Source organism: Streptomyces sp. NPDC042100 (assembly GCF_055582325.1).
Genome location: NZ_JBVJDK010000022.1, coordinates 1 through 54,631, shown reverse-complemented (window position 1 = coordinate 54,631; position 54,631 = coordinate 1). Strand labels below are relative to the sequence as shown.

Here is a 54,631-nt window from a genome sequence, read left to right as displayed (position 1 = left end):
TGGGTGGGCCCGGGGCCGGACGGTGGTGCGGCGGTGCGGTGGTGCGGGGCGGCGGTTCGGCGGTGCGGGGTGCCCGGGGTGTCAGTGCTCGGTGCGCCGCTGGGCGGGGTGGAGGGCGGTCGGGCGGGGGTCGGCCGTACGCCCGGCGAGGCGGGCGGTGATGACCAGGGTGCCCTCCTCGATCTGGTAGTCCAGCGGCAGGTTCAGGCCGCGCATGGCGGCGACCATGCCGGTGTTGGAGGACTGGGTCACCGCGTAGACGCTGTCGCAGCCCGCCTCCTCGGCCATCGCGACGAGCCGGCCGAGGAGTTCGGCGCCGATGCCGCGCCGCTGCCAGTCGTCCTCCACCATCAGGGCGACCTCGGTCTCGTCGCCGTCCCAGAGCAGGTGGCCGAGGGCGACGACGCGCCCGGAGGCCGTCTGGACCGCGAGGGTGCGGCCGAAGCGGGGGCTGAGCAGGTGGTCGAGGTAGCGGTCGGCGTCGCCGACGGGGCCGTGGTAGCGCAGCCGCAGGGTCCGCTCGGAGCAGCGGTCGTGCATGGCGCGGGCCGCGGGCAGGTCGCGCTGGTCGGCGCGCCGGACGGTGATCGCGTTGCCCTCGGGGAGGGTGAGCACGTCGTGGGCGCGCGGGACGCGCGGGCCGAGCCGGGCGTCGAGCTCGACGAGCGCGCGGGCGCGGGCGAACTCGGTGGGGGTGAAGGGGAGGTAGGGCCGCTCGATGATCAGCGTGCCGCCGTGGGGGTCGCGCAGCCGCATGGTGGTGTCCTCCAGGACCCCTTCCGCGGGCGTGGTCTCGCCGTTGGGCCGTCCGCTGAGGGAGACGGCGGGGACGGAGTGGAGCGTGCACCGGCCGAGCAGCTGGCGCAGCGCGAGCGGGAGTTCGGCCGAATCGAGGGCGGTACGGGCGGCGAGGCCGAGGACCCGGGTCGGGGTGTCCACGAGGTCGTGTGTGTCGGCCCGCTCGGTCCAGGTGTCGCTGCCGCCGGCGGCGGCCACGGCCCGGGTGAGGACGCCGGTCTGGAGGCTCGCGGGGGCCCGCAGCAGGAACTCGTCCACGGTCCCGTCGGCGAGCGGGTGGGTCTGGAGGGTCAGGATGTCCACGCCGTGGCGGGCGAGCACCGTGCACAGCGCGGCGAGGCTGCCCGGAGCGTCGCGGACGGTGGTCCGCATCCGCCACAGCGCCGTGTCCGCCGCCCCGGCCACCGGAGCCGCCCCGGCGGTGCCGGGGACGGCGTCCGGCGGCAGCGGGGGCTCCCCGCTGCCGCCGGGATCGTCGGCGGGCGGCGCATGGCTGTGCCTCCGGGCCCACCAGGTGTGGAAGCCGGCGGTGGCGACCAGCGCTATCGCCGAGAAGATCAGCAGGTAGGGTCCGTCGGGGCCCTTGGCGATGGTCTTGGCGATCGAGTCCGCGACCACCACGGCGGTGAACATCGCGGCCAGCTCGATCACGTCGTGCCGCCAGCGGTGGACGGGGCGGGCGTTCTCGCGGGGGGTCATGGCATCCATGACCTCACTGTGACCCAGCGGTGTTGCGTGATCACGAACGCTTTGTGACCGACGGGTTAAGTGCCGATCTGTTGGTTTTGTGGCTTATTTCGACCGATTATGTCGCGCTCTGATCGCCCTTCTGTTCGAGTGCGCTCAGCAGCCGCCGTGCCTGCGTCACCGCCTGCGAGGATCCCGGCCGCGCCGCCGCCTCCGCCAGGCCGGGCGGCACCGGCCGCTCCCCTCGGGTCCCGCACCGCTCGACGCACTCCGCCGCCACCGCCAGCAGCTCGCCGAGCCCGCGCGCTGGCTTCGGCGCGGCGAGCAGCCCCGGCAGCAGCTCCGCGAGCACCGCCCAGACCGTCCCGTACGCCCCGGTCGCCGCCCCCGTGCGGACCGCGTCCGCCAGCCGGTTCGGCTTCACCGTCCCCTCGGCCAGCAGCTCCCCGAGCCGCCGCCCGAGCAGCGCCGCGTCCAGCTCGCCACGGGAGGCCAGCACCAGGAGCGCGTCGACCGTGGTGAGCCGGTCCTCCGTGTGGCGGCTGCCCAGCCCCACCGCGAGCGCCGTGTGCACCGTGGGGCCGACCGCCCCGCCGGCCTCGGCGAGCGGCGTCAGCCCCCAGGCCGAGCCCTGGGTGTCCCACTCGGTCCCGTTGACCACGGCCGGCAGCAGCCAGACCGCCAGGACCTCCCGGTCCTCCGGCAGCACGCCCGGCCAGTGCGGCTGCTGCCCCCACCAGTGGTGGCAGCGGTGCCGGGACTCGCCGGACGAGCCGCTCAGCCAGCGGAAGGACGGCGGGAACTCCTCCCGGATGGCCCGGCGCTCCCGGAACGACACGACGAGCCGGTCCGCCAGCCACCACCGCCCGGACCGGACGTCCGCGCCCCGGCTCAGGAAGCGCACGTCCGGGGTGAGCGAGACGTCCGCCGTCAGCCACTCCGCGAGCCGGTCGCCCGCGCGGGTGCCCAGCACCGCCGCCCCCTCGGCGGCCTCCCGCGTCCCCGGGCCCGTCCGCCGCACCCGCAGCAGCGCCTGCGCGAGGTCGACCGGAGCGGGCTCGGCCCCCGCGTCCCGGTACCCCCGCAGCCGCTCCAGCAGGACCGGCGCGTCGATCGCGCCGGTGTGCGCGGTCGGCGTCGCCAGCAGGAAGGGCACCGGTGCGCCGTCGGAGACCAGCCACGCGGCCTCCCACAGGCGCGCCTCCACCACACCGCCCGGACCCGGGTGCCCGCACGACGCCTTCTCCAGCTTGCGCCCCTCGTGGAGCCGGCCGAGGGTCACCGTGTCCGCTAGCGCGGCGAGCACGACCGTGATCCCGTCCGGCCCGTGGGTGAACCGGTGCGGGCCGGTCATCCAGTACGCGTCGCCGAAGGTCTCGCGCAGCGCCGCCCTCAGCCCCTCCCGGTCCCGGTAGGCGTGGCGCACCAGGCCGTCCAGGGCCCGCTCGAACTCCTCCGGCTCGTCCGGCCGGCGCACCACCGTGACCAGGTCCTCGATCAGCTCGGCCACCGACGCGGCCGGGGGCATCGCGGGGCGCGGCTCCGGCACGGGCGGCAGCGTCTCCTCGTAGGGCGCGTCCTCGCCGACCGCGTCCGCGCCGAACAGCCCGGCCGCCGCCGCCCGGTGCACCGGGCTCAGCAGCGCCGCCGCCCCCGCCAGCTCCTCACGCACCCGCTCGTCGACCTCGCCCAGATGGCGGCCCACCAGCTTCAGCGCCCGCTCCTGGATCGCCGTGTCCTCGTGCCCGAACGCGTCCGACACCGCCGGCAGCAGCTCGGCCGCCGCCCCCGGATCGCGTCGCAGCGCCTTCGTCAGCAGCGTCAACTGGGCCCGCACCAGCTTCTTCTCGGTGCGGAACAGCGCCGAGCCGGTCAGCTCCGCCAGCTCCCGCACCGGCAGCTCCCCCTCCAGGGCGAGCTCCGCCAGCACCTCCTGGGCGTGTCCGGCGACCGGCGAGGGGCCGTCGGCCACCATGCCGAGCCAGTCGGGGATCCGGGCCCGCCGCTCCTCGCGGGTGGTCCCGACGGCCTGGAGGACGGCCAGCGGCAGCCGCAGGTCGCGCGGCCGGCCGCCGCGCAGCAGCCGGGCCGTGCACGCGTCGACCAGCGCCGCCCGGTCGAGCAGCCCCTCGCCCGCGAGCGTCGCGAGCGCGCTCGGCCACGTGGCGCTCCGGTCCTGGGCGCGGGCCTCGGCCTGCCAGACGATGGCGCCCGGCGTCTCGGTCATGTCGAGGAGCCGCGCGACCAGCACCGGTGTCTGCGGGTCGGCGCGCAGCCTCGCGGCCAGGTCACGGGTGTTCATCGCCGCCGTCCAGCCCCGCACGTAGGCGTCGGTGGCGGGCGCCGGGCAGCCGGTCAGCAGCACCAGGCCGTGGACCAGCACATACTCGTCCTCCGCCACGGTGGGGCGCTCGGCCAGCCGCCGGGCGACCTCCGTCAGCCACGCGTGGTCACGGCCCGCCAGCACCCCGAGCACGGGACGGCTCTCGTCGCCCCACCCGAGGAACTCGCGCCCGCCGATCCACTCCGCGGCCGCCGCGGCCCCCGTGATGCAGCCCGCGCCCGCGAGCCGCAGCGCGCTCCGCACCCGCTGCTGCTCCCGCCACCGCCCCCAGTCCCAGCCCCGGACCTCCTTGCGGATCAGCTTCAGCTCCGCCACCGCCGCCTTGCGCGTCGCCGCGTCCAGCGGAGCGAGCAGTCCGGGCACGTCCTTCTGCCGCCCCTGCCGTACGGCGTCGAGCAGCCGCCGCAGGTGGAAGTCGGCCGCCGTCTCCGCTCCGGTGTCCGTCGCCGCGGCCGTCGTGCGGCCCGTCGCCGTCGCCATCCCCGTACCCGCCCCTGTCTCCGTACCCATGTCCCCGCCCCTGCCCCTGTCCGTCCCCGGCGCGCTGTCCGTCCCGGGCTTCCGCTCCGTCGCCGTCGTCATCGCGCGTCCCCCACCGCGACCGGCGTGCCGACGGACGCGCCGCGCCGGGCCATCCGGACCGCGAGCGCGTGCTTGCACGGCCCGCGCCGCCCCCGGTACTCCGCCCACCAGGCGCAGGTGCAGTGCAGCCGGCCCCCGGCCGACTCCCGCACCTGGTAGCGCCGCTCCCCGGAGGCGACCGCGGCGAGCTCGCCGTCCAGCGCGACCGCCCCCTCGGCGAGCAGGCGGCGCGCGTCGACCAGCCGGGGGTTGTGCCGCTCGGCGCGGTCCGCGTCGTACGGCAGCTCCCGGTGGAAGTAGGCCGCGTCGGCCACGTCGTACCCCACGCGCCCGGCCGTGCCCAGGCGCGTCAGCGCCGCCCGCACCCGCTCGACGGAGAGCCCCGCCTGCTCGGCCAGGTCGGCCGGGTCGATCCGCGGCTCCCAGGCGAGCAGCACCGACACCAGCTCCGCGTCCCCGGCCGCCTCGTCGGTGGCCAGGGCCTCCAGGACACCGCCCTCGCCGGAGAAGCCGCGCGCCGGGTCCGGCGACAGCGTCAGGGTGAGCCGCATCCCGGGCAGCTCGACCTCCCAGGCGCTCGGTGCGGGCGCGCCGTCCGGCACCGGCCCGTACACCCGCAGCGCCGTCGCGTGCCGCAGCACCCGCTCCAGGGCCGCCAGCCGGTCCGGACCGGCCAGGCAGACGGCGCCCGGCAGCGGCCGCGTGGTGGGCCGCAGCGTCCGGCCGGCGGGCGTCACCCACAGCGGCGCGGCGCCCCGGGCCCGCGAGCGCGGCAGCGAGCGCAGGAACCGCACCGCCTCCGCGCCGGACAGCTCGGCGCGCAGGTCGAAACCGGCGGAGGCGACCTGCGCCTCGGCGAAGCCCCGCAGCCAGCGGTCCGGCAGCGGCACCTTCTTCTCCACGACGGGCCCCTCCATCGTGGTGACCGCCAGCTCCTCGGGGCCGACCCGCAGATGCAGCGGGTCGTCGCCGGTGAGCCGGGACAGCGCCTCGCGCAGGGGGTTGTTCACGTCCACGTTGGTCGTGCCGTGGCCCGTCTCCGCGCCGTCCAGGCCCGCGCTCAGCACGTCGAGGCGCGCGTACACCCCGCCGCAGCCCGAGAAGGACTCGAACCGCAGCCGGTCCCCGTTGCCCGTGACCACCGGGTCGAGGGAGGCCGGGCGCAGCCGCTGGTAGTAGCGGGCGGCGGCCACGTCGGCGACCGCGAGCAGACCGCGCGCGGCGATCTGCGGGGAGCTGAGGAAGCCCGCGAAGAACCGGGGCCGGGCCTCGGCGCCGCGCGGCGTGAGACCCCCCGAGGTCTCCAGACCGAGCAGCCGGCCGGAGTCCCCGGACTCCAGTGCGGAAGGGCGTGCGTAGGCGAGCGCCTGTACGGATCGCGTCATGGGAAAAACCGTAGGACCCGGCACTGACAATCGGCCGGGTCCCCGTCCGGCCTGCGGTTCTACCGGAGTTGCTGCCCGACCCGGCCCGGCTGGAGGACCGTGCTGAACAGCACCGTGCCGCCCTCGGCGCGCAGGCGGACCGTCAGTTCCCCGCTGTCGCCGTCGATGTCCACCTCGCCGAAGTACTGCGGGCTCTCCATCGGCGACAGGTTGGCCCGCTCCGGGGCCCGTACGAAGACCCGCTCGGGCCCGAAGGTCGCGTCGAGGCTGTTGGCCGGGAAGCCGCCCGCCGCCAGCGGCCCGGAGACGAACTCCCAGAAGGGCGCGAAGTCCTGGAAGGCGGCGCGCTCCGGCGCGTAGTGCTGCGCCGAGGTGTAGTGCACGTCCGCCGTCAGCCAGAGCGTGCCGGTGATCCTGCGGTGCTTGATGAATCGGAGCAGCTCGGCGATCTGCAGCTCGCGGCCGAGCGGCGCGCCCGGGTCGCCCTGCGCGACCGCCTCGAAGTCGGTGGCGCCGTCCGTGACCACGAGGCCCAGCGGCATGTCCGCCGCGAGCACCTTCCACACCGCGCGCGAACGGCTCAGCTCCCGCTTCAGCCACTCCAGTTGCTCCGCGCCGAGGATGCCGGTGGTGTCGTCGGCCTGCCGGCCCGGCGAGTTGGCGTTGCGGTACGAGCGCATGTCCAGCACGAACACGTCGAGCAGCGGCCCGTACCGCACCACCCGGTGCATCCGGCGCTCGGTGCCGCGCGCGTGCAGGGTGGAGACGGGGAAGTACTCCGCGAAGGCCCGGGAGGCGCGGGCCGCGAGCACGTCGACGCTCTTCTCGGTGTAGCGGGCGTCGTCCAGGATCTGTCCGGGGTACCAGTTGTTGCGCACCTCGTGGTCGTCCCACTGCACGATCGACGGCACCTGTGCGTTGAAGGCGCGCACGTTGTGGTCGAGGAGGTTGTAGCGGAAGTTGCCCCGGTACTCGTCGAGGGTCTCGGCGACCTTCGCCTTCTCGGGCGTGGTGACGTTCCGCCAGATCCGCCCGTCGGGGAGGGTGACGCTGGGCTGGATGACCCCGTCGGCGTAGATGGTGTCGCCGCTGCACAGGAAGAAGTCCGGGTCGAGCCGGCGCATCTCCTCGTAGGCGCGAAAGCCGCCGATGTCCGGGTTGATGCCCCAGCCCTGCCCGGCGATGTCGCCGGACCAGAGGAACCGCACGCCGTCCCGGCGCCGTTCGGGCGCGGTGCGGAAGGTGCCGGTCACCGGCGCGCCCGTGCGGCGCGGGTCGTCGGGGTCCGCGAGGGTGACCCGGTAGTGGATCTGCTCGCCCGCCGGCAGCCCGCGCAGCGAGGTGGTGCCGGTGAAGTCGGTACCGGGGCCGATCAGCGGCCCGTAGTGGCGGCGGACCCGCCGGAAGGACTCCCCGGCCGAGGTCTCCACGACCATCCGCGCGGGCCGGTCCGAACGGACCCACACGAGGCCCGAGTTCGCCGTCACGTCACCGGCCTGCACGCCCCACGCGGCCGACGGGCGCCCGGAGAGCGCGAGCGCCGGGCTCGCGAACGCGCCCCCGCCGACGGCGAACGCGGCGGCCGAGGCGGCGAGCGATCCGCGCAGCACCGTACGGCGTGCGGGCGAGGGAGCGGGCGTGGGGTGCGACATCGGAGCGCCTCCGGGGACCGTGCGGAAGGGGACGCCCCCATGCCTAGCGTCCGGGGACGGCGCACAGTCGAACCCCGTGTGAACAACGGTACGGGGAGGGGATCGGCCCCGGAGGTGAGCCGCCGTCAGCCACCGCCGGCTCACAGCCGCCATCAGTTCCCGTCAGTCCCCGTCAGTCCCCGTCAGTCCCCGTCAGTCCCCGTCAGTTCCCGTCAGTCCCCGTCAGTTCCTGTCGGTTCCTGTCGGTCCCTGTCGGTCCCTGTCAGCCGCCCTCGGCCGTGGTCCCGTCCCGTGGCCCCCTCGCCAAGAGCCCCACCCCGCGCGCGATCTCGCCGGGGGTCAGATGGGCGTAGCCGAGGACCAGGCGGACGGCGCCGTCCGGCGGGCGGCGCGTGCCGTAGTCGGCCAGCGGGCGGACGGCCACCCCGGCCGCCCGGGCGCGCTCCAGGAAGCGGCCGGTGGGGCCGTGCTCCTCGGGGAGCCGGGCGATGACGTGGAGGCCGGCCGCGATGCCGCTCACCCGGCTGCCGGGGAAGTACCGCTCCAGCGCCGCGACCAGGGCGTCCCGCCGCTCCCGGTAGGCGCGCTGGCAGCGGCGGAGCTGCCGGTCGTAGCCGCCGTCGGCGACGAAGCGGGCGAGGACCGCCTGGTCCAGGGCCGGATTGCCGAGGTCCATGGTCCGCTTGCGCTCCACCACCTCGTCGAGCAGCGCCTCCGGCGCCAGCATCCAGCCCAGCCGCAGCCCCGGCGCGAGCGACTTGCTCACCGAGCCCGCGTAGGCCACCCGCTCCGGGTCGAGCCCCTGGAGCGCCCCCACCGGGGCCCGGTCGTAGCGGAAGTCGCCGTCGTAGTCGTCCTCCAGGACGTAGCCGTCCACCGCCCGCGCCCAGTCCAGCAGCGCGGCCCGCCGCTCCGCCGAGTACGCGATCCCGGAGGGGAACTGGTGCGAGGGCGTGGCCACCACCGCCCGCACCCCGGACGCGGCCAGCGGCCCCGGCTCCAGACCCTCCCCGTCGACCGGCAGCCAGAGCGTGTCCAGCCCCGTGGAGGCGAACAGCCGGGCGTGCTCCTGGCTGCCGGGGTCCTCGACACCCACGGTACGCAGCCCGCGCGACCGCAGCACGAAGCCGAGCAGCGTCGTCGCCTGCGCCACCCCCGAGCACACCACCAGGCGCTCGGGGCCGGCCACCACCCCGCGCCTGCGCGCGAGGAGCGCGGCGAGCGCGGCGCGCAGCTCCGGCAGCCCGCGCGGGTCCGGGTAGCCGAGCCCGCGGTGGGCCAGCTCCGACAGCACCGCCCGCTGCGCCGCGCCCCACGCGGCACGCGGGAACAGCGCCAGGTCGGGCGTCCCGGCGCGGAAGTCCACGCGGACCTCCGGAACTCCCGGGGCGCGCCGCGCCGGGTCCCGTACGCCCGGCGCGGCCGAGCGCGCCGCGCCGCCCACCCAGGTGCCCGAGCCCCGGTCGCTGCGCAGATAGCCCTCGGCGACGAGCTGTTCGTACACCTCGGTCACCAGACCGCGCGAGACGCCGAGGTCGGCGGCGAGGGCGCGGCTCGACGGCAGCCGGGTGCCCGGGGCCAGCCGCCTGGCGCGGACCGCCTCGCGCAGCGCCTCCTGGAGTGCCCGCCCGCGCCCGCGCGCGGGGGCCCCCGCCGCCGGGAGGAGCAGCTCCCAGGCGGGCTGCGCCGTCCCGGCGGCCTCGGCCGGGCCGTCCTCCCAAGTGGTCCCCGATGGCGTCATGGAAGTGGACCTTAATGCGGAGAGCGCCGCTTCCTACCGTCGGGACCATGAACGTCGACTCGTTGCGCGGCGCCGTCCTGGTGACCGTCGCCTACGCCCTCGTCGGGGCTTCCTTCACCGCCAACGCCCTGCTGGGGGCCTATCCGTACGCCGGCGGGCAGGCGCTGCGGTACGCCGCCGCCTGTCTGCTCCTGCTGCCGCTGCTGGGGCGCGGCGGCCTCGCCCCGCTGCGGGCCCTGACCGCGCGCCAGTGGGTGCGGCTGGCCCTGATCGCCGCCGTCGGCATGGTCGGCTTCAACCTGGCCGTGCTCGCCGCCGAGCGGACCGCCGAGCCCGCCGTGCCCGGCGTCCTGGTGGGCTGCGCGCCGGTCGTGGTCGCCGTCCTGGTCCCGCTGACCGAGGGCCGCAGGCCCGCCCGCCCGGTGCTGTACGGCGCGCTCCTGGTCGCCGCCGGCGCCTTCACCGTGCAGGGCTGGGGCCGCACCGACCTCGCGGGCCTCGGCTGGTCGGTGGCGGCGCTCGCGGGCGAGGTCGGCTTCACGGTGCTCGCGGTGCCGGTGCTGCGCCCGCTGGGGCCGAAGCTCCTGACGGCGGTCGTCTGCGGGGTGGCGGCGGTGGAGTCGGCGCTGACCGGCCTCGCCGTCGACGGCACCGCCTTCCTGCGGGTGCCGACCTCGGTCGAGACGGGGGCCCTGGTGTGGCAGGCGGTGCTGGCGACCGTCGTCGGCTTCGTCCTCTTCTACATGGGCGTCCAGCGCATCGGCATGGAGAGGGCCACGCTCTATACGGGAGCGATCCCGGTGGCCGCCGCGCTGACCGCCGTCGCGGTCTCCCACGGCTCGTTCGGCCTGCCCCAGGCCGCCGGCGGCCTCCTCGTGGGAGCCGGGGCGGCCTTGGGCACGGGCCTGTTCTCCCGCGAGGGCCGGGACGCGCCCTCCCGCGCGAGCCGGAACGCGCCCTCCCGCATGAGCGAGGACGCTCCCTCTCGCGCGAGCCAGGACGCGCCCTCCCGCGCGGGCGCGGGCGGCCTCTCCCGCGCGGGCTCAGACGGTGCGGCTGCCGTCGAGGATCACCCGCGCGACCAGGGCCGGGTCGTCGTTCATGGGGACGTGGCCGCAGCCGGGCAGCCGGACCAGGCGCGCGCCGGGCAGGGTCCGCTTGGCGCGGACGCCCTGGCGACGGAGGAGCAGCCGGTCGCGGGTGCCCCAGGCGACGGTGACCGGCAGGGCGGGGACGTCGTCGGCGAAGAGCACGGTCCGGCCGGCCGCGAGGGTCTGGTGGAAGCCGGTCGCGGCGCGCAGCGCGAGCGTCTCGGCGACGGCCGCCTCGGGTGAACGGCGCCCGGGGCGCGCGTAGATGGTGCTGGTGAGGGCGGCGCGGCCGGCCGCGCTCCGGGACAGGCGCTCGATCAGCGGGAAGGGCATCGCGAGCGCGGCGGCCCGCATCGCGCGCAGGGTCGCGAAGGCGTAGCGCCGCTCGGCCTCCGACCAGAAGCCGGCCGGGGAGAGCGCGGTCACCGAGCGCACCAGCTTCTCCCGGCCGAGCTCCAGGGCGAGCAGGCCGCCGAGCGAGTTGCCCGCCACGTGCGGCCGGTCGAGGCCGAGGGCCGCGCAGAAGGCGCCGAGCACCGGCACGACGGTGTCCAGGTCGTAGCCGTGTCCCTCGGGCAGCGCGGGGGAGGTGCCGAAGCCGGGCAGGTCGATCGCGACGACGTCCCGCTCGGTGGCCAGCACGTCGAACACCGGCTCCCAGGCCTGCCAGTGGTGCCCGATCCCGTGGAGCAGCAGCAGTGGCTCGCCGCGTCCCCGGCGCTCGTACGCGACCGTCACCGGGCGCGGCCCGCCGGGCGACTCCACGGGGAAGGTGATCTGTGCGGTCATCGGCTGCTCCTGTCGTGGGAAACCCGTGAGACACCCTGTCAGCAACAATTACCCGTGGGTAGGGTCGAGTTCAAGACCGGAAGCCGAACTGGACAGCGTCCGACGCGTGAGCTGGGATGGAGCCGTGCCGACCGACATCCTCACCGACCCGACCGATCTCTTCGAAGAACACCGCCCGATGCTCACCGGCGTCGCCTACCGGATGCTCGGCCGGGCCGCCGACGCCGAGGACGTGGTCCAGGAGGCGTGGCTGCGCTGGTCCGCCGACGACCGCTCCGAGGTGCGCGAGCCCCGCGCCTTCCTCGTCCGGATCACCACCCGGCTCGCCATCGACCGGCTCCGCCACGTCCAGTCCCGCCGCGAGTCCTACGTCGGCCCCTGGCTGCCCGAGCCGATCGTCACCGACTTCGGCCCCACCGTGCCCGACACGGCCGAGCGCGCGCTGCTCTCCGACTCCGTCTCCCTCGCGCTCCTGGTCGTCCTGGAGTCCCTGTCCCCGCTGGAGCGCGCGGTCTTCGTGCTGCGGGAGGCCTTCGGCTTCCCCTTCGCCGAGATCGCCGCCATCCTCGACCGCGGCGAGGCGGCTGTCCGCCAGCTCGCCGGGCGCGCCCGGCGGCACGTCGACGAGGGCAGACCCCGCTACGACGTGGATCCGGCCCAACGGCGCGATCTCACCGAGCGGTTCCTCGCCGCCGCGTCCAGCGGCGACCTCGAAGGGCTGCTCTCCCTGCTCGCCCCCGACGCCCGGCTCGTCGGGGACAGCGGCGGCAAGTCCAAGGCCCCGCTGCGGATCATGGAGACCGCCGACAAGATCGGCCGCTTCCTCGTCGCGATCTCCCTGGGCGCCCAGGAGGAATTCGGCTTCCGCTTCGCCGAGGTCAACGGCGGCCCGGCGCTGATCGCCCTGGTCGGCGGCGAGGTCGACAGCGTCTTCCAGATCGACGTCCGGGACGGCCGGATCGCCTGCGTCTACATCCTGCGCAACCCCGACAAGCTCCGGGGCCTCACCCTCGACTGACACCCGCGAGCCCCGGCCGACCCGCCCCGGACCCCGAAAACGGTCCGGGGCGGTCCGTTTTGCTGCCGGGGCTTCTCCAACACGCGAACGTCCTGTGAACGATCTAGGTCAGAGGGCCACATTCGGGGTTCTTCGGCGGAGGATTGGTCTTGACCAAGGGTGTGAGGCGGCTTATGGTCGCAGAGTTAGTGCAGGAACCTTTAATAAACAAGGGCGCGGAAAACCGCCGCGGGACACGGCGAATGTGCGGAGGATCAGGGTGGGGACCACGCAGCTGGAATCAGTGCCGGAGCCGAAGTACTGGCACCTCAAGACCGTGATCGGCGAAGCCCTCGACTCGGACTTCGCGGTCGGGGAGATCCTTCCCAACGAGCGTGAACTGGCCGCTCGTTTCGGCGTCGCGCGCGCCACGCTCCGGCAGGCGCTGGAGCAGCTGGAGCTGGAGGGACGCCTGCAGCGCCGCCGGGGCGTCGGCACCACCGTCGCCCCGCCCCGGGTCGGGGTGGACGTCTCCACCGCCCAGCACACCTGGCCCGGAGTCGGCGAGGACACCTGGCAGTCCCTCGACTCCGCCGCCGGCACGGCGCCCGCCGCCGTCGCCCGTCTCCTGGAGATCACCGCCGACGAGCCGGTGCACGTGGTGCGCCGGCTGCGCGTCACCGAGGGCCAGCCGGTCGCCGCCGAGCTGCTGTACGTGCCGTCCGGCTCGGTCCCCGGACTCGGTGCCGTGGACGTGCCCGGCGGCGTCGACCGCGCCCGCTCCGTGCTCCGCGAGCTCCAGCGCCTCGCCCTCGACGGGCAGGACCGCTCCGTCGAGCTCGGCTCCGCGCGCGCCGACGACGCCCGGGAGTTGGACCGCCTGCCGGGCGCTCCCGTCCTCGTCGTCACCACCCGCTACCTGTCGGGGGGCGGCACCGCCGCCGTCTCCGTCGCCACGTACCGCGCGGACACCTGCAAGCTCACCTTCGGCGACTCCGGAGACCTGGTCATGGCCTCCTGACCCCGCCGCCCCCGCACCACCGCGCGCACGCACCCGCGCGCACCACCGGGCCCGGATCCGGCCGCCGTCCCCACGGCGCCGGACCCGGGCCCGGCGCCGTGGGGCCCGCCTCAGCGGCGGGCCGACACCGTGCCGTCCACGGCGAACAACTGCTCCTCCACGTGGTCGAGCGCCAGCCGCAGCGCGCCCGTGCCCACCGCCGCCTCGCCCAGCATCGACAGCACCACGCGCGGCGGGCGCAGGCAGAAGCGGGCCAGCTCCTCGCGCAGCGGCTGCAGCACCCCGTCCAGACCGGCCGCCCAGCCGCCGATCACCACCAGCTCCGGGTCGAGCGCGAGCACCAGCGCCGCCACGTCGTGCACCAGGCGCTGGATGAACCGCTCCACGGCCGCCCCGGCCCGCGCGTCGCCCTGCCGGGCCAGCGCGAACACCTCGGCCACCGCCTGCTCGTCCAGCGGGTGCAGCGGCTCGTCGGTGGTGGACAGCAGGTGCTCGGGGGTGACGCCCCGGCCCAGCAGGTGCAGCGCCCCGATCTCGCCGGCGGCCCCGCCGTACCCCCGGTGCAGCCGCCCGCCGATCAGCGAACCGGCGCCGGGGCTCAGGCCCGCGAGGACGAAGACGATGTCGTCGGAGTCGGTCGCCGCGCCCTTCCAGTGCTCGGCGACCGCCGCCGCGTTGGCGTCGTTCTCCACGATCACCGGACAGCGGAACGAGCGCCGCAGCCGCTCGCCGAGCGCCAGGCCCGTCCAGCCGGGCAGCGCGGTGCCGAGCCGGACCGTGCCGTCGGCCTCGACGATCCCCGGCGTGCCCACGCCGACCGCCCGCAGATTGGACCGGGGCACCCCGGTCCTGCGCAGCACGTCGGCGACCACCGTCCGCACCCGGTCGAGCCGTTCGTCCTCGGGGGCCGTCTCGGACACCTCGCGGGCGCCCGCGCCGATGATCCGCCCGTCCAGGCCGGAGATGAGCGCGGCGACCCGGTGCGGGCCGATCTCGACGCCCAGCAGATGCCCGGCCTCCGCCCGGAAGCGGAACCTCCGGGCCGGCCGCCCCTGCCGTCGCGCCTCGCCCTCCTCGGGCGCCGCCTCGACGACCAGACCGCCCTCGATCAGCCCCTCGGTCACGCCCTCGACCGTCGGCCGGGAGAGCCCGGTGACCCGGGTCAGATCCGTGAGTGTGAGCGCGTCGGAGCCCCGCAGCGCATGGAGTACCACCGCGGAGTTGATCCGCCGCAGCAGCGACGGGTCCCCGCCGGTCAGCCGCCCCACCGTGTGTCCTCCCAGCTCGTGCGCCTTCTTTGCCCGGATGTTACTCAATGGGGCACGGGCACGGCGAGTGGCGTTCGTCCCCGAACCGGACGCCGGGCGGCTGACGGAGCGTCGGCTGTCAGTGTCCGCCGCTTTACTGGACCCATGAGCCTGGACCGGCACCTCGCCGCCCTCGACCTGCTGCGCGACCGCCCCTTCGGCGACCGCGCCCACCACGTGGCCGAGTTAGCCACCGCGGTCCCCGCCGACGCCGGGCAGGCGGAGGCGGAGCGCACCGCCCTCGCCGGGCTGCTCGCCGCCCGCTGGGGCCCGCCCGACCGCCTCGGCCTCGGCACCCTGGCGCTGCGCGCCGAGCGCGGTGAGCCGCTGCCCGAGCCGTGGGACCTGCTGAGTGCCGCCGTGCCGGACGTCGAGCTGTGGCGGACCGGGGGCCGCTGGATCGCCCTCGGCGTGACGGGCGCCGAGGGGGAGGCGCCCGCCCTGCTCGTCTGCGTCACCGAGGTGGACCCGCCATGAGCGGCCCCGGGCCCCGGTTCATCCGGCCGTGCGCCGGTCCGGCAGCCCCGCCGCCTCGCGGAGCCGGGCGAACTCCTCCGCCATCGACTCGGCCGTCCAGTGCGCGTTCAGCCCGCTCGGGTTGGGCAGCGCCCAGATCCGCGTCGCGCCGATCGTCCGCTCCTGCGGACCGATCGCCGCCTTCTTCTCCCCGAAGGCCGTGCGGTACGCGGTGACCCCGACGACCGCCAGCCAGCGCGGCGCCAGCCGCTCCACCTTCTCCGTGAGGATCCGGCCGCCCTCCCGGTACTCCTCGGCGCTCAGCTCGTCGGCCCGCGCGGTCGCCCGCGCCACCACGTTGGTGATGCCGAGGCCGTACGCGAGGAGCTCGTCCTGCTCCGCCGGGGCGAGCCGCCGCGGGGTGAGACCGGACAGGTGCAGCACCGGCCAGAAGCGGTTGCCGGGGCGGGCGAAGTGGTGGCCCGTCGCGGCCGTCATCAGCCCCGGGTTGATCCCGCACAGGAGCACCGAAAGGCCGCCCTCGGCCACGTCGGGGACGACGCGGTCGCGGGCGGCCTGGAGCTCCTCGGCGGAGAACCGGGGGGTTCCGGTCAGAGGATCGACCCGGGGGTGTAGCCGGCGGCCTCCGGGTGCTGCTTGGCGATCTCCTCGATACGGGAGACGACGGTGGCGACCTGGTCGGCGGCGGCACCGGTGAAGGACAGCTTGTCGGCCATCAGCGCGTCCAGCCGCTCCCGGTCCAGCGGGATCCGCTCGTCGGCGGCCAGCTTGTCCAGCAGCTCGTTGCGCTCGGCGCCCTGCTCGCGCATGGCGAGGGCGGAGGCGACCGCGTGCTCCTTGATGACCTCGTGGGCGACCTCGCGGCCGACCCCGGCGCGCACGGCGCCCATGAGGACCTTGGTGGTGGCCAGGAAGGGCAGGTAGCGGTCCAGCTCGCGGGCGATGACCGCGGGGAAGGCGCCGAACTCGTCGAGGACGGTCAGGAAGGTCTCCAGCAGGCCGTCGAAGGCGAAGAACGCGTCCGGCAGGGCCACCCGGCGCACCACCGAGCAGGAGACGTCGCCCTCGTTCCACTGGTCGCCCGCCAGCTCGCCGGTCATCGACGCGTAGCCGCGCAGGATGACCATGAGGCCGTTGACGCGCTCGCAGGAGCGGGTGTTCATCTTGTGCGGCATCGCCGAGGAGCCGACCTGACCGGGCTTGAAGCCCTCGGTCACCAGCTCGTGGCCCGCCATCAGGCGGATCGTCTTGGCGATCGAGGACGGGGCGGCGGCCAGCTGCACCAGGGTGGTGACCACGTCGTAGTCGAGCGAGCGCGGGTAGACCTGGCCCACCGAGGTGAAGGCGTGCGCGAAGCCGAGGTGCCCGGCGATCCGCCGCTCCAGGTCGGCCAGCTTCGAGGCGTCGCCGCCGAGCAGGTCGAGCATGTCCTGGGCGGTGCCGACCGGGCCCTTGATCCCGCGCAGCGGGTAGCGGCCGAGCAGGTCCTCCAGGCGCGCGTAGGCGGCCAGCAGCTCGTCGGCGGCGGTCGCGAAGCGCTTGCCGAGGGTGGTGGCCTGGGCGGCGACGTTGTGCGAGCGGCCCGCCATGACCAGCTCCGCGTACTCGGCGGAGAGCTTGCCGAGCCGGGCCAGCACGGCCACGGTACGGTCGCGCATGAGCTCCAGGGAGAGGCGGATCTGGAGCTGCTCGACGTTCTCCGTGAGGTCACGGGAGGTCATGCCCTTGTGGACGTGCTCGTGGCCGGCGAGGGCGTTGAACTCCTCGATGCGGGCCTTCACGTCGTGCCGGGTGACCTTCTCGCGCTCGGCGATGGAGCCGAGGTCGACCTGGTCGAGCACGCGCTCGTAGTCGGCGAGGGCCGCGTCCGGAACCTCGATCCCGAGGTCCTTCTGGGCACGCAGCACGGCCAGCCACAGCCGGCGCTCCAGCTTCACCTTCTGCTCGGGGGACCAGAGGCCGGCGAGCTCCGCGGAGGCGTAGCGGCCGGCCAGGACGTTGGGGATGCGGGGCTTCGCAGTCACAGCAGTCACGTGCACCGATTCTACTGGCGGTTTGTGCAGGTCGGCGCCAGGGTGGCGGCTGGAGCTTGCTACGAGACGCGCGTCACTCCGTCCGGCCCGCCGTCGCCTCGTACGGCAGCAGCTCCGGGCGCTTGGGCGGGAGGCCGTCCCCGGAGGAGCGGCCGGTGAGCCGCCGCCCGATCCACGGCACCAGGTGCTCCTTGGCGAAGCGCGCGTCGGCGGTCCGGCGCGCGGCCCAGCCGGGCGGCGCCTGGGGCGGCAGCGGGGCGCGCCAGTCGTCCTCGGGCGGCAGGCCCAGGGTCTGCCAGACCGCCTCCGCGACCCGCCGGTGCCCCTCGGGCGTCAGGTGCAGCCGGTCCACGTCCCACAGGCGCGGGTCGCCCAGCGCCGGGGCCCCGTACAGGTCCACCACCAGGGCGCCGTGCCGGGCGGCGAGCTCGTCCACGTACGCGAAGAGCTCCTCCATGCGCGGGCGGAAGCGCTGCATCACCGGGCCGTCGCGGCCGGGGCTGCGCATCAGGACCAGGTGGCCGCAGGACGGGGCGAGCCGCTCCACGGCCTCGCCGAGCAGCCCGCGCACCCGGCCCATGTCGCACTTCGGGCGCAGGGTGTCGTTGAGCCCGCCGACGAGGGTGACGACATCGGCCTTCATCGAGGCCGCGGTGTCGACCTGCTCCTCGACGATCTGGCCGATCAGCTTGCCGCGCACCGCCAGATTGGCGTAGCGGAAGCCGGGGGAGCGGGCGGCCAGCCGGCCCGCCAGGACGTCGGCCCACCCCCGGTAGGAACCGTCGGGCTTCCGGTCCGACATACCCTCGGTGAAGCTGTCGCCCACGGCGACGAGACTGGTGTACGTGGCATTGATGTCCATGGCCCAGCGATCGTACCGCGCGGTATGGACGCGGGGGCCGGGAGGACCTGGGAGGGGAAACCCCATGAGCGAGGCGCTGCTGAACGCGCTGGCCGAGGCTGTCGCGGAGCTCGCCGCGGAGCGGGATCCCGGGGCGGGACCGGGCCTGGAGGGCGCCGCGCGCCCGCTGGACGGGCTGTCCCCGGCCGACCGCAGGACCCTCGACCGGCTGCTGCGCGCCGCCGCCCTGCGACAGCCGCCCGGACCCCGCCGCGAACGCCTCCTGAAGGTCCCGGCGGGGCTCGGCCTCCCGGGTGACGCGCACGCCGCCCGGTGCGCCCTGCTCGCCTCGTACACCGAGCGCTTCGCCACGCTCGTCCGCGACGCCGACCCGGCCGCGCCCGTGCCGTCCTGCCCCGGCTGGACCCTCGCCGACCTGGTCCGGCACCTCGGCACCGGCTACCGCTGGACGGAGCACCTGGTGCGCACCCGCGCGGGCGCCCGGGTCCGGCCCGGCGACGTGCCGCTGGAGCTCCCCGAGGACCCGGCGGACTACCCGGGCTGGTTCGCCGAGGGCGCCGGGGCCGCCCTGCGGACGCTGCGGGCGGCCGACCCGGACGCCCCGATGTGGTCGTACGGCGCCGATCCGCACGTGCGGTTCCACCCGCGCCGGCTGCTCTTCGAGGCGGTCGTCCACCTCGCCGACGCCGAACGGGCCCTCGGCCGGGCGCCCGCCCCCGCCGACCCGGGCACGGCCGCCGACGGGGTCGAGGAGTTCCTGGAGAACCTGCCGCACTACGCCTGGGTCGCCGAGCCGGTCGCCCGGCTCGGGCGGGACGGCGCGCGCCTGCTGCTGACCGCGACCGACACCGGCGCCGCCTGGACGCTCACCCTGGGCGGCGGCGGCTTCGCCTGGCGCCGCGGCGCCGCGGACGAGCCCACGGCGGCCGTCGCGGGCACCGCCGCCGACCTGCTGCTCCTCGTCCACGGCCGGTACGCGGCGGACGACGGCGCCCGCTTCACCGTGACCGGCGACCGCGCCCTGCTCGACGCCTGGGCGGCGGCGACCGCCTTCTAGGCCCCGTCCCGGGGCTCCGGGCACCGAGCGGCTCCGGGCACCGAGCGGCTCCGGGCACCCGAGCGGCCCCAGGCACCGAGCGGCCCCGGGCACCGAGCGGCCCCGGGCACCGAGCGGCCCCGGATACCGGCAAAGGGCCCCGGACACCGGAAGGGCCCGGGACGGCTGTCGTCCCGGGCCCTTCCGCCGCTGCGAGCGGGGGTGCGTCAGCCCCCCGCGGGGCGGCCCACCAGCTCGCGCAGCACGTCCTCCATCGTCACCAGACCGGCCGGACTCCCGTCCTCGTCGACGACCGCGGCGAGGTGGGTGCGGCTGCGCCGCATCGCCGTCAGCACGTCGTCCAGCGGCGTCGCCGCCCGCACCCGGGCGATCGGCCGCAGGGCCGACACCGGGAACGGCTGGTCGCGCGGGGCGATGTCCAGGGCGTCCTTCACGTGCAGGTAGCCGAGGATCCGGCGGGCCGGGTCCGCCACCGGGAAGCGGGAGTAGCCGGTCCGCGCGGACAGCTCCTCCAGCTCCTCCGGGGTCGTGCCCGCCTTCGCGTACACGACCTCGTCCTCCGGCATCACGACGTCCCGCACCGGGCGGCGGCCCAGCTCCAGGGCGTCGTGCAGGCGCTCGGCGGCGCGGTCGTCGAGCAGCCCCGCGTCCCCGGCGTCGGTGACCATCCGGGCCAGCTCGTCGTCCGAGAAGGTGGCCGAGACCTCGTCCTTCGCCTCGACCCGCAGCAGCTTCAGGATCGCGTTGGCGAAGGCGTTGATCGTGAAGATCACCGGGCGCAGCGCCCGCGCGAAGGTCACCAGCGGCGGGCCGAGGGCCAGCGCGGAGCGGGCCGGTTCGGCCAGCGCGATGTTCTTCGGGACCATCTCGCCCAGCAGCATGTGCAGGTAGGTGGCGACCGACAGGGCGATCACGAAGGAGATCGGGTGCACCAGGCCGTCCGGCACGCCGACGGCGTCGAACACCGGCTCCAGGAGGTGGGCGATGGCCGGCTCGGCCACGATGCCCAGCACCAGGGTGCACAGGGTGATGCCGAGCTGGGCCGCCGCGAGCAGCGCCGAGACGTGCTCCAGGCCCCAGATGACGCTGCGGGCCCGGCGGTTCCCGGCCTCCGCGAGCGGCTCGATCTGACTGCGGCGCACGGAGATCAGGGCGAACTCGGCGCCGACGAAGAAGGCGTTCACGACCAGGGTCGCGAAGCCGATCAGCAGCTGGACCGCGATCATCGGGCGGCCTCCTCGCGCGCGTCCGCGCCCTCACCGGGCAGCGGGGCGTGCATCAGCACGCGGGCCGCGCGCCGGCCGGAGGCGTCCAGGACGTCGAGCCGCCAGCCGGTGAGCTCCACGCTGTCGCCGACGGCCGGGATCCGGCCGAGCTCGGTGGCCAGCACGCCGGCCAGCGTCTCGTACGGGCCCTCCGGCAGCTTCAGGCCGATGGCCTCCAGCTGGTCGGTGCGGGCGGCGCCGTCGGCCGACCACAGCGCGCGGCCGTCGGCGTCCTCGCCCGCCGGGGCCAGGTCGGAGGTCTCGTGCGGGTCGTGCTCGTCGCGCACCTCGCCGACGACCTCCTCGACGATGTCCTCCAGGGTCGCGACCCCGGCCGTACCGCCGTACTCGTCGATGACGACGGCCATGGTCTGCTTCCCGGACAGGCGGTCCAGCAGCCGGTCCACGGTGAGGCTCTCGGGGACCAGCAGCGGCTCGCGCAGCAGCTCGCCGATGCCGCGGCGCGGGCGCTCGGCGGCCGGTATGGCGAGGACGTCCTTGATGTGGGCGATGCCGACGACCGTGTCCAGGCTGCCCCGGTAGACGGGGAAGCGGCTCAGCCCGGTCGCCCGGGTGGCGTTGGCGACGTCCTCGGCGGTGGCCTGCACCTCCAGGGCGGTCACCTGGACGCGCGGGGTCATCACGTTCTCCGCGGTGAGCTCGGCCAGGTTGAGCGTGCGGACGAAGAGCTCGGCGGTGTCCGCCTCCAGCGCGCCCTCCTTGGCGGAGTGGCGGGCCAGCGCCACCAGCTCCTGCGGGGAGCGGGCCGAGGCCAGCTCCTCGGTGGGCTCCAGGCCCAGCCGGCGCAGGATGCGGTTGGCGGTGTTGTTGAGGTGGCTGATCAGCGGCTTGAACGCGGCGGTGAAGATCCGCTGCGGGGTGGCGACCGCCTTGGCGACCGCGAGCGGCGAGGAGATCGCCCAGTTCTTGGGGACCAGCTCGCCGACGACCATCAGGACCACGGTCGACAGCGCGGTGCCGAGGACCAGGGCCACCGAGGAGGCGACCGAGGGGGAGAGGCCGAGGGCCTCGACCGGGCCCTTGAGCAGCTTGGAGATCGAGGGCTCGGAGAGCATGCCGACGACCAGGTTGGTCACGGTGATGCCGAGCTGGGCGCCGGAGAGCTGGAAGGTCAGCGACTTCACGGCCTTGAGGGCGCCTGCGGCGCCCCGCTCGCCGCGCGCGGCGGCGGCTTCGAGCTCGCTCCGCTGGACGGTGGTCAGCGAGAACTCGGCCGCGACGAAGGCACCGCAGGCGAGGGCCAGCAGCAGCGCCACGAAGAGGAGCAGTACCTCGGTCATCGGTTCACCTCCGTCCCTCGACGAGTCCCATGATCAGTCAGGGGAGGGAGGACCGCGCGATGTCGGCTTCGGGAACGGCTACTGGGAGGCTCGCCCATGGGCGGACGCTCACACCTTTCGATAGTGCGGGGGCGGTGCTGCCACGGCGCCGCGGGTGGTGCTCATGCGGCGCTGTGGCTGATCAGGTGATCGAATTCTGACCACCCATAGTAAAGGACCGGCAAAAGGGGGCTGCGCTCAGTCACCGGTGCCCGCTCCGAGCGGCTTCACCCAGCGGGTCCACTGCTCCTGCGGACCGTACGCCGCGGCCCGCCACGCGGCCTGGCCGAGCTCGTTGCGGTCCAGCACCATCGCGTCCGCGCGCCGGCCGCCGAGCCGTACGAAGCGCTCCTCGGCCGCGCCCAGGAGCGCGCCGCCGATGCCCCGGCGGCGCCGCCCGGGGTGCACGGCGAGCCGGTACAGATGACAGCGCCAGCCGTCGAAACCGGCGATCACCGTGCCCACCAGCTCCCCGTCCAGCTCGGCCAGGAGCAGCGCCCCGGGGTCCCGCTCGACCAGCCGCTCCACGCCCGCGCGGTCGTCGCTGATGCTGGTGCCCTCCGCCGCGGTCTTCCAGAAGGCGAGCACGGCGTCGAGGTCGGCCGCCAGCGCGGCCCGTATACGAAGGTCATCCATGGCCCGTATCCCACCACCGCCCCGGCCCGCCCGGCGAGCGGATTTCACAGGCCAGGACGGGTGCGGGGCCGCGTTCGGGTCAGCCCGTCACGAAGCAGAACTCGTTGCCCTCGGGGTCGTCCATCACCTGGAAGGTGCCCTGCTCGTCCGTCACCGGACCGCCCGAGCGGCGCGCGCCGAGCGCCAGGACCTCCTCGGCCGCCGCCACCGGGTCGGCCACCTCCACGTCCAGATGGAGCCGGTTCTTGGCCGCCTTGCCCTCCGGCACCCGCTGGAACGCGATCCGGACGAAGCCCGGCGGCTCCACGTACGACCAGTCGGGGCCCCGGTCGACGGGTTCCCCGCCGAGCAGCGCCGACCAGAACCGGACGAGCCCGGCCGGGTCGGCGCAGTCGAACACGATCTCCTGCACACGCGCACGCATACCGGCCAGCGTACGGGCCGGACCGGAGCGCGGGGCGACGGGCCGGGCTCAGGCCCGCGCCGCCGCGTGCGCGGCCGTGAACCCGGCCGCGTCCCACTCCCCGCCCAGCGCGGGCGCCAGCCAGCCCGCCGCCGCCGCGCGGAACTCCTCCGCACCCAGCGCGCCCGCGCCCGCCGGGACCGCCCCGAGCAGCGGGGCCCCCGCCGCCGTCGGCAGGTCCGCCAGATTGCACCGGGCCGCCAGGTCCGGCTCCCCGGGCCAGCTGCCCACCACCACGCCCAGCTGCTCGATCCCGCGCGCCCGCAGTGCCTCCGCCGTCAGCGCGGTCGAGTTGAGGGTGCCGAGACCGGCCGGGACGACCACCAGGACCGGCGCCCCGAGCAGCCGGGCCGCGTCGGCGAGCGTCCCGCCCGCCTCGTCGAAGCGCACCAGCAGACCGCCCGCGCCCTCCACGAGCACCAGGTCGTGCTCCTCCGCCAGCTTCCGGGCCGCCTCGGCGACCTCGGCCGGGCCGACCGGCGCGAGGCCCGCCCGGCGCGCCGCCGTGTCCGGTGCCAACGGCTCGGGGAACCGGGCGAGTTCGGCCCCGGTCGTCGCGCCCGACAGGCGCAGCACCTCCGCCACGTCGCCCGCCTCCCGCGGCGCCACGCCCGTCTGCGCGGGCTTCAGGACCGCGACGGACCGGCCGGCGGCGGTGGCCAGGGCGGCGGTGGCGGCGGTGACGACGGTCTTGCCGATCTCGGTGCCGGTGCCGGTGACGACGATGACGGGCATGGGAGTCCTCTCACACGTGCTTCTCGGGGCCCGGTGGCCGGGACGAGGCCGGGCGGCGCGGGCCCCGCGCGCGCCGCCGGGGACGCGGGGCGCCGGACGGACCGGGCCCCGCGCGCGGTTCAGCCCGCGCGGGCCGCCTCGGTCACCGCGCGCGCGATGGCGGACAGGTCCTCGTCGCCCGTCACGAACGGCGGCATCGTGTAGATCAGGTCCCGGAACGGGCGCAGCCACACGCCCGCGCGGACCGCCGCGCGGGTCGCCGCCGCCATGTCGACCTCGTGGTCGAGCTGGACGACGCCGATCGCGCCGAGCACCCGCACGTCCCGGACGCCGGGCAGGCCGGCCGCCTCCGCGAGGCCCTCGCGCAGCCCCGTCTCGACGCGCTCGACCTCGACCCGCCAGTCCCGCGACAGCAGCAGGTCGATCGAGGCGAGCGCGACCGAGGAGGCCAGCGGGTTGCCCATGAAGGTGGGACCGTGCGCGAGCACGGGGACCTCGCCGCGCGAGATGCCCTCGGCGACCCGGCTGGTGCAGAGCGTCGCGGCCATCGACAGATAACCGCCGGTCAGCGCCTTGCCGACGCACATCACGTCCGGCGAGACCCCGGCGTGGTCCGCGGCGAACAGCTCACCGGTCCGGCCGAAGCCGGTCGCGATCTCGTCGAAGACGAGCAGCACGCCGTGCGCGTCGCACGCCTCGCGCAGCACCCGCAGATACGCGGGGGAGTGGAAGCGCATCCCGCCCGCGCCCTGCACCACCGGCTCCACGATCACCGCGGCGACCTCGTCGGCGTGCCGCGCGATCGCCTCGCGCAGCAGCTCCGCGTACCCCTCCTCGTACTCCTCGGGAGGCGCGTCGACGAACACCTGGCGCTGGAGCACCCCGGACCACAGCTCGTGCATCCCGCCCTGCGGGTCGCACACCGACATGGGCTGCCAGGTGTCGCCGTGGTAGCCGCCGCGCCAGGTCAGCAGCCGCTGCTTGCCGGGGCGCCCGACGGAACGCCAGTACTGCAGGCACATCTTGGCCGCGACCTCGACCGAGACCGAGCCGGAGTCGCTGAGGAAGACGTGCCGCAGCGGCTCCGGGGTGATCTCCACCAGCCGGGCGGCGAGCCGCACGGCCGGCTCGTGGGTGAGCCCGCCGAACATGACGTGGCTCATCCGGTCGAGCTGGCCGCGCGCCGCCTCGTTCAGGACGGGGTGGTTGTAGCCGTGGATCGCCGACCACCAGGAGGACATGCCGTCGATCAACTCGGCCCGCCCCTCCGCCGGTTCGGCGAGCCGGAGCCGCACCCCGGACGCGGAGTCCACGACCAGCGGCTCCACCCGCCCCGGCATGGGGCCGTACGGATGCCAGACGTGGGCCCGGTCCAGGGCCAGCAGTTCCTCGTTACGCATTCGGCGCGAGGTCCGTTCCGGCGCCTCGGCGGCGCACCGCGACCAGGTCGGTCCGGGCGCCCGGGACGGCCGCCGGCTCCTCGCCCGCCGCCACCGGCTCTCCGGCACCCGCGCCGCAAGGACCGCAGCCGCCGCCCGCCTCCGCGTGCCCTCCGCAGCCGCCGCCCGCCGGGGCCTCCGTACCGCAGCCGCCGCCGGCCGCCGCGTGCGAGCCGCAGCCGCCGCCGGCCGCCGCGAGCGCGTCCGCGCGGTGCGCCGGGAGCGTCGTCGTGCCCGCGCCCTCCACCTCGAAGCCGGCGTCCGCGATCATGTCCAGGTCCGCCTGGCCCGCCTGGCCCTCGCTGGTCAGGTAGTCGCCCAGGAAGATCGAGTTGGCGATGTGCAGGGCCAGCGGCTGCATCGAGCGCAGGTGCACCTCGCGCCCGCCCGCGATCCGCACCTCGACGTCCGGGCAGACGAACCGGACCATCGCGAGGATCCGCAGGCAGCGCTGCGGGGTGAGGTTCCACTCCTTGGCCAGCGGGGTGCCCTCGAAGGGGATCAGGAAGTTGACCGGCACCGAGTCCGAGTCCAGCTCGCGCAGCGCGAACACGACGTCGACCAGGTCCTCGTCGCGCTCGCCCATGCCCGCGATCAGGCCCGAGCAGGCCGAGAGGCCCGCCGCGTGCGCCTTCCGCACGGTGTCCACGCGGTCCGCGTAGGTGTGCGTGGACGTGATCTCCCCGTACGTCGCCTCGGACGTGTTCAGGTTGTGGTTGTACGCGTCGGCGCCGGCCTCCCGCAGCCGCTCCGCCTGGCCGTCGGAGAGCAGGCCGAGGCAGGCGCAGACCTCCACGCCCTCGTTGTCCTGCTTGATGGCCTCGATGGTCCTGCCGACCCGCTCGACGTCACGGTCCGTCGGGCCGCGCCCGCTCGCCACCAGGCAGACCCGCTTCGCGCCGCCCGCGACCCCGGCCGCCGCCGCGGCGGACGCCTCGTCGGGCTTCAGCCACGTGTACTTGAGGATGCCCGCCGTCGAACCGAGCCGCTGCGAACAGTACGAGCAGTCCTCGGGGCACAGGCCGGACTTCAGGTTGACCAGATAGTTGAGCTTCACCCGGCGCCCGAACCACTGCCGGCGCACCTTCCCGGCGGCGGCCACCACATCGAGCAGCTCGTCATCGGAGGTCGCCAGGACGGCGAGCGCTTCTTCACGGGTCGGCGACTCGCGCCGCAGCCCCTTCTCCACCAGCGTGTTCAGCAGGTCCATAAGCGCTGATCCTGGCCTACCGCACGCCCCTCGGCCAAGGAGGAACTGAACAAACGACCCCGATCGAGGTGTGTGTATGGCCACACCCTGACCTCGGCCCACGAGGGTTAGGGTCTGTGCGCTGCCTACAAAAGGAACCGTCATGCCGTCGTACCCCGAGCACCCGTCGGCGCCGCGCGGGGGACGCGACCCGCGCGAGGCCGCCTTCGACTGGACCGACACCGCCGCACGGCAGCGCGCGCGGGCCGGCCTGGTCCGCACGCTGCGCCCGCGCGCCGCCGAGTCCGGCCTGCTCGACCTGGCCGGCAACGACTACCTCGGTCTCACCCGGCGGCCCGGGATCACCGAGGCGGCGGCCGGGGCGGCCCGCCGCTGGGGCGCCGGCGCCACCGGCTCCCGGCTCGTCACCGGCACCACCCGGCTGCACGAGCGCCTGGAGCGCGAACTGGCCGCGTTCGGCGGTTTCGAGGCGGCCCTCGTCTTCTCCTCCGGCTACACCGCGAACCTGGCGGCGCTCACCGCGCTCTCCGTCCGGGACGGGCTGATCGTCTCGGACGCCGCCAACCACGCCTCCCTCGTGGACGGCTGCCGCCTGGCGCGCGCCGAGACGGCCGTCGTCCCGCACGCCGATCCGGAGGCCGTCGCCAAGACACTGGCCGCCCACCCGGGCCGCGCGGCGCTGGTCGTCAGCGACTCCGTCTTCTCCGTGGACGGCGACCGGGCGCCGCTCGCCGCGCTCGCCGCGGCCTGCCGGGCGCACGGCGCGGGCCTGCTCGTCGACGACGCCCACGGCTTCGGCGTGCTCGGCGAGGGCGGGCGCGGCGCGCTCCACGCGGCGGGCCTCGCGGGCGCCCCGGACGTCGTCGCCACCCTCACCCTGTCCAAGTCGCTGGGCAGCCAGGGCGGCGCGGTCCTCGGCCCGGCCCGGGTGATCGAGCACCTCGTCAACACGGCCCGGACCTTCATCTTCGACACCGGTCTCGCCCCGGCGGCCGTCGGCGGCGCCCTGGCGAGCCTCCGGCTGATCGCCGCCGAGCCGGAGCTGGCCGCCCGGGCCCGGGAGGTGGCGGCCCGGCTGCACACGCTGCTCACGGGGGCGGGGCTGAGTGCCGCCCGGCCCGACGCGGCCGTGGTCTCGGTCCGGGCGCCGGGCCCGCAGCAGGCGCTGGCGTGGGCGGCGTCATGCCGGGAACGCGGGCTGGGCGTCGGCTGCTTCCGGCCGCCCTCGGTCCCCGACGGCATCTCCCGGCTCCGGCTGACCGCCCGCGCGGACCTCACGGACGAGCAGATCGAGCGGGCCGTCGGCATCGTCCTGGAGACCGCGCCCGAGGGCGCGGCGGACGGGGCGCGGGACCGGGGCTGAGCGCGGGTCACGCGCGCTTGTCCGGTCGCCCGTCGCGGTGTTCACCGCATCGGGCGACAGATATCCGCATATCTTGGTGGATCGCCACCCAGGGCGGTGCGATCGGTGGCAGGCTGGCGCGCAGCGCAGACCGGGGCCCGGCCCGGTGGGAAAGGGACGGCGTCGCCATGGCAGACCATCAGGAAGCAAGCGTCACGCTGCCGAGCGATCCCGCCTCGGTGCCGACCGCCCGGCGGTACGTGGCCGAGGTGCTCGGGTCCTGGGGGCTCGACGACGCCGACGGCATCACGGACACCGTACGGCTGATCGTCTCGGAGCTGGCGACCAACGCGGTCCAGCACACCTTCGGCCAGTCGCCGACCTTCACGGTGGACGTGCTCCTGGAGCGCGACGAGCAGTTGCGGATCGGCGTGACCGACAGCCATCCGCGCTGGCCGCAGCGGCTGCCCGCCGCGGTGCAGCAGGACAACGGGCGCGGCCTGGTGATCATCCGCTCGCTCGCGGCGGAGGCGGGCGGGCGGCTCTCGGTGACGCCCACGGACGAGGGCGGCAAGACGGTGTGGATCCGGCTGCCCTGGCCGGCGGCGCACGCGGCCTGAGGACGGGCCTACGCGGGCCGACGCGGGCCGGAGCAGGCCGGAGCGGGTCTGAGGAGGAGCGCGGGAGGAGGGGACGGCGGCGCCACCGGGCGCTCCTCCCGCGCCGTCGTTCAGCGCGTCAGCGGACGCGTCCGTAGGAGATCTTCGAGCTCCAGATCTTGTCGAGCTTCACCCATGAGCCGGTCTTCGGCGAGTGCCAGATCTTGTTGTTACCCGCGTAGATTCCGACGTGGTACACCCTTCCGCCGGAATGGAAGAAGACCAGGTCCCCCTTCTGTCGACCGGACGCGGCGATGTGCCGGGTCTTGTTGTACTGCTGCTGCGCGGTGCGGGGCAGCGTCTTGCCCGCCTTCTTGTACGAGTAGACCGTGAGACCCGAGCAGTCGAAACGGCTCGGTCCCGAGGCTCCGTAGCGGTAAGGCGATCCCTTCTTCGAGGCGGCGACGTCCAGCGCCTTGGTGGCGTAGTTCGTCGCTGCCTGGGCCTCCGGTGCCGCTCCTGGGGCGAGCAGCGAGCCGCCGACGGCGGCGAGGGTGAGAGCCGAGACGGCTCCGGCCCGGGACAGCAGGGACGGGACATGAATCTGCGCAGTCATGCGCAACCCTTCGTCAGCCGCCTGTGAAGGATGACCTGTCGGGTTCGGGCAGGCGAAGATGCCCGGCCGCGGCTGCGGCTTCACCCCGAGGAACGTCCGCGTCCTGCGCGAACGTCCCGTACTGCTCGGGTCCTCCACTCCTGCCGATCCACTCCTGTCGACCAGGCGTCCGGGACGGCGGCAGGACTCGGCGTCCGCCCGGACCGCCCCGCCGTGGGTGGCGGGGGCTTGTCGTCGTCGAGGATCTTGACCCACGGACCGGGCGAAATCCGAGCTGAAACGGCGATATGTGAGGCTCCTCACGACTGATCCATACGGGTGGACAGTCGGGTTTCTTGATCTTCCGACGTTTCGGCGATGAGGCCCGCACCTGCGAGGGAACGCCCGATTCCGCCAGATGTGTACTCCTGCTGCGCAACTCGCCTGAGCTCTATGTCGATTCGTCTACTACGCCGAACGGGGGAGGGTTTCTGCGGTCGCCGTGCCCCGGCCGGCCCTCGACACGACACGCGGTTGTGTCAACTGGCGGGCTCTCCGGGGACGATGACCCGGCCGGACCGTCGCTCTCCGTCCAACACCCGTAGCGCACGGGTCAATGTGTCGGCGTGGACCTCGCTCTCGCCCCGCGTGTGCATGAGCGTCAGGGCGTCGCGGAGCGCCGTCGCGCGCCCGACCAGGGCCTGGGCCGCGCGCAGTGCCCCGTAGGTATGCGTGGATCTGGATGGATTGATCCGCCCCAGGAGGTCCAGGACTTCGAGGTAGGCGTCCACGAACTCGCCCTCGGCGCGGGTGAGCGCGGGCAGCGGCGGCGGCTCCGGGATCATGCCGGGCTCACCCCCGCCCGGCGCCGGAGGTCCGGGCCCGGCTCTCCACCACGTGGTCCACCAGGCCGTAGGCGAGGGCGGCCGGGGCGTCCAGGACGGTGGTCCGGTCCAGGTCGGCGGCGGTCTCGGCGCGGCCCCGGCCGGTGTGCTCGGCCAGCAGGCCGGCCATCAGCTCGCGCTGGCGCAGCAGTTCCCGCGCGTGGATGTCCAGATCGCTGGGCTGCCCCCGCAGCGGCTCCTCCACGGCGGGCTCCTGGAGGACGATCCGGGCGCCCGGCAGGGCCAGCCGGCGCCCAGGGGTGCTGGCCGCGAGCAGGACGGCGGCGGGGCCGACGGCCTGGCCCAGGCAGGTGGTCTCCACCTCGCAGGCGAGCGCCCGCATCGTGTCGTACACCGCGGTCATGGCGCTGACCGAACCGCCGGGGGAGTTCAGGTAGAGGGAGACCGGCTGGCCGGGGGCCGCGTATTCGAGGTGCAGGAGCTGGGCGATGACGTCGTTGGCGGAGATCTCGTCGATCGGCGTGCCGAGGAGGACGATGCGGCCCTCCAGCAGCTTGGAGTAGGGGTCGAGGGTGCGGGTGCCGTAGCCGGTGCGCTCGGTGAACTCGGGAAGGACGTGGCGGGCCTCGTGCATGGCGTACTCCTCTGTCTGTAAAAAATGTACAGGACGTACAGGCCGTAAGATGAGGAGCATGGCCTACGAGATTCCGGTGACGCAAGCGCGCGCAGAGCTCGCCGATCTGATCAACCGTGTCGTCTACGGCGACGAGCGCGTGGTCGTCACCCGCCACGGAAAGCCGCTGGTCGCCCTGGTCTCCGCCGCCGACCTGGAGCTTCTGGAGGCGGTCCGGCAGCCGGCCGAGGAGCCGGCGGTCAGCACGGTCTCCCATGTCGAGCCCTTCGCGTCCGCTCCGGGCGAACAGGGGCGCTTCGGCCTCGCCGCCCACCATCGCGAGCCGGGCGGCCCGGGCTTCCGGGGCTGAACGGGGCTCCGGGGCGGGGGCGCCCGGGGCGGGCGGTGCGAACGCGTTCGTACCGAACGTGTTCGGGTCACGCCCTAGACTGGCCCCATGCCCACTCCGCACAGCCGCCGCGAGCGGCCAGCCAAGCCCGCCCTGACCCGGGAGGGCATCGTCGACACCGCCGTGGCGCTGATGGAGGCGGAGGGCCTGCGCCGCGTCACCATGCGCCGGCTGGCCCAGGCGCTGGACACCGGGCCCGCCTCCCTCTACGTCTACGTCGCCAACACCGGCGAGCTGCACGCCGCCATCCTGGACCGGCTGCTCGGCCGCGCCGCCCTGGACGCCGGCGACCCGGCCGCCCCGTGGCGGACCCGGCTCGACGCGGTGCTCGCCGGGTACGAGGCGATCCTGTTCGCCAACCCGGCGCTCGCCCAGTCGGCGCTGGTCGCCCGCCCCTCCGGCCCGCACTACCTCGGCCTGCTCGACACCCTGCTCACGCTGCTCGCCGAGGGCGGCGTCCCCGCGCTCCAGGCGGCCTGGGGCGTCGACCTCCTGCTCCAGGGCTCGACGGCCGCCGCGGCCGAGCACTCCGCGCGCGGCGAGGACGCGGACGCCGACCGGGACTGGGACCGGCTGCGCCGGGCCGTCGCCGAGGCCACGTCCGACACGCATCCGCGCGTGCGCGCCCAGGCCGCCGAACTCCTCTCCGGAACCCCCGCCGAACGCCGCCGCTGGCGGGTGGAGGTCCTGCTCAACGGCATCCTCGTCACCCACCCGGGCGCCGCCTGAACGGTCGGGTGGGGGCCGCGCGACCCGGGCGGTGACGAACTTGTTCGTAACGAACATGTTCGTTACGTTGGAGGGTATGGACACCCCCCACCTCCCCCTCGTCATCGCCGGCGGCGGCCTCGGCGGCGTCACCCTCGCCCGGATCCTGTCCGCGCACGGCGTCGCCGCCGCCGTCCTCGACCTCGAAGCCTCCGCCGACGCCCGCACCCAGGGCGGGATGCTGGACATCCACCACGACACCGGCCAGGCGGCCCTGCGCGCCGCCGGGCTGCACGGGGCCTTTCTGGCCAAGGTGCACCCCGGCGGCGAGGCCCTGCGCGTGCTCGACCGGCACGCCGTCCCGGTCCACGAGGAGAGCGACGACGGCGCCCCCGGCGGCCGGCCCGAGATCGACCGGGGCGACCTCCGCGACCTGCTGCTCTCCTCTCTGCCGGAGGGCACGGTGCGCTGGGGCGCCAAGGTCGCCGGCGCCCGCCCCCTCGGGGACGGCCGCCATGAGGTCGCCCTGGCCGACGGGCGGGTCCTCACCACCGATCTGCTCGTCGGTGCCGACGGGGCCTGGTCCCGGATCCGGCCCCTGGTCACCGACGCCCGCCCCGCCTACACGGGCATCTCCTTCGTCGAGCTCGACCTGGGCGACGCCGACGCGCGCCACCCCGAGGCGGCGGCCCTCGTCGGCGGCGGCATGTTCTTCGCGCTCGGCGACGGCAAGGGCTTCCTCGGGCACCGCGAGACCGACGGCAGCCTCCATCTGTACGTGGCGCTGCGGGCCGAGGAGGGATGGCTGGACACCCTCGACCTCACCGACACCCCCGCCGCGAAGGGGGCCGTCCTGGCGCACTTCGCCGACTGGGACCCCGCGCTGCGGCGGCTGGTCGCCGACGCCGACGGACCGCTCACCCCGCGCCGCATCCACGCCCTGCCCGCCGGGCTGCGCTGGCGGACCCGGCCCGGCGTCACCCTCCTGGGAGACGCCGCGCACCTGATGTCCCCCTTCGCCGGGGAGGGCGCGAACCTCGCCCTGTTCGACGCCGCCGAGCTCGCCCGCCACCTGCTGGAGCGCCCCGGGGACCCGCGTACCGCCGTCGCCCGCTACGAGCGGGAGATGTTCGACCGGGCCGAGGAGAAGGCCCGGGAATCCGCCGAGGCGCTCGACCTCCTCTTCCACCCGGAGGCCCCCGCGCCGCTGGCCGAGATGTTTCGCTCCGGTACTCCCCGGGGCTGAACTCCACGGTGGCGCAAAGGCTTAGTTAACGAGGAGGAAAAACTTCGGCCCTAACGTGCAATGTCTGGCCCGGAGCCCCTTCCCCCCTCGTCAACAGAGTGTTGAAGGTCGCTAGGGTCCCCTGCGTCCGGGAGTCCCCGGTGGTCGACAGTGAGGTGGAAGCGTGCAACTCAGCCCCCATGAGCAGGAACGGCTGCTGATCCATGTCGCGGCGGACGTGGCCGAGAAGCGCCGGGCGCGCGGTGTCCTGCTCAATCATCCCGAAGCCGTCGCGCTCATCACCTCGCACGTCCTGGAGGGTGCCCGCGACGGGCGCACCGTGGCCGAGCTCATGGCCTCCGGACGCAAGGTGCTCACCCGGCAGGAGGTCATGGACGGCATCCCCGAGATGATCCACGACGTCCAGGTCGAGGCCACGTTCCCGGACGGCACCAAGCTGGTGACCGTGCACGAGCCGATCATCTGAGGGGCGCGACCGATGATTCCCGGAGAGATCCTGTACGCGGACGGGCCCGTGGTCCTCAACGAGGGCCGCCCCGCCAGTCGCCTCACCGTCCTCAACGCGGCCGACCGGCCTGTCCAGGTCGGCTCGCACTACCACTTCGCCGAGGCCAACCCCGGTCTCGACTTCGACCGCGAGGCCGCCCACGGGCTCCGGCTGAACATCGCGGCGGGCACCGCCGTGCGCTTCGAGCCCGGCATCCGCGTCGAGGTCGAACTGGTGCCGATCGCCGGCCGCCGGATCGTCCCCGGGCTGCGCGGCGAGACCGCCGGCCCCCTCGACGCCACCGCCCCCACCGAGCCGAACGGAGGCGACCGTGCCTGAGCTGCACCGCGCCGTCTACGCCGACCTGTTCGGCCCCACCACCGGCGACCGGATCCGGCTCGCCGACACCGACCTGCTCGTCGAGATCGAGGAGGACCGCTCCGGCGGCCCCGGACGGGCCGGCGAGGAGGCCGTGTTCGGCGGCGGCAAGGTCATCCGCGAGTCGATGGGCCAGTCCCGGACCACCCGCGCCGAAGGCGCCCCCGACACGGTGATCACCGGTGTCGTGGTCATCGACCACTGGGGCATCGTCAAGGCCGACATCGGCATCCGCGACGGCCGCGTCACCGCCCTCGGCAAGGCCGGCAACCCCGACACCATGGACGGGGTCCACCCCGACCTGGTCATCGGCCCCGAGACCGAGGTGATCGTCGGCAACGGGCGGATCCTCACCGCCGGAGCCGTGGACACCCACGTCCACTTCATCTCGCCGACCGTCGTCGAGCAGGCCCTGGCCACCGGCGTCACCACCCTGGTCGGCGGCGGCACCGGACCGGCCGAGGGCACCAAGGCCACCACGATCACCCCCGGCCCCTGGCACATGGCCCGGATGTTCGAGGCCCTGGACACCTTCCCCGTCAACATCGGTCTGCTCGGCAAGGGCAACACGATGTCCCGGGACGCCATGCACTCCCAACTGTGCGGCGGAGCCCTCGGGTTCAAGATCCACGAGGACTGGGGAGCCACCCCCGCCGTCATCGACGCCTGTCTGAGCGTGTGCGAGGAGACCGGCGCCCAGCTGGCCATCCACACCGACACCCTCAACGAGGCCGGATTCGTCGGCGACACCCTCGCCGCCATCGCCGGCCGCACCATCCACGCGTACCACACCGAGGGCGCGGGCGGCGGGCACGCGCCGGACATCATCACCGTGGTCTCCGAGGCGCACGTGCTGCCCAGCTCCACCAACCCGACCCGGCCGCACACCGTCAACACCATCGAGGAACACCTCGACATGCTGATGGTCTGCCACCACCTCAACCCGGCCGTCCCCGAGGACCTCGCCTTCGCCGAGTCCCGGATCCGGCCCTCGACGATCGCCGCCGAGGACGTCCTGCACGACCTCGGCGCCATCTCGATCATCTCCTCCGACTCCCAGGCCATGGGCCGGATCGGCGAGGTGATCATGCGGACCTGGCAGACCGCCCACGTGATGAAGAAGCGGCGCGGGGCGCTTCCCGGCGACGGGGACGCCGACAACCACCGGGCCCGCCGCTACGTCGCCAAGTACACGATCAACCCGGCCGTCGCGCAGGGCATGGGCCACCTCATCGGCTCCGTCGAGCCGGGCAAGCTGGCCGACCTGGTGCTGTGGGAGCCCGCCTTCTTCGGCGTCAAGCCGCTCGTCGTGATCAAGGGCGGACAGATCGCGTACGCGCAGATGGGCGACGCCAACGCCTCCATCCCCACGCCCCAGCCGGTGCTGCCGCGCCCGATGTTCGGCTCCCTGGGCCGGGCCGCCGCGGCCGGTTCGGTCAACTTCGTCGCCGAGGCGGCCATCGAGGACGACCTGCCGCGACGCCTGGGCCTGAACAAGGAGTTCACCGCGATCGGCTCCACCCGCCGGGTGACCAAGGCCGACATGCGGGAGAACGACGCCCTGCCCCGGGTCGAGGTCGACGCCGACACCTTCTCGGTGACCATCGACGGCGAGCCGGTCGAACCGGCCCCCGCCGCCGAACTGCCCATGGCCCAGCGCTACTTCCTCTTCTGACGGGCCCCACACCCCATGAGATCCGCACTCCTCGTGCTCGCCGACGGGCGTTTCCCCGCCGGCGGGCACGCCCACTCGGGCGGCGCCGAGGCGGCCGTCAAGGCCGGCCGCCTCAAGGACGCCGCCGACCTGGAGGCCTTCTGCCGGGGCCGGCTGCACACCACCGGCCTCACCACGGCCGCGCTGGCCGCCGCCGCGACGCTCGGCGCCGACCCGCACGAGCTCGACGCCGCCGCCGACGCCCGCACCCCCTCGCCCGCCCTGCGCGCCACCGCCCGCAGGCTCGGCCGGCAGATGATGCGGGCGGCCCGCGCGGCCTGGCCGGGACCCGAACTCGACCGGCTGGCCGCCGCGTTCCCGCGCGGCGCCCACCAGCCGGTCGTGCTCGGCACCGCGGCCCGCGCCGCCGGGCTCGACCCCGAGGAGGCCGCGCACTGCGTCGGCTACGAGACGGTCAGCGGCCCCGCCACCGCCGTGGTGCGGCTGCTCGGCCTGGACCCCTTCCAGGCCACCGCCGTCCTCGCCCGGCTCGCGCCCGACCTGGACGAGGTCGCCGCCCGCGCCTCCGCCGCCGCCCGGGAGGGCGACGTGGACGCCCTGCCGGCCGCCTCGGCGCCGCTGCTCGACCTCACCGCCGAACAGCACGCGTGCTGGCCGGTCCGGCTCTTCGCCTCCTGAACGGGCCGCCGCACCGAGCACCCCGCGCGTCCCACCCGCACCCCGAGCGCCCCGAGCCCCCTCACATCCGAGAACACAGGAGCCCGCCCATGCACCTCGACCACGGCAACAACCACATCCACGCCGTCTCCGCCGACGCCCACCGCCCGGACGGCACCCGACGCGCCCTGCGCATCGGCCTCGGCGGCCCGGTCGGCTCCGGCAAGACCGCCACCGTCGCCGCGCTCTGCCGCGAACTGCGCGACACCCTCTCCCTCGCCGTCGTCACCAACGACATCTACACCCGCGAGGACGCCGAGTTCCTGCTCCGCGAGGCCGTGCTGCCGCCCGAGCGGATCCAGGCCGTCGAGACCGGCGCCTGCCCGCACACCGCGATCCGCGACGACATCTCCGCCAACCTCGAAGCCGTCGAGGAACTGGAGGAGACCGTCGGCCCGCTCGACCTCATCCTGGTCGAGTCCGGCGGCGACAACCTCACCGCCACCTTCTCCCGGGGCCTCGTCGACGCCCAGATCTTCGTCATCGACGTCGCCGGCGGCGACGACATCCCGCGCAAGGGCGGCCCCGGCGTGACCACCGCCGACCTGCTCGTCGTCAACAAGACCGACCTCGCCCCGCACGTCGGCTCCGACCTGGAGCGGATGGCCGGCGACGCCGCCGCCCAGCGCGGCGCGCTGCCCGTCGCCTTCCAGTCCCTCCGCTCCGCCGAGGGCGTCGCCCCCGTCGCCTCCTGGGTCCGCGAGCGGCTCGCCGCATGGACCGCATGAGCCTGCGCGCCACGGCCCGGATCACCGCCGAGGCGGACGGCTCGCTCCCCGTCCTGGAGAGCTCCGGGCCGCTCGCGCTGCGCCGCACCCGCGCCCCCGGCCCGTACACCCGGGTCACCGTCGTCGGCGCCATGAGCGCCCCGCTCGGCGGTGACCGGCTGCTGCTGGAGGCGGAGGTACGGGACGGGGCGCGGCTCCTGGTCGACTCCGCCGCCGCGACCGTCGCCCTGCCCGGCGCCGGCGGCGGCCCCGCCACGTACGACGTCGCGCTCACCGTCGGCGCGGGCGCCGAGCTGCGCTGGCTGCCCGAGCAGCTCGTCTCGGCCGAGGGCTCCGAGCTGCGGATGCGCACCACGGTCGACCTCGGCGCCGGGGCGCGCCTCGTGTTCCGCGAGGAGCAGATCCTGGGGCGGCACGGCGAGCGTCCCGGCACCCTCCGCACCCGCCTCACCGTCCGCCACGCCGGGCGCCCGCTGTTCGACCAGGAGCTCCGCTACGGGCCGGGCGCCCCCGGCGGCTGGGACGGCCCCGCCGTCCTCGGCGGCCACCGGGCCACCGGGCAACTCCTCGTGGTCGACCCCGATTTCACCACGGAGGCGGAGGGAACGGGCGAACCGCCCGAGGCCCGGCCGCTCGGCGAGCACGCCGTGCTCGTGCCGCTCGCCGGACCCGCCGCCCTGGTCACCGCCGTCGCGCCCGACGCGCTCGCGCTGCGCCGGGCCCTGGACGAAGGGCTCGCGCTGCTCGCGCCGCAGGGCGCGGCCAGGTGAACTCCGGGTGAGTTCCGCTCAGCGGTACACCGATCTCCGGTTATTGGTTCGGCAAAGAAACACGCGTACGCCCTTTTACCGGAGGCCCCAAGGACGAAAGGATCCCCCGGACAGCCCACCACGGCGCTGCCACGGGGGCGGCGCTCTCCTTGGGGGAGGAACCACTTGAGACGTACAGCAGTGCTCGGCTCCGCCGGCACTCTGATGACCGCGACGCTCATAGTCGGCGCGCTGGCCGCGCCGACGGCCGGCGCGCAGAGCCGTCACGACCGCGACGACGAGGCGCGCGGCGCGACCATCGCCGCCGCCCGCGCCGCGAAGGCGGGCATCGACTGGCAGGACTGTCCGGCCGACTGGGGGCTTGAGAAGCCCATCAAGTGCGGCTGGGTCACCGTCCCGGTCGACTACGCGCGCCCCGACGGCAAGAAGATCAAGATCGCCGTGGACCGCATCGGCGCCACCGGCACCCCGGCCGAGCGCCAGGGCGCCCTGGTCTACAACCCGGGCGGCCCCGGCGGCTCCGGCCTGCGCTTCCCGCGCCGCGTCACCACGAACAACAAGATCTGGGCGAACGCCGCCAAGGCCTACGACTTCGTCGGCTTCGACCCGCGCGGCGTCGGCCACTCGGCGCCGATCTCCTGCGTGGACCCGACGGACTTCGTCAAGGGCCCCAAGCTCGACCCGGTCCCCGACAGCGAGGCGGACAAGCTGGCCCAGCGCAAGCTGGCCGCCGCCTACGCCAAGGGCTGCGCCGAGAAGAGCGGCGACATGCTGCCCTACATGACCACCCGCAACACGGTCCGCGACCTGGACGTCATCCGCGCCGCGCTCGGGGAGAAGAAGCTCAACTTCGTCGGCGTCTCCTACGGCACCTACCTCGGCGCCGTCTACGGCACCCTGTACCCGGACCACGTCCGGCGCATGGTCGTCGACAGCGTGGTCAACCCGGCGAAGAGCAACATCTGGTACCAGGCCAACCTGGAGCAGGACATCGCCTTCGAGGGACGTCTCAAGGACTGGATGACCTGGGTCGCCCAGCACGACGACACGTACCACCTCGGCAAGACCCTCGCCGAGGTCCAGCAGCAGTGGGTGACCCTGCGCGCCGCCGCCAAGAAGGCCCCGCTGGGCGGCAAGGTCGGCCCGGCCGAGCTCATCAACTTCTTCCAGAGCGCCCCGTACTACGACTCCTCGTGGGTCCCGGTCGCGGAGGCCTGGAGCGCGTACGCGCAGGGCGACCCGCAGCCGCTCATCGACGGTGCCGCCGCGGACCTCACCGACACCGCCGGCAACATCGCCTCGGAGAACGGCAACGCGGTCTACACGGCCGTCGAGTGCGCCGACGCCCCCTGGCCGACGAGCTGGAAGCAGTGGGACCGGGACAACTCCCGGCTCCACCGCCAGTACCCGTTCATGACCTGGGCCAACGCCTGGATGAACCTGCCCTGCGCCACCTGGTCCGGCCCGCGCCAGCAGCCGACCCAGGTCAAGACCGGCAAGGGCCTGCCGCCGGTGCTCATCGTCCAGTCCGAGCGGGACGCGGCCACGCCGTACGCCGGCGCGGTCGAGCTGCACAAGCGCTTCAAGGGTTCGCGTCTGATCACCGAGAAGAACGCCGGCTCGCACGGCGTCACCAACCTGGTGAACTCCTGCATCAACCCGAAGGTCGAGGCCTACCTGCTCACGGGCAAGGTCGACAGCCGGGACGTGACCTGCGAGCCGCACGCCACGCCCCAGCCGTAACACCCGCATCACCCCGTAACACCCGGTAACAGGCAGGGGCGGTCACCCTCACGGTGGCCGCCCCCGCGCGTGTCAGCGCGCGGCCAGCCAGGCGTCCTCCGCCGCGTAGTCGAAGAAGTCCACGCCGTACCGCGCCAGCCCCGGGAACGCCTCCCGCCAGTCCCGCTCCGCCACCGCCCCGGCCAGGAACGCGATGGTGCCGGGCAGCGACTCCGCGTACCCCGTCACCGGCCGGTAGCCCAGCTCGCGCTCCGCCGCCGCCATGGCGCAGACCATCGGGCGGGGCGTCGTCCACGGCGTGTAGCCGACCATGCCCTCCTTGGCGGGCGACCCCTCGAACAGCACCGTCTCGCTGCGCACGCCCATCGCCGCGTCGATCATCGCCCCGATCTCCGCCACCGTCGGCGCCTGCGGGTCGGCCGCGTTGAGCACCCGGCTTCCCGGCCGCGCGGCGGCCAGCCGGACCAGCTCCGCGATGTTGTCCACGTGCACCGGGTGGAAGACGGACCGCCCGCCCTCCGCCAGGATCCGCACCGGACGCCCGTCCAGGGCCCGCTTCACGAACCACAGCTCGCGCGGCCCCGGACTGTACGGGCCGTGCACCGCCGTCGCCCGCAGCAGCGTGGCCGGCAGCGCGTCGCCCGCCGCCAGCAGCTCCCGCTCCAGCGCCACCTTCCGGGTGCCGTACGTGGTGTCGCCCGGCGCGACCGTCCCCAGCGACTCCGTGATCGGCAGCGGATAGTCCGGGAAGCCGTCCGGCTCGTCCTGGGTGTCGAAGTTGCGGCCCTGGGCGTCCTGGTACACGGCGGCGCTGGAGATCACCACCGCCGAACCGATCCGGCCGGCGAGCCCCGCCAGCTGCCGCCCGTGCCCGGCGTCGTACGCCACCACGTCCACCAGCACGTCGGTGCCCGCTCCGAGCGCCGCCGCCAGCGCCCCCTCCTCGGTACGGTCCACCGCCACCGACCGCACCTCCTGCGGCCACCCCTCGTCCCGGCCGCCGCGGCGCGAGCCGGCCGTCACCTCCCAGCCGTCCGCGACGAGCGCCCGCACGGCCGCCCGCCCGATCTGCCCCGTCGCTCCCAGCACGAACACGTTCCCCTTGATCGTCATGCCGGGGACGCTACGGGCCGCCGGGCCGCGCGCCCAGCCGCTTTCGCCGTGCGCGGATCCGCTGAGGGCGTCAGCCGCGCGGGAACTCCCCGGGCTCCCCGCCCGTGCCGGCCACGCCGTCCGCGGCCTTCACGTCCGCCGCGTACGCGTCCACGTACTCCTGCCCGGAGAGCGCCAGGATCGCGGACATGATCTCGTCCGTCACCGCCCGCACCACCTCCCGCCGCCCTTCGAGCCCCGCGTGCCGGGAGAAGTCCAGCGGCTCGCCGAACCGGATGGTGACCCGTCGGATCCGCGGCAGCACCCGCCCCGGCGGCTGGATCTCGAAGGTGCCGACCATCGCGCAGGGCACCACCGGCACCCCGGCGGTCAGCGCCATCACGGCCACCCCGACCTTGCCCTTGTAGAGCCGCCCGTCGTGCGAGCGGGTGCCCTCCGGATAGATGCCGAGCAGCTCGCCCCGGGCCAGCACCCCGAGCCCCTCCCGGATCGCGGCCCGCCCCGCCTCCTTGCCGGAGCGGTCCACCGGGATCTGCCCCGCGCTGCGGAAGAACGCGGCCGTCAGCCGGCCCCGGAGCCCCGGGCCCGTGAAGTACTCCTGCTTGGCCAGGAAGGTGATCCGGCGGTCCAGCACCACCGGCATCAGGAAGTGGTCCGAGAAGGACAGGTGATTGCCCGCGACGATCGCCGCGCCCTCCTCCGGCACATGCTCCAGGCCCTCCACCCGGGGCCGGAAGAGCAGCTTGAGGAGCGGACCGAGGAGCACGTACTTGAGGACGTGGTAGAACACCGGCAACCCCCGTGAGATCGGCGGACGGGTCCTGCGGGGCGTGGTTCAGGGCCGTGACGCGGCGCCGTGGCTCACGGCTGTGGTCGGGGGCGCGGACGCGGGCGCGGGCGGCGCACCGGGCTCTCGCCGCTGTCCGCGGCGGCCATCCCGATCGTGGTCACGCCCAGCAGCACCCAGCAGAACCAGAGCCAGCCGCTGCTGCCGAGGGCCACCGTGTACGCGGTGGTGAGCACCAGCGAGGCGGCGGTGACCGCCGCCATCGTCTTCGTGGGACCGGACATCATCGCTCAGCCCTCCTCGAAGCCATCGTGACTCCTGGGACGGGCCCCGCGCCAGCCCTGCGCGTCGGCCGAAACCGTGCTAGGGGGCCTCCGCTAGCGCGAGCCGCGCCCCTGGAGGGAGGCCAGATAGGCGTTGTACGCCTCCAGCTCCTTGTCGCCGTCCCTGTCCGCGGCCCGGTCCTTGCGGATCGCCTGCCGCTGTTCGGAGTGGTACCACTGGTAGACCAGCGCGATCAGCACCAGCACCGACGGGATCTCGCTGAACGCCCAGGCGATGCCGCCCGCCGCGTTCTGGTCGGCGAGCGCGTCGATCCCGAGCGAGGCCGGCGGGTTCTTGTAGACCTCGACCAGCGGCTCGGTCGCCATCATCATCGCGATGCCGAAGAAGGCGTGGAAGGGCATCCCCGCGAACAGCTCCAGCATCCGCATCACGTAGCCCGGCCGGTGCGGACCCGGGTCCACGCCCATGATCGGCCAGAAGAAGACCAGGCCCACCATGAGGAAGTGGACCATCATCCCGATGTGGCCCGCCTTGGAGCCCATCAGCGTGTCGAACAGCGGCGTGAAGTACAGGCCGTACAGGCTCGCGATGAACATCGAGATCGTGAACGCCGGGTGCGTGATGATCCGCATGTACCGGCTGTGCAGCAGCTTCAGCAGCAGCTCGCGGGGGCCCGTGGAGCCCCGCCCCGCCACCGGCAGCGCCCGCAGCGCCAGGGTCACCGGCGCGCCGAGGAGCAGCAGGATCGGTGACAGCATCGAGATCACCATGTGCTGCACCATGTGCACGCTGAACATGACCATGCCGTAGTCGTTGAGCTTGGTGCACATCACCAGGGCGATGCTCAGCACGCCCACCGCGAAGAACACCGTCCGGCTCACCGGCCACGCGTCCCCGCGCTTCCGCAGCCGCGCCACGCCCCAGCCGTACAGGCCGAGCCCGGCGAGACAGCCGATCAGGAAGAACAGGTCGGGAGAGAACTCCAGGGCCCGCCCCAGCGTGAACGGCGGCAGATCCATGGTCATGCCGTGCCCGCTGTGATCCATTTTTCTACTCCTGGAGCCCGATTCGCGCTTGTTGTCCGCACCAGACTAGAACCGCCCCCGGTCGCGGCCGCGACCGGGGGCGGTTCCTGGCGTGGCCGGGGCCCGGCCGGGAGATCAGAGCACCGTCTCGGCCTCGGCGTAGCGGTCCGCCGGGACCGTCTTCAGGGTCTCCACGGCCTCCGCGAGCGGCACCAGCTCGATGTCCGTGCCGCGCAGCGCGGTGAGCATCCCGAAGGCGCCGCGGTGCGCCGCCTCCACCGCGTGCCAGCCGAAGCGGGTCGCGAGGACGCGGTCGTACGCGGTCGGGGTGCCGCCGCGCTGGACGTGGCCGAGGATGACCGGCCGGGCCTCCTTGCCCAGGCGGCGCTCCAGCTCGGCGGAGAGCTGGTTGGCCACGCCGGTGAAGCGCTCGTGGCCGTAGATGTCGGTGCCGGCCGTCTTGAAGTCCATCGAGCCCTCGCGGGGCTTGGCGCCCTCGGCGACCACCACGATCGCGAAGCGCTTGCCGTCCTCGAAGCGGGCGCCGACCCGGGCGGTCAGCTCGTCGATGTCGAAGGGCCGCTCGGGCACGACGATGGCGTGCGCGCCGGCCGCCATGCCGGAGTGCAGGGCGATCCAGCCGGTGTGCCGGCCCATGACCTCGACGATCAGCACGCGCTGGTGGGACTCGGCGGTGGTCTTCAGCCGGTCCAGGGCCTCGGTGGCCACCGTGACGGCGGTGTCGAAGCCGAAGGTGACGTCGGTCGAGGCGATGTCGTTGTCGATGGTCTTCGGCACGCCGACGATCGGGAGCCCCGCCTGGGAGAGCAGGTTCGCCGCCTTCAGGGTGCCCTCGCCGCCGATCGGGATGATCGCGTCGAGGCCGAGGTCCGCCACATGGCCCCGGGCGCGCTCCACGCCGTCGACGAGGTGCGCCGGCTGCACCCGGGAGGAGCCCAGCATGGTGCCGCCTCGGGCGAGTATGCCCGCCACCGAGTCGAGGTCCAGCTTGCGGTAGTCGCACTCCAGCAGGCCGCGCCAGCCGTCGTGGAAGCCGATGACCTCGTCGCCGTGGTCGACGACGGCGCGGTGCACGACGGACCGGATGACGGCGTTCAGACCGGGGCAGTCTCCGCCGGAGGTGAGCACACCAATGCGCATAGCCCAAAAACCTTTGCAACGTGGGCCGACTCCCGGACCACGTCGTCCGGCTGGATCCCCGCCACCCTATCGGTGCAGGGTGGCGGGGCCGAACCGGATGTCCGCACAGTGGACAACGTACTTTCGTACGGGAGCTGTACGGACCCGGGCGTCACGGACCGTCAGGACGGCTGCGTGGCCGCCGCGATGCGCTCGCCGCGCAGCGCCTCGTACCAGCGGTCGTCCGTCGGCGGCAGCGCGTTCACGTCCAGCGCCAGCTTCAGGAGCAGGTCCGCGATCTGCGGGTTCCGCGCCATGACGGGGCCGTGCATGTAGGTGCCGAAGACGGTGTCGTTGTACGCGCCCTCGGTGCCGTCGCCGGTGCCGTTGCCGTTGCCGAAGACGGTCCGGGCGAACGGGCGGGCGGTCGGGCCGAGGTGGGTGACGCCCTGGTGGTTCTCGAACCCGGTGAGCTGGGGCAGGCCCAGGTTCGGGTCGATGTCCGCCAGCACGTCGCCGACGCACCGGGCGCCCTCGCCGCGGACCGTGGTCACGTCGAGCAGGCCGAGGCCCGCCTGGCGCTCGCCGACGTCGTTGACGAACTCGTGGCCGAGGATCTGGTAGCCGGCGCAGACCGAGAAGATGATCGCGCCGTTGGACGCCGCCCGGCTGAGACCGCCGTCGCGGAGCAGCCGCTCGGCCGCGAGCCGCTGCGGCCGGTCCTCGCCGCCGCCGATCAGGTAGATGTCGCCGGAGGTCGGGACGGGCTGGTCACTGCGCACGTCGACGCGCTCGACGCTGAGTCCGCGCTGGCGGGCGCGGCGCTCGACGACGAGGACGTTGCCCTGGTCGCCGTAGGTGCTGAGCAGGTCCGGGTAGACCCAGACCAGACGCAGGCTGCTGTCAGTCATGCTGCAAGTCCTTCTGCGGGGTCGTGTCGGGTCAGTTGCCGACGCGGCGGCGGACGTCCTGGAACGCGGTGTAGTTGCCGATCAGCTCGATCTGGCCGGGCGGCGCCACCGTCACGGCCTCGTCGATCGTCTCGCACACCCGGAAGTCCACGCCGGCGACCTCCAGCCGGACCGCGAGGTCCAGCTTGCGGTCGCCGATCACCATGATCGGGTGGCCCGCCAGCCGGCCGTAGTCCACGTCCCACAGCCAGGAGGTGTCCGTGCCGTCGGCGCCGCGTGCGTTGACGGCCAGGATCACCGGGGTCGGCGGCTGGTCGATCAGGGAAAACGTTTCGAGCCAGCCGGCCGGGTTCTTGGCCAGCAGCAGGCGCAGCTCGCGGCCCTGGAAGGAGACCACGTCGTAGCGGCCGGCCACGGCCTGCACCTGGTACATCCGCTCCAGGGCGACCTGCGGCGGCACCCCGAAGACCGCGGCGACCGCGGCGGAGGTGGCGGCGTTGGCCTTGTTGGCGCGGCCGGGCAGCTGCAGGTGGATCGGCCAGGCCGAACCGTGCGGGTCGAGCACGTGGTCGCCGCTGAGCGCCCAGCTCGGCGCGGGGCGGCGGAAGCCGCACTCGCCGCAGAACCAGTCGTCGCCGGGGCGCTGCATCACACCGCCGCAGGCGGGGCAGGACCAGGCGTCGTCCTTCCACTCCTGGCCCGCGGCCACCCACACCACGTTCGGCGAGGAGGAGGCGGCCCAGACGATCAGCGGGTCGTCGGCGTTGGCGATGACGACCGCCTTGGTGCCGTTGAGCCCCTCGCGCCACTTCTCCGCGAGCATCCGGGTCTCCGCCGCGCGGTCGAGCTGGTCGCGGGAGAGGTTGAGCAGCGCGATCGCCTTCGGGGTGGTGTCCCGGGCGACTCCCGCCAGATACTTCTCGTCCACCTCGATCACGCCGTACCGGGCGTCCGAGCCGCCGGCCAGCGCCGAGGTGATGCCCGCGGGCATGTTGGCGCCGAGGGCGTTGGAGACGACCGGGCCGCTGGCGCGCAGCGCCTCGGCGATCAGTCGCGTCGTGGTGGTCTTGCCGTTGGTCGCCGACACGAGGACGACGTCCAGGTGCTGCGCGAGCCGGCCCAGCAGATCAGGGTCCAGCTTGAGCGCGACCCGGCCGCCGATCACCGATCCGCTGCCGCGCCCCGCTGCCCGCGACACCGCGGCGGCGGCCTTGCCCGCCGTCACGGCCAGTTTCGCGCGCGGCGACAGCGGCTCCGAGTTGCTGCCTGACATCGTCCTTGTTCCTCCTTGCGTCGGTCCGGCCTCAGCCTATCGAGATCCGGCCAGCAGCCCGAACCGCGGCACCGTGGCGCGGGTGGCTGCCCCCTGAACGTACCCTTGCGCCCATGCGAAAGCGGTTGATCCCCGGCAGTTCCGGCCAGGTCCGAGCGATGACCCTGCTCGGCGAGCCGGTGCTGCACACGTCCTGCGCACCCGTCACCGACTTCGGACCGGAGCTGGCCCGGCTCGTCGAGGACATGTTCGCGACCATGTACGCGGCGAACGGCGTGGGCCTCGCCGCCAACCAGGTGGGCGTGGGGCTGCGCGTCTTCGTCTACGACTGCCCCGACGACGAGGACGTCCGCCACCTGGGCCATGTGGTGAACCCGCGGCTGGTCGAGGCCGACGGCGAGATCGTCGGCGGCCCCGAGGGCTGTCTGTCGCTGCCGGGCCTGGAGGCGCCGACGCCCCGTTTCGACCGCGCGGTGGTCGAGGGCGTCCGGGTGGACGGCACCCCGGTCCGGATCGAGGGCACCGGCTTCTTCGCCCGCTGCCTCCAGCACGAGGCCGACCACCTGGACGGCGGCGTCTACGCGGACCACGTGACCGGGTGGCGGCGGAGCCGGCTGCTCCGGAAGATCCGCAAGGAGCCGTGGGGGAGCGGGGCGGCGGCGCTGTAGCCGCCGGGCCCGCGTGGCCGGCCGGGGGCTCAGAAGCCGGGCCCGTCCGGACGGTCGCCGGCCGCCGCCAGGCGGCCCCACAGCAGGTCCGCCATGCTGCGCACCAACTGCTCGCGGGAGCAGGGGCGTTCGCCGAGCCACCAGTCCCCGGCGGCGTGCATCATGCCGACGATCCCGTGGCCCCAGATCCGGGCCTGGGCCTCGCCGCCGGGGCCGAGGTCCACCCGCTCGGCGATGACCTGGCCGAGCTCCTCGCCCATGCGGCGCAGCAGCGGGGCGGAGTGCCGGCCCACGTCGAAGCCCTGCTCCGACTGGTGGGACTCCTCGGCCGGGTGCATGAGGAAGCGGTAGACCTGGGGCATCGCCTCGATCGAGGCGAGATAGGTGTCCAGGGTGGACTCGACGCGGCGGCGCCGGTCGGCGGGCGCGTCGAGCGCGGCCCGGAGCGCGGAGAGCAGGGCGTCGGTGTGGCGGGTGGCGAGCGCCCGGTAGAGGCCGCCCTTGTCGCCGAAGTGGCGGTAGAGGATCGGCTTGGTGATCCCGGCCTCGGCGGCGATGGCGTTCATGGAGGCCTTGGGGCCGTCCCGGAGCACCACGCGGTCCGCCGCCTCCAGCAGTTCGCGGCGCCGTTGGTCGGCCGGCTTCTGCTGGTCGGTGGTGGTCCGGTGTGTGGTGTCCATAAGCGTGTCTCCCCGCCCGTGCGAATTCCTGAGGCTGTCGCAACGTAACACCATGGCGGCACTCGGTGCCGATCGGGCCGAACGGTTCCGCCGCTGGTTGACAGCCCGTACCCGGCGGTAACAGACTGGTGTTACCGCAAGTAACATACCGCCGGGAGGGACCATGGCAGAGTTCACGCTCGAACTCAACGACGACCAGAAGCAGGTGCGCGACTGGCTCCACGGCTTCGCCGCGGACGTGATGCGCCCGGCGGCCGCCGAGTGGGACGAGCGTGAGGAGACGCCCTGGCCGATCATCCAGGAAGCGGCCAAGATAGGCATCTATTCGCTCGACTTCTACGCCCAGCAGTTCTTCGACCCCACCGGGCTCGGCATCCCGATGGCCATGGAGGAGCTCTTCTGGGGCGACGCGGGCATCGCCCTCTCCATCGTCGGCACCGGCCTCGCCGCCGTCGGCGTGCTCGCCAACGGCACCGAGGAGCAGATCGGCACCTGGATCCCCCAGATGTACGGCGACGCCAACGACGTGAAGGTCGCCGCCTTCTGCTCCTCCGAGCCCGACGCCGGCTCCGACGTGGCCTCCATGCGCACCCGCGCCGTCTACGACGAGGCCAAGGACGAGTGGGTGCTCAACGGCACCAAGACCTGGGCCACCAACGGCGGCATCGCCAACGTCCACGTCGTCGTCGCCGCCGTCGACCCCGAGCTCGGCTCCAAGGGTCACGCCTCCTTCATCGTGCCGCCCGGCACCCCCGGCCTCTCCCAGGGCCAGAAGTTCCAGAAGCACGGCATCCGCGCCTCGCACACCGCCGAGGTCGTCCTGGAGGACGTCCGGGTCCCCGGCGGCTGCCTGCTCGGCGGCAAGGAGAAGCTGGACGAGCGGCTCGCCCGCGCCCGGGAGAAGGCGAAGGCGGGCGGCGGCGAGCGGGTGAAGAACGCCGCCATGGCCACCTTCGAGGCCTCCCGTCCCGCCGTCGGCGCCATGGCCGTCGGCACCGCCCGCGCCGCGTACGAGGTCGCCCTCGACTACGCGAAGACCCGCGAGCAGTTCGGCCGCCCGATCATCGACAACCAGGGCGTCGCCTTCCAGCTCGCCGACATGCGCACCCAGATCGACGCCGCCCGGCTGCTGGTCTGGCGCGCCTCCTGGATGGCCACCGCGGGCAAGCCCTTCACCTCCGCCGAGGGGTCGATGTCGAAGCTGTACGCGAGCGAGGTCGCCAAGAAGGTCACCGCCCAGGCCATCCAGATCCTCGGCGGCAACGGCTACACCCGCGAGTACCCGGTGGAGCGGATGCACCGCGACGCCGCCATCTACACGATCTTCGAGGGCACGAGCGAGATCCAGCGCCTGGTCATCGCCCGCACCCTCTCCGGCATGCCGATCCGCTGACGCGCGCGAGCCCGCCGACGCACGGCCCCGCTCCGGACGGGAGCGGAGCCGTGCCGTGCCGTGCTACAGCACGTCCATCCCGTGCTCGATGAGGTACGGGAAGGTCCTCGAACAGTTGGCCTCGCTGTCGTCCCCGGTCCCCGACGACCGCCAGGGGCCGGGGTACGTGACGTCGTAACCCGCGCCCACGCCGTCGGAGCACCGCACGAAGGCGCGGTAGTAGCCCGTGCCGCCGTAGCAGTAGACGATCGCCCAGCCGGGGATCTGGTAGGCGTACGCGCCCCCGCAGTTCGCCGGTGCGGCGGAGGCCGCGGGGGCGGCGGTGACCGCCGCGGCCGACAGGGCCAGCGCGCTCGCCCCCGTGGCCAGCACCCGTGTGAAGGAACGCTTCATGGCACCCTCCTTGATTGAGTTTTCAAGGAGGGTAGGGGGCGTCGCACGGCACCGACAGCTGATATGCGGTCAGATAGCGGAGGGATCGGGTCGGCCGCCCGGTCCGGCGTCACACCACGCAGAACTCGTTGCCCTCCGGGTCCTGGAGGACCGTCGCGTAGTACTCCATGCCGTCCGGCTCGTCCATCACGTACAGCACCGAGGCGCCCAGCGCGGTCAGCCGGGCCACCTCGGCGGTCACCCGCTCGCGGCGGACGGCCAGCGGGACCGCGCGGCCGCCGCCGACCTTCAGGTCCAGATGCAGGCGGTTCTTCCCGGACTTCGGCTCCGGGACCGCCTGGAACCAGATGCGCGGGCCCACCCCCTTCGGGTCCACGATCGACTCCGGCAGCTCGCCCGCCCCGTCCGCCAGCTCCTCCTCCGGCACGCCGATCGCCCGCCAGTACTCCTGCCAGCTCCCGTGTCCCTCCGGCGGCGGCTCCGGCGCGTAGCGCAGGGCCTCCGCCCAGAAGACGACGAGGCGGCCGGGGTCGGCGCAGTCGATGGTCAGTTGCAGCGTCATCTCGATGTCGTCCATGCCGCCAGCGTCGCAGAAGCCACTGACAAGGGGTCCGGGCGCCGCCTGCCGCCCCCCGCGCGCGTACGGCAGAATCGACGGACCGGCGGGCGGTGGGGCCCGCCTGACGCCATGTCACCCGGGGGGACCGCACGATGACGACGACCGGCCACGGCAGCACCACCGCACCTCGGACGCCCGAGCTTTCGGGCGTCCCGCTGATCGGCTCGCTGCTGGACCTCAAGAACGACTCGCTCGCCACCTTCCTCAAGGCCCGCCGCGACCACGGCGACGTCGTCCGGATCACCGCCGGGCCGCCCGGCGCGCGGGCCACCGTCCACTGCGTCTTCTCCGCCGAGGGCGTCCAGCAGGTGCTTGCCACCCGCGCCGCCGACTTCCGCAAGGACAACGCCTTCTACCAGGAGATCCGCGAGTCCTTCGGCAACGGCCTGCTCACCAGCCAGGACGACGACTACCTGCGCCAGCGCCGGCTCGTCCAGCCGCTGTTCACCCCGCGCGGCGTCGACGGCTACGCCTCCGCCGTCGCCACCGAGGTCACCCGGCTCACCGACGGCTGGCGGGCCGCCGGCCACGACTCCGTCGACGTCGTCCACGAGATGGCCGGGCTCGCCCTGCGCGCGGTCGCCCGGATCCTCTTCGGCACCGACGTCGAGGCCGCCGTCGGCATCGTCGAGCGCTGCTTCCCCGTCCTCGGGGCGTACGTCTCGCGCCGCGGCTTCGCGCCCCGCAAGCTCCCGCGCACCTGGCCCACGCCGGGCAACCGGCGCGCCGCCGCCGCCCACGAGGAGCTCTACGCCGTCTGCGACCGGATCATCGCCGAGCGCCGCGCGGCCGGCGCCCACGCCACCGGGGACGACCTGCTCGTCGCGGCGAGCGGCGACGACCCGGAAGGCACCGGCGGCACCGCTGTCCCCGACGGCTTCGACCCGACCGAACTGCGCGAGCAGGTCCTCGTGTTCCTGCTCGCCGGCCACGAGACGACCGCCACCTCCATGGGCTTCGCCCTGCACCTGCTGGCCCGCCACCCGGAGGTCCAGCGGCGGGCCCACCAGGAGCTCGACGAGGTCCTCGGCGGACGGACGCCCGGCGCCGCCGACCTCGACGCCCTGCCCTACCTCACCCGCGTCCTCAAGGAGGCCATGCGGCTCTTCCCGGCCGCCCCGGCCATAGGGCGCCGGGCCGTCGTCGCCACCGAGATCGACGGCTACCCGGTCCCCGCAGGGGCCGACGTGATCGTCGCCCCCTGGGTCACCCACCGCCACCCGCGCTACTGGGACGACCCGGAGCGCTTCGACCCCGACCGCTTCACGCCGGAACGGGAGGCGGCCCGCCCCCGCTACGCCTGGTTCCCGTTCGGCGGCGGCCCGCGCGCCTGCATCGGCCAGCACTTCTCGATGCTGGAGTCCGTCATCGCGCTCGCGATGATCCTCCAGCGCTACGAACTGGAGGCGATCGACACCCATGTGCCGCTCGCCTCGGCGATCACCCTCCAGGCCACCGGCCCGGCCCGCTGCCGCCTCACGCCGCGCGAGCCCCGAGGGGCCTAAGTCGGTCGTGGCCCCGGGCGCGGGAACGGCACGGCGGGACAGTTCAGGGCCGTCGCCCTGCGGAGCGGAGCGCTCTCCGTCCTTGGTGAAGTGCAGCCACGCGCTGAGCGCCGCCTGCATTTCGAGCACTGCCGCCCGGTCGAGGACCTCGCCGGCCGGGCCGACGTGCAGCCGCACGCCCTGGCCGCTCACCGACCAGTCGACGGACCGGCGGCGCACCGGGGTGAGGGCGGAGCCCTCCTCCAGGGCGCGCAGCATCACGGCGACGCGGGGCGGGAGGCCCTTGCCCCGGGGCGGCCGGGTGATGTGTTCAGGCCGGGACGGCAGGCCGAGCACAGCGCGGAAGGCGGTGATGGCCGCTTCGAGTGACTGTGGGGTGGTGGGCGCCGCGCCGATGAACGCCTGGAACAGCTCGCGGTGCGCCGACGGGGTCAGGGGCCGGTGGGCGTCGTAGTCCAGGCGCACGACGGACGGCGGGATGAGTGCGAGGGTGTAGCCCTGTTGTGTGTACGTGGCGTGGTGGCGGCGAAGGGAGGCGATGGGGCGGGCGAGCGGGTGCTCGCCCCGGAGGCTGGGGGCGGGGTGGTTCACCGCGGGGGACAGCTCGGGGCGGGACAGGTGGGCCAGTTTCCCGAGGGGGCCGTGGGCCCGGTGCAGGTAGCCGGCTTCTGTCACCAGGACCGTCACCTGCCGGGTGTCGCTGCCCAGCCGGAACCCCACGGTCAGCACGGCTGTGCGGGGACGTCCCCGGCGTAGCCGTTGCCGTGCCGCTTGCCCAGAACGCCCACGAGATCTCTCCTTCGAGGTACGGCTGCCTCGTAACTGAACGGTTGCGGAAGGTCACCGGTTCCGAGATGACGGTACGACGGGGACGACCAACGGCGGAGCGATTCAGGAGACTCCATCCGGCTCGGCGCCACGGTGAGACGCGGCTCGGGCGACGGGTCGGCCGGACAGCGGGCGGCCCGGCCGCTCGGGCCGCGCCGTCGGGACGAGTTGCTCCAGGAGCTGTCCGTCGACCGGCCCGGTGCCGACGGGCGGGCCGGGGACAGCAGGCGCCCCCGGCAGGCGGACGACGTCGTTGCGGGACGGTGCTTCCTCAGGCGGTGGTCGATGCGGTGGTGATCCAGTCCGCGTACACCCGGCGCGCCTTCCGTCCGGCCGGGGAGGCTCCCTCGGCTGTGAGGAGCCTGGTCCTCGGTGTTGCGCAGGTGCTCGGCGACGAGGCCGGGCACGTCGAGCGCGACGGCGGAATCGGCCACCGCCTGCTCCTCCTCGGCGTCGGTGAGCCCCAGCGTCAACGAGCAGCGTGGACAGGTCCTCGGGGTCGCGGGCGCCGGTGGTGTCGAGGGCGCGGCCGATGATCTTCGGGTCCACGCCGTGCTGCCGGGCGAGCGCCTTCACCGCCGTGCCGTTCCTGTACGCGGTGGCGATGTCGGCGACCTGACCGGGGTCGAGACTGGCGGGGCGGCCGAGCGCCTTGCCCGCCACTTGGGCTGCGGCGACGTCGTCCTTGGTGTTCACGCTGATCATGGCACGCTGGATTTCGAGGCCCCCGGCGAGCACGGTGACGAAGATTTTCGTCATGGGGTCGTCGGACGTCACGTCGATCCCGGACTAGGCCCCGGAGCCTTCTCCTGGGGTGAAGTCCTGACCGCTCGGTGCCGTCTGGCCGTCTGCTCTCGCTACCGTGGCCTGGGTAGGCGTCTCGCTGGAGCACAGGAGCGTTCGGTGATGGCCGAGGGTGATGTGCGATGGACGATGCACGGCGGCGAACGGGTCGAGGTGCCCGCCACGATCGGCGGGATCCGAGCTGCTCTGTCAGGTGAGCGCCGGGCCCGGTTCGACGCAGAGGTCGAGGCGGCGAACATCGACGACCTCTACAACGTGGTGCGCCGGTGGATCGTCGAGCTGGCCTCGTTCCCGGAGGACGAGGAGATCTTCGCCCAGCTGCGCGAGCAAGATCGCGTACACGCCGGTCGCCGAGGAGACGCTGAAGAAGGTCGGCGACCCGGACGGGTTCCGGTCCCAGATGGACCAGACCCTGGGCCGTGACCCGTACGGATACGGGTCGGAGCCGCCGATGCCTTCCTCACCCTCAAGCGGCTCCACCCGAAAGCCCACGCTCCGGCCTGAGCCTCTACAAGATCCTCGACCAGCTAAACGACCTGCTGACGTGCTGGACCGGTGCATGCACCACCGGGCGAGAACAAGGCCGAGACTCGGTGGGTGGCTTTGGAGAGGGCCACCGGAGTCGGCTTCGTCCTCGTCCGACAGTAGCTCTGACAGCGAGACGGGTCAGAGAGTGATTTCCCCGGGGACCTCGCTCCAGTTGGTGAGTTTTCCGGTGTTGTAGTTGGCGTCCTTGCCGTAGACCTTGCCGTCGGTGCCGACGGCGTAGATGTGGACGATGTTGTCGACGACCGCGCTGGTGAGGGCCTTGAGGGGCTTGGTGTCGAGCTTGGTCCACTTCCCGGTCCATTTGCCGGTGCCGTAGTCGGCGTCGGTGGTGTGGAGGGCTCCGTCGGCTCCGATCATGTACAGGTGGACCACGTTGCCGCGCGTGGATGCGGTGAGGGCTCGGGCTCCGGTGGCCGCTCCGGGGACCTCGCTCCAGTTGGTGAATTTTCCGGTGTTGTAGTTGGCGTCCTTGCCGTAGACCTTGCCGTCGGTGCCGACGGCGTAGATGTGGACGATGTTGTCGACGACCGCGCTGGTGAGGGCCTTGAGGGGCTTGGTGTCGAGCTTGGTCCACTTCCCGGTCCACTTGCCGGTGCCGTAGTCGGCGTCGGTGGTGTGGAGGGCTCCGTCGGCTCCGATCATGTACAGGTGGACCACGTTGCCGCGCGTGGATGCGGTGAGGGCTCGGGCTCCGGTGGCCGCTCCGGGGACCTCGCTCCAATTGGTGAATTTTCCGGTGTTGTAGTTGGCGTCCTTGCCGTAGACCTTGCCGTCGGCCCCGACGGCGTAGATGTGGACGATGTTGTCCACGACCGCACTGGTCAGCGACGTCAGATTCTGGCCGTCGAGCCTGGTCCACTTCCCGGTCCATTTGCCGGTGCCGTAATCGGCATCGGTCGTGTGCATCATCCCGTCGAGGCCGGTGGCGTTCAGATGAACCACCTTGCCCCGCGGTGACGCGGTGAGCACGCTGCCGGAGACGGACTCGGCGATAGTCCGGCCGACCCAGTCGCGCATGTCGTCCACGCGCGTGGCCAGGGCATCGCGCCGCGTCTCGCCGGCGGGAGCCCCGAGACATCCCCCTTGCCACGACCGGCTTGCGACGCCGACCAACCTCAGCGAGCCGTCCGCCCCAGTCAGGACGGGCCCCCCCGCGTCACCCTGGCAGACCGCGCCGTCACCGGCCGGCGTCAGCGCGAGGCTCGAGTTGTCCGCCGGCTGAGCGGTGAAGGCTGCCGTGTGCGAGCGGGTCGGTACCCAGACGGTCTCAGTGCGCCCGTAGCCGGAGACGCTGACGCCCTGACCGGCCGCGGCGGGGGTATCAGCCAGGGCCACCGGTGCCACGTTGGTCACCTGCTGGGCGAGCTTGACCAGAGCGAGGTCGCGGTCGGGATGGGGGACGACCTCGACCGCCGAGCGGATCGCGCCGCTGCCCGTCTGCCTCAGATCGGGCCGCCCGACGACGACCGTCGTGGGGGACTTCGGAGCGCCTGCGGCTGTACCGCCCTCCGGACCGCTGAAGCACGCGGCCGCGGTCAGCACCCAGCTGGAGTCGATGAGTGCTCCTGTGCAGGCGCGGTCGCTGTCCCCAACGGTGATCTTCGCCGTGAAGGCCCGGGCCGCCTCCTCGCCACCTTGAACCGCGTGAGCCTGGGAAAAGGGAAGGAACGCGGCTACAGACGCAACGGCGAACGCGCCGCTGATCATGACCCTGGGATGGTACGAACGCACTGAATCTCCGAATGAGATGAAACGGCCCCACGGGGGCACGGGTGGCTGGGTGGTGTCTAGTTCCAACTGCCGGTGATGGCGAGGTGGGTGGGGTTGGTGGGGGCGCCGGGTGGTGTGTCGGCGGGTTCCCAGGTGCCGTTGGTGTGGCGGACGGTGTGTTT

At 74.1% G+C, this 54,631-nt stretch carries 51 protein-coding genes, 1 pseudogene and 1 riboswitch; of the genes and pseudogenes, 21 read left to right on the top strand and 31 right to left on the bottom strand.

Annotated elements, in window-relative coordinates; translation table 11 throughout:
- Positions 1-81: 81 nt before the first annotated feature.
- From ACZ6J5_RS33420 to pdxR, 5 genes are all read right to left on the bottom strand, one after another.
- Complete coding sequence (locus ACZ6J5_RS33420; protein WP_469397716.1) at positions 82-1,497, bottom strand: GNAT family N-acetyltransferase; 1,416 nt, start codon at positions 1,495-1,497, stop codon at positions 82-84.
- A 106-nt stretch (positions 1,498-1,603) separates the two neighbouring features.
- On the bottom strand, positions 1,604-4,339 hold the full coding sequence (locus tag ACZ6J5_RS33415) for a DUF7824 domain-containing protein (protein WP_469397686.1): 2,736 nt from the start codon (positions 4,337-4,339) through the stop codon (positions 1,604-1,606).
- 68 nt (positions 4,340-4,407) lie between these two features.
- On the bottom strand, positions 4,408-5,796 hold the full coding sequence (locus ACZ6J5_RS33410; protein WP_469397685.1) for an SWIM zinc finger family protein: 1,389 nt from the start codon (positions 5,794-5,796) through the stop codon (positions 4,408-4,410).
- A 59-nt stretch (positions 5,797-5,855) separates the two neighbouring features.
- Positions 5,856-7,448, bottom strand: coding sequence for an alkaline phosphatase D family protein (locus tag ACZ6J5_RS33405; protein ID WP_469397684.1), 1,593 nt, complete (start codon positions 7,446-7,448; stop codon positions 5,856-5,858).
- A gap of 262 nt (positions 7,449-7,710) precedes the next feature.
- Positions 7,711-9,189, bottom strand: coding sequence for a MocR-like pyridoxine biosynthesis transcription factor PdxR (gene pdxR / locus ACZ6J5_RS33400; RefSeq protein ID WP_469397683.1), 1,479 nt, complete (start codon positions 9,187-9,189; stop codon positions 7,711-7,713).
- Here pdxR and ACZ6J5_RS33395 point away from each other — a divergent pair.
- Positions 9,180-10,025: pseudogene (locus tag ACZ6J5_RS33395) on the top strand (EamA family transporter); the annotation flags it as partial. The gene pdxR and the pseudogene ACZ6J5_RS33395 overlap by 10 nt on opposite strands.
- Positions 10,026-10,232: 207 nt before the next feature.
- On the opposite strand, the gene ACZ6J5_RS33390 reads toward ACZ6J5_RS33395, so the two are convergent.
- Positions 10,233-11,069, bottom strand: a complete 837-nt coding sequence (locus tag ACZ6J5_RS33390; RefSeq protein ID WP_469397682.1) for an alpha/beta fold hydrolase — start codon at positions 11,067-11,069, stop codon at positions 10,233-10,235.
- A gap of 106 nt (positions 11,070-11,175) precedes the next feature.
- Here ACZ6J5_RS33390 and sigJ point away from each other — a divergent pair, with 106 nt between their 5' ends.
- Positions 11,176-12,087, top strand: coding sequence for an RNA polymerase sigma factor SigJ (gene sigJ / locus ACZ6J5_RS33385; RefSeq protein ID WP_469397681.1), 912 nt, complete (start codon positions 11,176-11,178; stop codon positions 12,085-12,087).
- A 259-nt stretch (positions 12,088-12,346) separates the two neighbouring features.
- Positions 12,347-13,087 (top strand): GntR family transcriptional regulator, encoded by a 741-nt coding sequence (locus ACZ6J5_RS33380; protein WP_469397680.1) that lies wholly within the window; start codon positions 12,347-12,349, stop codon positions 13,085-13,087.
- 110 nt (positions 13,088-13,197) lie between these two features.
- Here the strand turns inward: ACZ6J5_RS33380 and ACZ6J5_RS33375 are convergent, their stop codons facing one another.
- On the bottom strand, positions 13,198-14,355 hold the full coding sequence (locus ACZ6J5_RS33375) for an ROK family transcriptional regulator (RefSeq protein WP_469397679.1): 1,158 nt from the start codon (positions 14,353-14,355) through the stop codon (positions 13,198-13,200).
- Between the two features lie 144 nt (positions 14,356-14,499).
- Here ACZ6J5_RS33375 and ACZ6J5_RS33370 point away from each other — a divergent pair, with 144 nt between their 5' ends.
- A complete protein-coding gene (locus ACZ6J5_RS33370; RefSeq protein WP_469397678.1) occupies positions 14,500-14,871 on the top strand; it encodes a hypothetical protein in 372 nt (123 codons plus the stop codon).
- A gap of 18 nt (positions 14,872-14,889) precedes the next feature.
- Here ACZ6J5_RS33370 and mug read toward each other — a convergent pair whose 3' ends face one another.
- From mug to ACZ6J5_RS33355, 3 genes are all read right to left on the bottom strand, one after another.
- A complete protein-coding gene (gene mug / locus ACZ6J5_RS33365; protein WP_469397677.1) occupies positions 14,890-15,399 on the bottom strand; it encodes a G/U mismatch-specific DNA glycosylase in 510 nt (169 codons plus the stop codon).
- 62 nt (positions 15,400-15,461) lie between these two features.
- On the bottom strand, positions 15,462-16,904 hold the full coding sequence (gene purB, locus ACZ6J5_RS33360) for an adenylosuccinate lyase (RefSeq protein WP_469397676.1): 1,443 nt from the start codon (positions 16,902-16,904) through the stop codon (positions 15,462-15,464).
- Positions 16,905-16,977: 73 nt separating this feature from the next.
- Positions 16,978-17,766 (bottom strand): SGNH/GDSL hydrolase family protein, encoded by a 789-nt coding sequence (locus ACZ6J5_RS33355; RefSeq protein ID WP_469397675.1) that lies wholly within the window; start codon positions 17,764-17,766, stop codon positions 16,978-16,980.
- A 64-nt stretch (positions 17,767-17,830) separates the two neighbouring features.
- Here ACZ6J5_RS33355 and ACZ6J5_RS33350 point away from each other — a divergent pair, with 64 nt between their 5' ends.
- Complete coding sequence (locus tag ACZ6J5_RS33350; protein ID WP_469397674.1) at positions 17,831-18,823, top strand: maleylpyruvate isomerase N-terminal domain-containing protein; 993 nt, start codon at positions 17,831-17,833, stop codon at positions 18,821-18,823.
- A 206-nt stretch (positions 18,824-19,029) separates the two neighbouring features.
- Here ACZ6J5_RS33350 and ACZ6J5_RS33345 read toward each other — a convergent pair whose 3' ends face one another.
- The 7 genes from ACZ6J5_RS33345 to bioB all read right to left on the bottom strand — a co-directional run bounded on the left by ACZ6J5_RS33345 (position 19,030) and on the right by bioB (position 25,911).
- Positions 19,030-20,049, bottom strand: coding sequence for a hemolysin family protein (locus ACZ6J5_RS33345; RefSeq protein ID WP_469397673.1), 1,020 nt, complete (start codon positions 20,047-20,049; stop codon positions 19,030-19,032).
- The gene (locus tag ACZ6J5_RS33340) at positions 20,046-21,389 is read right to left on the bottom strand and encodes a hemolysin family protein (RefSeq protein ID WP_469397672.1); all 1,344 of its coding nucleotides are present in this window, start codon (positions 21,387-21,389) and stop codon (positions 20,046-20,048) included. The genes ACZ6J5_RS33345 and ACZ6J5_RS33340 overlap by 4 nt, the downstream gene beginning before the upstream one ends.
- A 237-nt stretch (positions 21,390-21,626) precedes the next feature.
- Complete coding sequence (locus ACZ6J5_RS33335) at positions 21,627-22,064, bottom strand: GNAT family N-acetyltransferase (RefSeq protein WP_469397671.1); 438 nt, start codon at positions 22,062-22,064, stop codon at positions 21,627-21,629.
- 79 nt (positions 22,065-22,143) lie between these two features.
- Complete coding sequence (locus tag ACZ6J5_RS33330; protein WP_469397670.1) at positions 22,144-22,488, bottom strand: VOC family protein; 345 nt, start codon at positions 22,486-22,488, stop codon at positions 22,144-22,146.
- A gap of 48 nt (positions 22,489-22,536) precedes the next feature.
- Entirely contained in the window at positions 22,537-23,262 is a 726-nt protein-coding gene (bioD, locus tag ACZ6J5_RS33325) for a dethiobiotin synthase (RefSeq protein WP_469397669.1), read from the bottom strand.
- 119 nt (positions 23,263-23,381) lie between these two features.
- Positions 23,382-24,662, bottom strand: a complete 1,281-nt coding sequence (locus ACZ6J5_RS33320; RefSeq protein ID WP_469397668.1) for an adenosylmethionine--8-amino-7-oxononanoate transaminase — start codon at positions 24,660-24,662, stop codon at positions 23,382-23,384.
- Complete coding sequence (gene bioB, locus ACZ6J5_RS33315) at positions 24,655-25,911, bottom strand: biotin synthase BioB (protein ID WP_469397667.1); 1,257 nt, start codon at positions 25,909-25,911, stop codon at positions 24,655-24,657. The genes ACZ6J5_RS33320 and bioB overlap by 8 nt, the downstream gene beginning before the upstream one ends.
- 142 nt (positions 25,912-26,053) lie before the next feature.
- Between bioB and ACZ6J5_RS33310 the strand changes: the two genes are divergently transcribed.
- Positions 26,054-27,274, top strand: coding sequence for an 8-amino-7-oxononanoate synthase (locus tag ACZ6J5_RS33310; RefSeq protein ID WP_469397666.1), 1,221 nt, complete (start codon positions 26,054-26,056; stop codon positions 27,272-27,274).
- Positions 27,275-27,441: 167 nt separating this feature from the next.
- Complete coding sequence (locus tag ACZ6J5_RS33305) at positions 27,442-27,873, top strand: ATP-binding protein (protein ID WP_469397665.1); 432 nt, start codon at positions 27,442-27,444, stop codon at positions 27,871-27,873.
- A gap of 118 nt (positions 27,874-27,991) precedes the next feature.
- Here ACZ6J5_RS33305 and ACZ6J5_RS33300 read toward each other — a convergent pair whose 3' ends face one another.
- The 3 genes from ACZ6J5_RS33300 to ACZ6J5_RS33290 form a co-directional block, all read right to left on the bottom strand.
- Positions 27,992-28,468: a C40 family peptidase gene (locus ACZ6J5_RS33300; protein WP_469397664.1), complete on the bottom strand. Its 477-nt coding sequence runs from the start codon at positions 28,466-28,468 to the stop codon at positions 27,992-27,994.
- A 3-nt stretch (positions 28,469-28,471) separates the two neighbouring features.
- A riboswitch (cyclic di-AMP (ydaO/yuaA leader) is annotated at positions 28,472-28,646 on the bottom strand.
- A 340-nt stretch (positions 28,647-28,986) separates the two neighbouring features.
- Positions 28,987-29,292 (bottom strand): hypothetical protein, encoded by a 306-nt coding sequence (locus tag ACZ6J5_RS33295; protein WP_469397663.1) that lies wholly within the window; start codon positions 29,290-29,292, stop codon positions 28,987-28,989.
- A 7-nt stretch (positions 29,293-29,299) separates the two neighbouring features.
- Positions 29,300-29,926, bottom strand: a complete 627-nt coding sequence (locus ACZ6J5_RS33290) for an ATP-dependent Clp protease proteolytic subunit (RefSeq protein ID WP_469397662.1) — start codon at positions 29,924-29,926, stop codon at positions 29,300-29,302.
- 58 nt (positions 29,927-29,984) lie between these two features.
- Here ACZ6J5_RS33290 and ACZ6J5_RS33285 point away from each other — a divergent pair, with 58 nt between their 5' ends.
- The 10 genes from ACZ6J5_RS33285 (at position 29,985) to ACZ6J5_RS33240 (ending at position 38,766) form a co-directional block, all read left to right on the top strand.
- Complete coding sequence (locus ACZ6J5_RS33285; protein WP_469397661.1) at positions 29,985-30,275, top strand: type II toxin-antitoxin system Phd/YefM family antitoxin; 291 nt, start codon at positions 29,985-29,987, stop codon at positions 30,273-30,275.
- 87 nt (positions 30,276-30,362) lie between these two features.
- On the top strand, positions 30,363-31,043 hold the full coding sequence (locus tag ACZ6J5_RS33280) for a TetR/AcrR family transcriptional regulator (RefSeq protein ID WP_469397660.1): 681 nt from the start codon (positions 30,363-30,365) through the stop codon (positions 31,041-31,043).
- Positions 31,044-31,119: 76 nt separating this feature from the next.
- The gene (locus tag ACZ6J5_RS33275; RefSeq protein ID WP_469397659.1) at positions 31,120-32,268 is read left to right on the top strand and encodes an FAD-dependent oxidoreductase; all 1,149 of its coding nucleotides are present in this window, start codon (positions 31,120-31,122) and stop codon (positions 32,266-32,268) included.
- A 163-nt stretch (positions 32,269-32,431) separates the two neighbouring features.
- Positions 32,432-32,734: an urease subunit gamma gene (locus tag ACZ6J5_RS33270; RefSeq protein WP_362471546.1), complete on the top strand. Its 303-nt coding sequence runs from the start codon at positions 32,432-32,434 to the stop codon at positions 32,732-32,734.
- Positions 32,735-32,746: 12 nt separating this feature from the next.
- Positions 32,747-33,094 carry an urease subunit beta gene (locus ACZ6J5_RS33265; RefSeq protein WP_469397658.1) on the top strand — a complete coding sequence of 116 codons (348 nt, stop codon included), beginning with the start codon at positions 32,747-32,749 and terminating at the stop codon, positions 33,092-33,094.
- On the top strand, positions 33,087-34,808 hold the full coding sequence (locus ACZ6J5_RS33260) for an urease subunit alpha (RefSeq protein WP_469397657.1): 1,722 nt from the start codon (positions 33,087-33,089) through the stop codon (positions 34,806-34,808). The genes ACZ6J5_RS33265 and ACZ6J5_RS33260 overlap by 8 nt, the downstream gene beginning before the upstream one ends.
- A gap of 15 nt (positions 34,809-34,823) precedes the next feature.
- Complete coding sequence (locus ACZ6J5_RS33255; protein ID WP_469397656.1) at positions 34,824-35,486, top strand: urease accessory protein UreF; 663 nt, start codon at positions 34,824-34,826, stop codon at positions 35,484-35,486.
- A gap of 89 nt (positions 35,487-35,575) precedes the next feature.
- Positions 35,576-36,253 (top strand): urease accessory protein UreG, encoded by a 678-nt coding sequence (gene ureG / locus ACZ6J5_RS33250; RefSeq protein ID WP_469397655.1) that lies wholly within the window; start codon positions 35,576-35,578, stop codon positions 36,251-36,253.
- Positions 36,250-37,023 (top strand): urease accessory protein UreD, encoded by a 774-nt coding sequence (locus tag ACZ6J5_RS33245; protein WP_469397715.1) that lies wholly within the window; start codon positions 36,250-36,252, stop codon positions 37,021-37,023. Before ureG ends, ACZ6J5_RS33245 begins: the two co-directional genes overlap by 4 nt.
- Before the next feature lie 204 nt (positions 37,024-37,227).
- On the top strand, positions 37,228-38,766 hold the full coding sequence (locus ACZ6J5_RS33240; RefSeq protein WP_469397714.1) for an alpha/beta hydrolase: 1,539 nt from the start codon (positions 37,228-37,230) through the stop codon (positions 38,764-38,766).
- Positions 38,767-38,838: 72 nt separating this feature from the next.
- Here ACZ6J5_RS33240 and ACZ6J5_RS33235 read toward each other — a convergent pair whose 3' ends face one another.
- From ACZ6J5_RS33235 to ACZ6J5_RS33205, 7 genes are all read right to left on the bottom strand, one after another.
- The gene (locus tag ACZ6J5_RS33235) at positions 38,839-39,879 is read right to left on the bottom strand and encodes an NAD-dependent epimerase/dehydratase family protein (protein ID WP_469397654.1); all 1,041 of its coding nucleotides are present in this window, start codon (positions 39,877-39,879) and stop codon (positions 38,839-38,841) included.
- Between the two features lie 70 nt (positions 39,880-39,949).
- Positions 39,950-40,669: a lysophospholipid acyltransferase family protein gene (locus ACZ6J5_RS33230; RefSeq protein WP_469397653.1), complete on the bottom strand. Its 720-nt coding sequence runs from the start codon at positions 40,667-40,669 to the stop codon at positions 39,950-39,952.
- Between the two features lie 71 nt (positions 40,670-40,740).
- Positions 40,741-40,950, bottom strand: a complete 210-nt coding sequence (locus tag ACZ6J5_RS33225) for a hypothetical protein (protein WP_469397721.1) — start codon at positions 40,948-40,950, stop codon at positions 40,741-40,743.
- A 93-nt stretch (positions 40,951-41,043) separates the two neighbouring features.
- Entirely contained in the window at positions 41,044-41,997 is a 954-nt protein-coding gene (locus ACZ6J5_RS33220; protein ID WP_469397652.1) for a cytochrome c oxidase assembly protein, read from the bottom strand.
- 114 nt (positions 41,998-42,111) lie between these two features.
- The gene (locus ACZ6J5_RS33215) at positions 42,112-43,137 is read right to left on the bottom strand and encodes a 6-phosphofructokinase (protein WP_469397651.1); all 1,026 of its coding nucleotides are present in this window, start codon (positions 43,135-43,137) and stop codon (positions 42,112-42,114) included.
- Between the two features lie 161 nt (positions 43,138-43,298).
- Positions 43,299-44,027, bottom strand: a complete 729-nt coding sequence (locus ACZ6J5_RS33210; protein ID WP_469397650.1) for a type 1 glutamine amidotransferase — start codon at positions 44,025-44,027, stop codon at positions 43,299-43,301.
- 31 nt (positions 44,028-44,058) lie between these two features.
- On the bottom strand, positions 44,059-45,300 hold the full coding sequence (locus ACZ6J5_RS33205) for a MurT ligase domain-containing protein (RefSeq protein ID WP_469397649.1): 1,242 nt from the start codon (positions 45,298-45,300) through the stop codon (positions 44,059-44,061).
- A gap of 113 nt (positions 45,301-45,413) precedes the next feature.
- Here ACZ6J5_RS33205 and def point away from each other — a divergent pair, with 113 nt between their 5' ends.
- Complete coding sequence (gene def, locus ACZ6J5_RS33200; RefSeq protein WP_469397648.1) at positions 45,414-45,968, top strand: peptide deformylase; 555 nt, start codon at positions 45,414-45,416, stop codon at positions 45,966-45,968.
- 29 nt (positions 45,969-45,997) lie between these two features.
- Here the strand turns inward: def and ACZ6J5_RS33195 are convergent, their stop codons facing one another.
- Positions 45,998-46,648, bottom strand: a complete 651-nt coding sequence (locus ACZ6J5_RS33195) for a TetR/AcrR family transcriptional regulator (RefSeq protein WP_469397647.1) — start codon at positions 46,646-46,648, stop codon at positions 45,998-46,000.
- A gap of 163 nt (positions 46,649-46,811) precedes the next feature.
- Between ACZ6J5_RS33195 and ACZ6J5_RS33190 the strand changes: the two genes are divergently transcribed.
- A complete protein-coding gene (locus ACZ6J5_RS33190; protein WP_469397646.1) occupies positions 46,812-48,041 on the top strand; it encodes an acyl-CoA dehydrogenase family protein in 1,230 nt (409 codons plus the stop codon).
- 63 nt (positions 48,042-48,104) lie between these two features.
- Here the strand turns inward: ACZ6J5_RS33190 and ACZ6J5_RS33185 are convergent, their stop codons facing one another.
- Both ACZ6J5_RS33185 and ACZ6J5_RS33180 read right to left on the bottom strand, forming a co-directional pair.
- On the bottom strand, positions 48,105-48,434 hold the full coding sequence (locus ACZ6J5_RS33185; RefSeq protein ID WP_469397645.1) for a hypothetical protein: 330 nt from the start codon (positions 48,432-48,434) through the stop codon (positions 48,105-48,107).
- Between the two features lie 109 nt (positions 48,435-48,543).
- Complete coding sequence (locus ACZ6J5_RS33180; RefSeq protein WP_469397644.1) at positions 48,544-49,011, bottom strand: VOC family protein; 468 nt, start codon at positions 49,009-49,011, stop codon at positions 48,544-48,546.
- 134 nt (positions 49,012-49,145) lie between these two features.
- On the opposite strand from ACZ6J5_RS33180, the gene ACZ6J5_RS33175 reads away from it, so the two are divergent.
- Both ACZ6J5_RS33175 and ACZ6J5_RS33170 read left to right on the top strand, forming a co-directional pair.
- Positions 49,146-50,558 (top strand): cytochrome P450, encoded by a 1,413-nt coding sequence (locus ACZ6J5_RS33175; RefSeq protein WP_469397643.1) that lies wholly within the window; start codon positions 49,146-49,148, stop codon positions 50,556-50,558.
- A 1,284-nt stretch (positions 50,559-51,842) separates the two neighbouring features.
- On the top strand, positions 51,843-52,613 hold the full coding sequence (locus ACZ6J5_RS33170; protein WP_469397642.1) for a hypothetical protein: 771 nt from the start codon (positions 51,843-51,845) through the stop codon (positions 52,611-52,613).
- Between the two features lie 243 nt (positions 52,614-52,856).
- Here the strand turns inward: ACZ6J5_RS33170 and ACZ6J5_RS33165 are convergent, their stop codons facing one another.
- Positions 52,857-54,446 (bottom strand): trypsin-like serine protease, encoded by a 1,590-nt coding sequence (locus ACZ6J5_RS33165; RefSeq protein ID WP_469397641.1) that lies wholly within the window; start codon positions 54,444-54,446, stop codon positions 52,857-52,859.
- Between the last annotated feature and the right edge of the window lie 185 nt (positions 54,447-54,631).

Excerpts from the sequence above, each read along its gene's own strand:
- ACZ6J5_RS33305 (WP_469397665.1), top strand. The coding sequence starts at position 27,442 with ATGGCAGACCATCAGGAAGCAAGCGTCACGCTGCCGAGCGATCCCGCC.
- ACZ6J5_RS33340 (WP_469397672.1), bottom strand. The coding sequence starts at position 21,389 with ATGACCGAGGTACTGCTCCTCTTCGTGGCGCTGCTGCTGGCCCTCGCC.
- ACZ6J5_RS33175 (WP_469397643.1), top strand. The coding sequence starts at position 49,146 with ATGACGACGACCGGCCACGGCAGCACCACCGCACCTCGGACGCCCGAG.
- ACZ6J5_RS33310 (WP_469397666.1), top strand. The coding sequence starts at position 26,054 with ATGCCGTCGTACCCCGAGCACCCGTCGGCGCCGCGCGGGGGACGCGAC.
- ACZ6J5_RS33220 (WP_469397652.1), bottom strand. The coding sequence starts at position 41,997 with ATGGATCACAGCGGGCACGGCATGACCATGGATCTGCCGCCGTTCACG.
- ACZ6J5_RS33205 (WP_469397649.1), bottom strand. The coding sequence starts at position 45,300 with ATGTCAGGCAGCAACTCGGAGCCGCTGTCGCCGCGCGCGAAACTGGCC.
- ACZ6J5_RS33420 (WP_469397716.1), bottom strand. The coding sequence starts at position 1,497 with ATGACCCCCCGCGAGAACGCCCGCCCCGTCCACCGCTGGCGGCACGAC.
- ACZ6J5_RS33190 (WP_469397646.1), top strand. The coding sequence starts at position 46,812 with ATGGCAGAGTTCACGCTCGAACTCAACGACGACCAGAAGCAGGTGCGC.
- ACZ6J5_RS33415 (WP_469397686.1), bottom strand. The coding sequence starts at position 4,339 with ATGGGTACGGAGACAGGGGCGGGTACGGGGATGGCGACGGCGACGGGC.
- ACZ6J5_RS33280 (WP_469397660.1), top strand. The coding sequence starts at position 30,363 with ATGCCCACTCCGCACAGCCGCCGCGAGCGGCCAGCCAAGCCCGCCCTG.
- ACZ6J5_RS33235 (WP_469397654.1), bottom strand. The coding sequence starts at position 39,879 with ATGACGATCAAGGGGAACGTGTTCGTGCTGGGAGCGACGGGGCAGATC.
- ACZ6J5_RS33275 (WP_469397659.1), top strand. The coding sequence starts at position 31,120 with ATGGACACCCCCCACCTCCCCCTCGTCATCGCCGGCGGCGGCCTCGGC.
- ACZ6J5_RS33300 (WP_469397664.1), bottom strand. The coding sequence starts at position 28,468 with ATGACTGCGCAGATTCATGTCCCGTCCCTGCTGTCCCGGGCCGGAGCC.
- ACZ6J5_RS33225 (WP_469397721.1), bottom strand. The coding sequence starts at position 40,950 with ATGTCCGGTCCCACGAAGACGATGGCGGCGGTCACCGCCGCCTCGCTG.
- ACZ6J5_RS33285 (WP_469397661.1), top strand. The coding sequence starts at position 29,985 with ATGGCCTACGAGATTCCGGTGACGCAAGCGCGCGCAGAGCTCGCCGAT.
- def (WP_469397648.1), top strand. The coding sequence starts at position 45,414 with ATGCGAAAGCGGTTGATCCCCGGCAGTTCCGGCCAGGTCCGAGCGATG.
- ACZ6J5_RS33255 (WP_469397656.1), top strand. The coding sequence starts at position 34,824 with ATGAGATCCGCACTCCTCGTGCTCGCCGACGGGCGTTTCCCCGCCGGC.
- ACZ6J5_RS33265 (WP_469397658.1), top strand. The coding sequence starts at position 32,747 with ATGATTCCCGGAGAGATCCTGTACGCGGACGGGCCCGTGGTCCTCAAC.
- ACZ6J5_RS33295 (WP_469397663.1), bottom strand. The coding sequence starts at position 29,292 with ATGATCCCGGAGCCGCCGCCGCTGCCCGCGCTCACCCGCGCCGAGGGC.
- ACZ6J5_RS33345 (WP_469397673.1), bottom strand. The coding sequence starts at position 20,049 with ATGATCGCGGTCCAGCTGCTGATCGGCTTCGCGACCCTGGTCGTGAAC.
- ACZ6J5_RS33215 (WP_469397651.1), bottom strand. The coding sequence starts at position 43,137 with ATGCGCATTGGTGTGCTCACCTCCGGCGGAGACTGCCCCGGTCTGAAC.
- ACZ6J5_RS33350 (WP_469397674.1), top strand. The coding sequence starts at position 17,831 with ATGAGCGAGGCGCTGCTGAACGCGCTGGCCGAGGCTGTCGCGGAGCTC.
- ACZ6J5_RS33330 (WP_469397670.1), bottom strand. The coding sequence starts at position 22,488 with ATGCGTGCGCGTGTGCAGGAGATCGTGTTCGACTGCGCCGACCCGGCC.
- ACZ6J5_RS33210 (WP_469397650.1), bottom strand. The coding sequence starts at position 44,027 with ATGACTGACAGCAGCCTGCGTCTGGTCTGGGTCTACCCGGACCTGCTC.
- ACZ6J5_RS33195 (WP_469397647.1), bottom strand. The coding sequence starts at position 46,648 with ATGGACACCACACACCGGACCACCACCGACCAGCAGAAGCCGGCCGAC.
- ACZ6J5_RS33180 (WP_469397644.1), bottom strand. The coding sequence starts at position 49,011 with ATGGACGACATCGAGATGACGCTGCAACTGACCATCGACTGCGCCGAC.
- ureG (WP_469397655.1), top strand. The coding sequence starts at position 35,576 with ATGCACCTCGACCACGGCAACAACCACATCCACGCCGTCTCCGCCGAC.
- ACZ6J5_RS33390 (WP_469397682.1), bottom strand. The coding sequence starts at position 11,069 with ATGACCGCACAGATCACCTTCCCCGTGGAGTCGCCCGGCGGGCCGCGC.
- ACZ6J5_RS33335 (WP_469397671.1), bottom strand. The coding sequence starts at position 22,064 with ATGGATGACCTTCGTATACGGGCCGCGCTGGCGGCCGACCTCGACGCC.
- ACZ6J5_RS33320 (WP_469397668.1), bottom strand. The coding sequence starts at position 24,662 with ATGCGTAACGAGGAACTGCTGGCCCTGGACCGGGCCCACGTCTGGCAT.
- ACZ6J5_RS33355 (WP_469397675.1), bottom strand. The coding sequence starts at position 17,766 with ATGGACATCAATGCCACGTACACCAGTCTCGTCGCCGTGGGCGACAGC.
- pdxR (WP_469397683.1), bottom strand. The coding sequence starts at position 9,189 with ATGACGCCATCGGGGACCACTTGGGAGGACGGCCCGGCCGAGGCCGCC.
- bioD (WP_469397669.1), bottom strand. The coding sequence starts at position 23,262 with ATGCCCGTCATCGTCGTCACCGGCACCGGCACCGAGATCGGCAAGACC.
- bioB (WP_469397667.1), bottom strand. The coding sequence starts at position 25,911 with ATGGACCTGCTGAACACGCTGGTGGAGAAGGGGCTGCGGCGCGAGTCG.
- ACZ6J5_RS33370 (WP_469397678.1), top strand. The coding sequence starts at position 14,500 with ATGAGCCTGGACCGGCACCTCGCCGCCCTCGACCTGCTGCGCGACCGC.
- ACZ6J5_RS33240 (WP_469397714.1), top strand. The coding sequence starts at position 37,228 with ATGACCGCGACGCTCATAGTCGGCGCGCTGGCCGCGCCGACGGCCGGC.
- ACZ6J5_RS33245 (WP_469397715.1), top strand. The coding sequence starts at position 36,250 with ATGAGCCTGCGCGCCACGGCCCGGATCACCGCCGAGGCGGACGGCTCG.
- ACZ6J5_RS33185 (WP_469397645.1), bottom strand. The coding sequence starts at position 48,434 with ATGAAGCGTTCCTTCACACGGGTGCTGGCCACGGGGGCGAGCGCGCTG.
- ACZ6J5_RS33410 (WP_469397685.1), bottom strand. The coding sequence starts at position 5,796 with ATGACGCGATCCGTACAGGCGCTCGCCTACGCACGCCCTTCCGCACTG.
- ACZ6J5_RS33165 (WP_469397641.1), bottom strand. The coding sequence starts at position 54,446 with ATGATCAGCGGCGCGTTCGCCGTTGCGTCTGTAGCCGCGTTCCTTCCC.
- ACZ6J5_RS33405 (WP_469397684.1), bottom strand. The coding sequence starts at position 7,448 with ATGTCGCACCCCACGCCCGCTCCCTCGCCCGCACGCCGTACGGTGCTG.
- ACZ6J5_RS33290 (WP_469397662.1), bottom strand. The coding sequence starts at position 29,926 with ATGCACGAGGCCCGCCACGTCCTTCCCGAGTTCACCGAGCGCACCGGC.